Raw genomic sequence first — 52756 nt, 5'->3', positions numbered from 1 at the left:
CTCTAAATATTAGAGCGATAGAATGCTTGTTGGCAAAGAGTCTGTTTACGAAAGCGTTGCGCCGTCCTCTTTGTCTCTGCAACGCGATCATCGGCGCCGCCGATGATCCCGGGATCATCGGATTGGCCGATGACCTGGAGCCATGACTAGGAAGATCCGGCCGATGCGAAACTCCGGTTCTTGCCGGCCAATCGAAGAGCAGAGGCGGCAGGCGGGGAGCCAACAAAGCAGCCCGCCATCGCCGCGGTAACTGTTTCTTCTCTGGTTTTGCCGCAGATTGCCCCGCGGTGGAGCAGGCGAAGCAGACGATGGCGCGTCAGGGCAAGAAAAGTCGCAATGGAACGTTCTGGGCCAAGGCCCTGGAGCGCGCCCATCTTGGCGTCTGGGACTGGGATCTTGTGACCGGCGACTGCTTCTATTCCGCGACCTGGGCGCGGATGCTGGGCTACGATGAGAGCGAACTTGCCGACACCAGCGACCTGTGGCTGCAACTGACCCATCCTGACGACCGCGAGCGGGCGCTGGCCAGCGGCGACCGCCACATTGCCGGCCTGACCGACACCATCGAGACCGAATTGCGGCTGAAGCACAAGCAGGGACACTGGGTGTGGGTGCTCGATCGCGGCGGCGTCGTCGAGCGCGACGCGATGGGAAAGCCGCTCAGGCTGATGGGTGTGCAGACCGACATCTCCAAGCAGAAAGCCGCAGAAGCCGAACTCGAGCAGGTCAATGTGCGCTTCCGCCTGGCGCTCGCCGCCAGCGGTACCGGCATCTGGCACCACGACCTCGCCACCGGCAAAAGCTATTGGGACGAACGCACCAGGGAGATTTTCGGACTTGTCTCCGACACCGCCGAAGTCGAGCGCGACCACTGGTTCGGCTATCTGCATCCGGACGACAAGGAGGCCGCGTCGCGCGCACATCTGGTGCCGCTCGAAACGGACAAGGTCACCGCGGTGCAATACCGCATCGTCCGACGCGACGGAGAGGTCCGGCACATAGAATCCCTGCTGCGTTTCATCGCCGACCCGCAAATCCCGGACCGCCGGCTGGCGGGGCAGATCCTGGGCACGGTGCGCGACATCACCGAAGACAAGCAGCGTGAGCAGGAACTTGCCTATGCGGCCCGCCACGATGCGCTCACCGGTCTCTGGAACCGTGCCGCGTTCGACCGGCTGCTGGCCGATCATATCGCGGCCGCGCAGCGGCTGCCGCTCTCCGTGTTCTATGTCGATCTCGACTACTTCAAGGCGCTCAATGATTTTGCCGGCCATGCGGCCGGCGACCTGGCACTGAAAAGCGTTGCCCAAGGCATTCTGGGCTGCCTTCCCTCGACGGCGCATGCCGCGCGCCTGGGCGGTGACGAGTTCGCGCTGCTGATGCCCAATTGCGATACGGCGCAGGCCGGGCGGCTGGCCGACGCGGTACTTGCAGCCGTTCGCGATGCCGAACTAGGATCGACGGCCAAGTCGCGCAAGCTGGCGGCCTCGATCGGCATCGCTTTCGTCGATGACGCCAACACGACGGTGGCCGACGCGCTGGCCTGCGCCGACGACGCCTGCTACGCGGCCAAGGCCGCCGGGCGAAACCGATTTGCCGTCTTCTCCACCGATACGGCATCGGGTTCGGGTGGCCTAAACGCGGCGCGCGTCGTCGCCGATACGGTCGATGCCATGGAAGACGGGAGGCTGAAGCTGTTTGGCCAGGAAATCCATCGGCTGGGCCGTCCCTGGCTGGAAAGCCGCCATGTCGAAGTGTTGGCCAGGCTCGCCGCCCGCAACGGCCGGCTGGTGCCACCCGGCGAGTTCATTCCGGTGGCCGAGCGGTTCGGCATCGCGTCGCGGCTCGACCGCTGGATCATCCGCACCGCGCTGTCGCGGCATGGTGCCGCCTTGCGTTCGGGGGCGTTGACGCTTGGCTTCAATCTGTCGGCGCAGACGCTGAGCGACCCGCAGCTTTGGGACTTCGTGGACAACGTCATAGAAGAAACCGGGGCGCCGCATTCGGGCATCGGCTTCGAGATCACCGAAACCGCCGCCGTCACCAATTTCGACGCCGCCGAACAGTTTGTGCGCAAGGCGCGCGAGCGGCGCTGCCGGGTCAGCCTCGATGATTTCGGCGCTGGTATGAGCTCGTTCGAATATCTCCGGCGGTTCCCCGTCGACGCGATCAAGATCGACGGTTCCTTCATCGAGCACATCACGCAAAGCCGTTTCGACCGCGAGATCGTGCTGGCCATCACCAGCATCGCCCGCAGCCTCGGCTGTGACGTGGTCGGCGAGAAGATCGAACGGCAGGACACGCTGGCCATGTTGAGCGACATGGGCGTCGCCTTCGGCCAGGGATTTTTGCTGCACCGGCCGGAGCCGCTGGAGCGGATTGTCGTGCGTGCGACCAAGGGAGCGGCGGCCCGCAAGGCATCGTGATCCGGGTGCGGCGAGTTTCAGGCCAGGCCGGACTGACCTGAAACTCGCCACAGTCTATCCGGTTCGCCGCGCCGTTGATTGCGGAAACTCCAGCACTCCAGCCTCGGGTCGCCTGTGCTGCGCCTCCGTCACCGCTTCGATCAACAGATCGAGCGCTTCACAGGCCGTGCGACTCGTCTCGTCGTTGCCTTGCAGATAATGATAGGCGCGTTCGAGGTGGATGCGGGCGGCTGAAAAATCGCTGGTCAATGGTCCCTCCATGATCCCGCCCTAGAAGACCTTGCCGGAGACGAGGGAACGCCGGGTAAATATCCACAAGCGGCTTTTATTCAAATGCCGCAGAAACAGGGCGCGGCAGATGCGCTGTCAGGAGTGACGCCACCCAACTCTTTGCGGTGCCTTGCCGCGCGACTAGACTGTCGGCTCCCTTGTCCGAGGTGAGACCGATGATCGTCCAGGCCTGCATCAACGGCGCGCGTCCGCGCGATTTCCATCCCGCGCTACCGCTGACTGCCGAGGCGATGGCCGGCGATGCCGCCGCCTGCGTCGCCGCGGGTGCCTCCGAACTGCACATCCACCCGCGCGGCCTTGACGGGCGCGAAAGCCTCGCGGCCGTCGATGCCACCGTGCTGGCGTTGCGTCAGGCCTGTCCGGGCACGCTTATAGGCGTGTCGACGGGCGCCTGGATCGAGAACGATGTCGAGCGGACCCGTGCGGCGATCTCCGGCTGGCGGGAACTGCCCGACTATGCATCGGTCAATCTGTCGGAGGTGGATGCGCCTCGCGTGATGGAGCTGTTGCGCCAGCGTGGCGTCGGCATCGAGGCCGGGCTTGCCACCGTCGCCGACGCTGAGCGCTTCGTGGCGCTTCCCGACCACGACCGGGTGCTGCGCATCTTGATCGAGATCGACATCCCGGATCTGTCCGTGGCACTCGACGAGGCACACGGCATCGCCACGGTGCTCGATCGCGCAGGGGTGCGGCGGTCGATCCTGCTGCATGGCGTCGACACAACTGTCTGGCCCCTCGTCGAGCTTGCGTATCGCAAGCGCTGGTCGACACGGGTCGGCCTGGAAGACGGCAAGACGCTCGCCGATGGAACTGTGGCGAAGGATAACGCGGCGATCATCGCTGCCGCCGTGGCGATCTTTCGCGGCTAGTTTTCCAGAATGATCTGGATCGCCTTATCCACCACCGGATGCAAGCCGCTAGCCTGGAAGGACAGTCGGTTGCCGGAGCCGACATTGCTGGTCATGGCGATGGTCAGCTCTGAGATCGGGTCATGCAGCATGACGGCGACGTAGCCGGGGATACTGCCCTGGTGGCCGTAAAAGGCGCGGTTGGCGTAGGCGCTCTGGAACATGCCGGCGCCGGTCTCGCGCATGCGGGTGCCCGGAAAACTCGCTGGCACGCGGTGTTCGAACATCTCGGCGAAGAACGGCGGCGACAGCACTCTGCCGGAAAAGAGACCGCGCATGAAGCTCACCATGTCGGACGGCGTCGACACCATGTCGCCGCAGCCATAAGCGGCGCCGAACGGGAAGGAATCGGAAGAATCCTGCAATTCGTCGGAGTAGCGCAGCACGCCGTCCATGCGCCACATCTCGCCGCCGGAGGCGATGTCGGTGGGCGCATTCGCCGGCGGCGGGGGGCGGTGGTAGTAGCCACGCACCATCGACTTTTCCGGAAAGGCTTCGGTGGCCGGCGACCAGGTATTCTCCAAGCCGAGCGGCTGCAGCACCGCGCTTCTGACATAGCCGCCCAGCGACTGGCCTGTCACCGCCTCGATCACCATGCCGGCCAGCACATAGCCGGTGTTGTTGTAGACGGCGGGTCCGCCCGGCGCCTTCTGCTTGTCGGAAGCGAAGGCTATGTCGACCAGTTGCCGCGGCGTCCATTGCCGGCTCGGATCCATCGGAATGTAATATTCGAACTCCGGCAGGCCGCTGCGGTGGTTGATCAACTGGCGCACCGAAATGTCTTTTGCTTCCGGCAGGTAAGGAAACCAGCCGGAGATCGGCGCTCCGAGATCGAGCTTGCCGTCCTGGGCGAGCTTGGCCAGGGCCGCGGCAACGAAGGTCTTGGTGCAGCTGCCGATCTTGAACAGGCGTTCAGGCGAGACGGCAATGCCATGCTCCCGGTCGGCTAGGCCGGCGGTCAGGGTGGTTGGTGCGGCGCCAGTGGAGTATGCGAGTGATGCGCCTACCGCGCCATCGGTGAGATAGGTCTTGAGGAGGGCGTTCAGGTCTTCACGCATGGATTCTGCTTTCGCCGCTAAATTGCTGGTTTCATAGATGATGTCGGTGCGTCCTCGGGCCGAGCCCGAGGGCAGGGTCGCCAAGCTTCACTCCGCCATATCGACATCGGCAAAGTTCTGCCGGCCGAAGGGGTCGAGCACGTAGTTGAGCACGCTCTTGCGGATCGGGATCGCCACCACCGAATGGGCGATCGGCGCCACCGGCACCTCAACCTTCAGGATCGCTTGCGCCCTGGCATAGATGTCGGCGCGCTGTTTCGGATCGGCGGCGACGCGGCCGTCCTGCAGCAGCTTCTCGAAATCCTTGTCGCACCAGCGCGAGCGGTTGGAGCCGCCCTTCACGCCGTCGCAAGACAGCAGATAGCTCAGCATGTTGTCGGGGTCGCCATTGTCGCTGCTGCCGCCGAGCAGGTAGGCGTCCTGTTCGCCCGCCGCGGTGCGCTTGAGATATTCGCCCCATTCGAAGCTGACGATCTCGGCCTTGACGCCGACTTTCGCCCAGTCGGCCTGGATCATCTCGGCCATGCGCTTGGCGTTGGGATTGTAGGGCCGCGATACCGGCATCGCCCACAGGCTGATTTTCAGGTCGCTCTCGTGGCCGGCTTCCTTCAGCAGCGCCTTCGCGCCATCCGGGTCATAGTCGATGCCGGCATCGGTGACGGCGCCGATCTGCGCCGGCGGCACGACGCTGCCGGCGACCGTGCCGGCGCCGGCATAGACGGCGTCGACGATCGCCTTGCGGTCGACGGCCTTGGCCAGCGCCATGCGCACGCGCACATCGCCGAGCGGCTGATGTTCGACATTGAAGCCGAGAATGCCGATGTTCTGACCCTTGAGGTCGAGCACGGTGATGTCGGGATCGGTGCGCAAATCGGCGACGGCGCTTGGCGGGGGCGGGGCGGCGACCTGGCACTCGTTGGCCTTGAGACGCTCGACGCGCGTGGTCGGTTCGGGCGTGACGGCGAAGACCAGAGTGTCGATCTTCGGCGGGCCGCGCCAATAATCCTTGTTGGCGGCGTAGCGGATCTGGCTGTCGGGGACATAGGCCTGCAGCACGAACGGGCCGGTGCCGACGGGCTCGCTATCGATCAATTCCGGCGTGCCGGCGGCGACCATCTTTTCGGTCTGCTCCAACGACAGGATAGAGAGATAGTCGAGCGCAATGCCGGGCAGGAAGGTGACATTGGCAGCCGTCAGCGTGAAGCGCACGGTGTGGTCGTCGACCTTGTCGATCTTGTCGATCAGCGTGCCCATGCCCAGTGCGTTGAAATACTCGTAAGCGCCGCCGCCGAGCTTGTGGTAGGGATTGCTGGCGTCGCGCTGGCGGTTGAAGGTGTACAGCACGTCGTCGGCATTGAACTCGCGCGACGGTGTAAAGTGGTCGTTCGACTGGAATTTCACGCCGTGGCGTAGGTGGAATGTGTAGATCTTGCCTTCGGCTGAGACCTCCCAGCTTTCGGCCAGCGCCGGCCCGACCTCGGTCGTGCCAGGCTTGAACTCGACCAGCCGGTTGAAGATCGTCTTGGCGGCGGCATCCATGGTGGAGTCCGCCGTGCCGATCGCCGGGTTGAAGGTCTCGGGATTGGCTTCCGAGCAATAGACCAGGGTTTTGGCGTAGGCCTGTCCGCCGAGAAGGACGGATGAGGCCAGCAGGGACGAGGTAAGCACTGCGCGCAGAACGGATTTCATCGCAAACGCTCCTGATGACACTTTACGGGTTGAGGGAAGGGCAGGCCGGTGATGTTCATGGCGTCGCCGCCGGGGTGATGAAACGGTTGGGCGCAAGCGCGGCGGACGTGATTCCGCGTGCCGTGAGATCGTCCGGCAGCGGCTGGCCGCGTAGCAGCACTGAGCCCAGCCGCGCCAGCGTCAGCGACACCTGGAAACCGTAGCCGCCCTGGCCGCCAAGCCAGAAGAAGCCGGGCAGGCGAGGGTCGAAGCCGATGACCGGCGTGCGGTCAGGCGAAAAGGTGCGCAGGCCCGCCCAGGGCGTCGACGGACGGCCGATGCGCAGCGACGTCGCCTGTTCGATGCGGTCGACGGCGATCGCGACGTCGATGTCTTCCGGATAGGCGTCGCAGGGTTCGGAATCGGTCTCGTCGGCCAGCGAGCCGATCAGCCTGCCGGCATCGGGCTTGAAGTAGAATTGTTCATGCAAATCGACCACCAGCGGCCAGGCGCTGATGTCCGTGCCGGCGGGCGGATCGAACAGGAAGGCGGTGCGGCGCTTGGGCCGGAAGCCGAGACCGGAGAGACCGGCCAGCCCGGCGACGACATCGACCCAGGCGCCAGCGGCGTCGACGACGATGTCGGCCTGGTAGGCGCCGGCACTGGTGGTGACGCTGAAGCCGTTTGCGACGCGGGAAATCTCCAGCACTTCCTCGCCGGTGCGGATCACGCCGCCGCCGGCCTTGAGCGCGGAGGCTGAAGCCGCAAGCATCTTTCCCGTGTCGACATCGAGCGCGCCGGGTTCATGCACGCCGCCGCAGGTGGTTGCCGTGGCGATGACCGGCACCAGCGCGGTGACTTCTGTTGCTGACAGGCGCCGCACGCTTGGCACCAGCGCCTGCATCTCGGCCGCCATGCGGTCGACGGCTGCACTGTCTTCGACACCGCCGACGTGCAGCGCGCCGCGCCGGTGGGCGGCGAAGCCGCCATTGATGATCGCCTGTCGGCTGGCCAGCGACAGCGCCCGCACCAGCGCATTGCCATAGGTTTCGGAAAACAGCGCCGCGGAGCGGCCGCTGGCGTGGTAGCCGAGATGCGGCTCGCGCTCGAGCACGGTGATCTCGGCCCAGGATTGCACGGCCGCCGCCAGCGAAAGGCCGGCAATGCCGCCGCCGATGACGACGATTTTTTGGAGAGACTTGGACTGCATGCCCTAGGGGTAGAAATAATTTCGTATCCAGTCAATATTTAGCGTATAAGAAAATTGTTGGTGTTGTTGATGGCGGCAGAGAGTTGGACTACCTAGGGTGGACTGGCGGCTCGATGGGGCCGCGCAACGGAGCTGACGATGTCGGAGCAACCGAACCTCGGTGATTGTCTGCGCGGCTTGAGGAAAACGCATGGCTGGACCTTGCAGGAGGTCAGCACGCTGACCGGCGTCGCGGTGTCGACGCTGTCCAAGGTCGAGAACGACCAGATGTCGCTGAGCTACGACAAGCTGCTGCAGATCTGCGAGGGGCTGGGCATCCATGTCACCGAGCTGCTGAGCGGCGACCGCAAGCAGCCGGCCGCGCGCACCCGTCGTTCGGTGACTTCGCAGTCCAACACGCTGCGCCAGCTGACCCGCAACTACGACTACCGCTATCTGGCCACCGATCTGGTGCGCAAGCGCATGGTGCCGATCCACGCCTATGCACGCGCCCGCACGCCGCAGGAATTCGGCCCGCTGACCAGGCATGCCGGCGAGGAATTTTTGATCGTGCTCAAGGGCGAGATCGAACTGCACACCGACCAGTACGCGCCGGTGCGGCTGAAACAGGGCGACAGCGTCTACATCGATTCCACCATGGGTCATGCCTACCTCTCGGTCGGCGAGGGCGACGCCGAGATGCTGTGCGTCTGCTCCGGCGACGAGCCTGATATGGAAGGCACGCTGCTGAGCGTGCTGGAGACGGTGGAGGGGTAGGGACTAACATTCTCGATGGCTGCGCCGCCCCTCATCTGGCTGCCGCCATCTTCTCCCCGCAAGGGCAGGGCTATCGCATATGGAATTCCTGAGATGTCTGCCCGGCACGGACCCCCACCCCTAACCCCTCCCCACAAGGGGAGGGAGACTTCCGTTGCGCTGACCCAGGCTAGTCGCCTGTCTTTCGGCCCAAGAAGAATTAAAGGCACGCGGCAGCGTTCCCTCCCCCTTGTGGGGAGGGTTAGGGTGGGGGTTCTTCTTCGCAAGAATCCNTGAGATGTCTGCCCGGCACGGACCCCCACCCCTAACCCCTCCCCACAAGGGGGAGGGAGACTTCCGTTGGCGCTGACCCAAGAGAATCGCCTGTCTTTTCGGCGCCAACAAGAATTAAAGGCACGCGGCAGCATTCCCTCCCCCTTGTGGGGAGGGTTAGGGTGGGGGTTCTTCCTCGCAAGAATCCATATGCGATAGCCCTGCTGTAAACGGGGAGAAGGACGATCCTATTGACGGGCGGCGCTGGCTTCGACAATTGAGCCCCCACTACATCGCAACCACACGCCCCATTCCCCGCCGAACCGCCTCGCGATAGGCGAGATCGGCCGCCACCATGTCCTCCATAGCAACGCCCATGGCCTTGTAGACGGTGACCTGATCGGCGCTAACCCGTCCCGGCCGCCGCCCGAGCAGCATGTCGCCGAGCTCGGTTCCGGTTTGCGGATCGAGGTCAGCGAGTTCGCAGGAGCCGACCGGCGTCGGGGCAAAGGCCTCCCTGGTCTCGACGAACAGGCTGGCCCTGCCGATAAGCTCGACCGGCAGTTCGCCGCCGGGCGGGGCGACGCCGACCGATGAGATGTGAGTGCCGGGCCGCACCCAGTCGGCCGAGATCACCGGCGCATAGGAATGCGTTGCCAGGCAGACGACGTCGGACGAACGCACCGCGGCCTCGATATCGGCGACGGCGACGACGCCGGGATGCTGCGCGGCAAGCGCCTGCGCATCGGCGAATTCCTTCGAGACGACGCGGATCTCGGTGAAGTCGCGCACCAGCGGCAGAAGATTGAGATGCTGGCCGGCCTGCACACCGGCGCCGACCACCGTCGCGACCTTGGCGTCGCGGCGGGCGAGTTCACGCACCGAGAGCACGGCGGAGCCGGAGGTGCGCACGGCGGTGATGTAGGTGCCGTCCATGACGCAGACCGGCATGCCGGTCTGCGGATCGAACAGATGGATGGTGGCGAGGTGGCTGGGGATGCCTCTGGCGACGTTGCCCTCGAAGACGTTGACGATCTTCACCGTCAGATGCATGCCTGCCATCCATGCCGACATCGCCAGCGAATAGCCGACCTGCGGAATGTCGAGCTGCGGCCGTGCCGGATTGACCACCTTGCCGCCGGACAAGGCCTTGAAGCCGCCGGCGAGCACGTCGAGAAGCTGGCGCAGGTCGATGCAGGTTTTCACCTCGGCCTCGCTCAGGATGAGTACGGGCGTGTCACCCTTGGCCTGGGCGCTGCGGGAGGTCGATATCGCTGATGTCATGGAATCCGCTTTCGTTATGGGTTGCACGACAACGGTATTGCGATCTATCAGCGTGATGAAATATGCTGTTTTCGTTATTTTGGCGTGACTATCACGCGTGCCCGGCTCACAAAGCGTGAATCCTGAAATGGACGATCTCGACCGTATCGACCGCTCGCTGCTGCGTTTGTTGCAGGAGGACGGCCGCCGCACGACGCTCGATCTGGCGCGGCGGGTCGGCCTGTCGCCGACCGGGGCGACGCAGCGCGTCAAGCGGCTGTTCGCCGAAGGCTTCATCCGCGCCGTGCGCGCGGTGCTCGATCCTGCTCGGATCGGGCAGGCGCAGCTCGTCTTCATCGAGGTGCGGCTCGACCACACGGCGCCGCATGTCTTCGACCGCTTCGCCGAGGCGGTTCTGCGGGCGCCCGAGATCATCGAATGCCACATGGTGGTCGGCGGCTTCGACTATCTGGTCAAGGCGCGCATCGCCGACATGGCGATGTTCCAGGATTTTTTGCAGCGGGTCATCCTGCCGCTGCCCGGGGTGCGGGAAACGCACACCTACGCCTCGATCGCCAATGTGAAGCCCGACGCCCTGCTGCCGATCTAGACCGGCGGCCGTTCCCCCGCATCCAGCAGCCATTGCCGCACCGCTTGCGTCGGCTCCGGGTGCCGCTGCTTTCTCGGCATCACGACATAAAAATCCTGCGTGCCGCGCATTTCGCCGCTGACGGGCTGAACCAGGCGGCCCGTGGCGAGATCAGCGGCGACGAGGAAGCGGCTGGCCAGCGCAATGCCCTGGCCGGCGACGGCGGCGTCGATGGCGAGGCCCGTCTGGTTGAAGCGCATCCGTTTCAATTCGGTCGTCATCTTCAAGCCGACCGCTTTCTCCATGAATTCCGGCCACAGATTGTGGGCATCGTGCAGCAGCACATGGTGCTGGATTTCGGAGGCTGCGATTTCAGCAGCATCTTCCTGCAGCAAGGCCGGGCTGCAGACGGCGATGATCTGCTGGGGAAACAGCAGGTCGACGACCAGACCGGCGCCGAAGGGTGGGCGGCCCTGGCGCACCGCGATGTCGACGCCATCGGCCTGGAAGCTCGACAGGCTCTCGCTGGCCAGAACGCGCAGGTCGACAAGCGGGTTGTGCGCGACGAAGTCGTGCAGCCTCGGGATCAGCCATTTGGTGGCGAAGCTTGGCGTCACGCTGACCGTCAGCCGCGCCGGTTCGGGACGCAACAGCAGCGTCGCCTCGGAGATCAGGTCGAAGGCGCGGCGGATGTTGGGCACATAGGCGCGGCCCTCATCGGTCAGCGCCAGACCGCGCGGCAGCCGCTCGAACAGCTTTGTGCCGAGATCGGCTTCCAACCCGCGAATGTGCTGGGCGACCGCCCCTTGAGTGACGTTCAGCTCCTCGGCCGCGATGCGGAAGTTGAGATGACGCGCCGAGGCTTCGAAGGCGCGCAGCGCATTCAATGGCGGCAGGCTGAGGAAGGCTTCGGGCATGCAGGAGTTTTTCTACAGGTTGATTTCAAGCATTCTGGTTCGAACCGGTGTGGAAAACCAGCTATATCGACGTTCAACTCCCGAAAACACCGTTTGCGGTGCCCGCCAACCCTGAGAGGAAAATCCGATGAGTGTAGAAAAAGTAGCTGTGGTGGTGGCCGGCGGCAGCGGCATGGGTGCGGCGGCGGCCAAGCGGCTGGCGGCGGACGGCTTCAAGGTCGCCATCCTTTCGTCTTCCGGAAAAGGCGAGGCGCTGGCTGGGGAATTGGGCGGGCTCGGCGTCACCGGCTCCAACCAATCCAATGAAGATTTACAGCGCCTCGTCGACCTGACGCTGGAGCGCTTTGGCCGCATCGACGTGCTGGTCAACAGCGGCGGCCACGGGCCGCGCGCGCCGATCCTCGAAATCACCGACGAGCAATGGCACACCGGCATGGATGTCTATCTGCTGAACGTCATCCGTCCGGTGCGCATCGTGGCGCCGCAGATGGTCAAGCAGAAGGGCGGCGCCATCATCAACATCTCGACCGCCTGGGTGGTCGAGCCGAGCCCGATGTTCCCGACGTCCGCCGTGTTCCGCGCCGGGCTTGCCGCCTACACCAAGATCTTCGCCAACACCTATGCCGCTGACAATGTACGCATGAACAATGTGCTGCCCGGCTGGATCGACAGCCTGCCGGCCACCGAGGAGCGCCGCGACAGCGTGCCGATGCAGCGCTACGGCACCTCGGAAGAGATCGCCGCGACCATCGCCTTCCTGGCTTCGGAAGGCGCCGGCTATATCACCGGCCAGAACATCCGGGTCGACGGCGGCATTATCCGCGCTATTTGAGGGCGTCGATCGGGAGGGGGACTCCGGCATCTCACCCCAAGGAGCAAAGAATGCGGCTTTTGATACTCGGCACCGGCTGGATGGCGCAGGAACATGCGCGGCGCTTCATCGCCATCGACGGCGTCGACATTGTCGGCGCGGTCGATGTCGATCCGGCCCGGGTCGGCGAGTTCGCCGACAGCTTTGACATTCCCAACCGCTTTACCGCGCTGGATGAGGCGCTGGCATGGGGCGAGTTCGACGCGGTGGCCAATGTCACGCCCGACCGCATCCATCACCCGACCACCATGACGCTGATCGCCGCCGGCAAGCCGGTGTTGTGCGAGAAGCCGCTGGCCGAAAACTTCGGCAAGGCGACCGAGATGGCCGACGCCGCCGAGGCCGCCGGCATCGTCAACATGGTGAACCTGACCTATCGCAACGTCGCCGCGCTGCAGAAGGCTCGCCAGATGGTGCAGGCGGGCGAGATCGGCATGGTCAGGCATGTCGAGGCGTCCTATCTGCAAAGTTGGCTGGTGTCGAAATTCTGGGGCGACTGGCGCACCGATCCGAAATGGCTGTGGCGCCTGTCGCGCGGCCACGGCTCGAATGGCGTGCTTGGCGATGTCGGCATCCACATCCTCGATTTCGCCAGCTATGGCGCCGCGGTCGACATCGACCATGTCTTCTGCCGGCTGCGCGCCTTCGACAAGGCGCCCGGCAACCGCATCGGCGACTACGGGCTCGACGCCAATGACAGCTTCGCCATGACGCTGGACTTTTCCAACGGCGCCTTCGGCGTGGTGCATGCCAGCCGCTGGGCAACAGGCCATCTCAACGAGCTGCGTCTGCGCATCTATGGCGAGAAGGGGGGCATCGAAGTGGTGCACAATCTCGATGGTTCGACGCTCAAGGCCTGCATCGGCGAAAACGTCGAGAACGCTATATGGGAAGAGCTCGACGCCGGCACGGTGCCGACCAACTACCAGCGTTTCACTGACGCAGTGCGATCCGGCGTGCAAGCCGAACCGTCCTTCCGCCATGCCGCCGAATTGCAGCAGGTGCTGGATCTGGCAGTGGTATCGGACGAGAAGCGCGCGGAGCTGCGGGCGAGTGCGGAAACGCGGTGAGCTGGGGCGAAGCGGCGGAGAGCGCGGGCGCCAGCGGTCGAGATAGCACTGCCGCCAACTTCGGATTGGAGGCTGCGCCAGTCAGGGGCCGGTCACGAGCGAAAAAACCAGTTTCTGCAAATTGCCGCCATCGCCGAATTCGACGCGGTCGAAATCTCGGCTTGCCTGCACACGCGCCTTCGAAATCGCGTCGAGCCGCTTGACCACCTCGGCCCTTGTCTTGCTGCATTTGGGATCGTCGGCGACGGTCAGGCCGTCCGTAGCGGCTTGGATATCGTGGACCATCTGGACCATGCTGGCGCCATGCACCTTCTCATGGGCGGCGACGCCGGCGATGAAGGTTTCCCAGTTCTTCTGGACGGCGGGCGGCAGGGAGCCGGAGGGTTTTGGCAAGGTGTAGGTGACGATCAGCTTCGGCCGCCCGGCCGTCAGCACGCAGTCCTTGCCCCTGGGCCGGTAGTCCCTTAACCCCCAGGTCAGCTTGAAATTGGTGTAGGCGATGGCACGGGCAATGCCGAGCTTTGGCCCTTTCTCGCCGATCGAGCGGTAGAGTTCGGCGCCGGACCGGCCCGAGATCGCGTAGGGCTCGATCTTCTCGACCGGCTTCCACTCGGCATGAGCGGTGAGCGGCGAGGCCAGCAGGGCGGCAAAGGACAGACACAGGCGAACGCAGGCTTTCAATCCAACTCTCCGCGAAACAGGACTGGTTGCCGCAACGGGCATGCCATCGGATCGCTTTTCCTATATGCTGCCGACGGGCGCTGCAAATGCCCTGGAGGCAGTCAATTGGGGGGAGTCATGAGAGCTGGACATCTCGTCGTCGTCGGTGCGGTTGCGGTCCTGCAGGCCGCGCAGCCGGCGTTTGCCGCGTCGTGCGGTGGCTGGAGCGCCAAGATGGAGGAAGACGAGGGCGGCAGCGTGCTGACCGCCTCGGTCTGCGGCGGGCCGAAAGGCGATGCGCATCTGATGCTGACCTGTTTCGACACGCCGGTGCTGAGCTACGATCTCGGTGCCACCGGCCAGCAACTGGAGCCTGGCATCAGCGGTTCGTTCGCGTTCAAGGCCGACGGCAAGACGGTAACGAAGACGCTGCAGCTGGAGGCCATGTACAACTACTTCGTGGTCAATCTGGCGAAAGCCGATCCGCTGCTCGACCTGCTGCGAGGGAAGGGCGATGTGTCGGTCAGTTCAGCCAAATATGGCGAGATCAGCTTTCCGCTGAAGGGCTCCAGTGCGGCCATCGGCAAGGTGCTGGCGCAGTGCGGCAAGGCCGGGCCAGCGGAGGGGGATTGAGGGGCTCTACAGTTCGATGCCGGCGCACCAATGAGGCGGTTCTCGTTGGCTCACCGGGCTTGCTGCCGAACCACCCCACCCAGTCGCACCGTCGCGGCCATCAACTCCTCGTCCGAAAACCCCGAAAAACCCAGCACCAGACCTTGCCGGGGCGCCCCGCCGATGAACATTGAGGACAAGGCCCTGGCGCCGACACCCGCCGCCTTCGCCGCCTCGACGATCGCGGTGTCCGGCCCGGCGTCCTTCAGCGTCGCCATCAAATGCAGCCCCTGTTCGGGCACGGTTACTTCGAGGGCATCGCCGCAATGCGCCTCGAGGCCGGCGACCAGGACGTCGCGCGCGGCCTGGACGCGGCGGCGCACGCGCCGGAGATGCGCGGCGAAATGGCCTTCGTTCAACAGGTCGGTCAGCGCGCCTTCGGCCAGCGTCGAGGGGAAGCGGTCGGAGCGCGCCCTGACCGCCATCACGGCATCGAGCAGCGCTTCGGGCACCACGACATAGCCGATGCGCAGGCCGGGGAAGAGGATTTTCGAGAAGGTGCCGAGATAGGCGACACGGTCTGAACCGTCCATGCCCTGCAGCGAGGTCAGCGGTGGGCCGGCATAGCGGAACTCGCTGTCGTAGTCGTCCTCGATGATCCAGGCATCGTTGCGCCGCGCCCAGTCGAGCAAAGCGAGACGGCGGCGCATCGTCATCGTCACGCCGAGCGGATATTGATGCGAGGGCGTGACATAGGCCGCGCGCGCCTTGGAGCACAGGCTTTCGCCGATCTCGGGATCGAGCCCTTCCGCGTCGACCGGTACCCCAAAAACCCTGGCGCCGCTGCCGGCCAGCACGGCCTGCGCCATCGGGTAACAGGGGTTTTCGATCCAGACGGCATCGCCGGGGCTGAGCGCGGCGCGCACCAGAAGATCCAGCCCCTGCTGCGTGCCCGAAGTCAGCACGATCTGGCCGGCGTCGCAGCGCACGCCGCGTGCGGTCCTGAGATAGGTGGCAATTGCCGTGCGCAGCGGCAGGCCGCCACGGGGATCGCCATAGCGGAAATGCTCCGGCCCGGGGCGAGCGAGGTGGCGCGACAGAAGGATGCGAAACAAATCAAGCGTGCGCGGATCGGACACCGCCACGCCAAGGCCGCAGGGCAGCGAGGTGGCTGCGTCGATCTCCGGCGGACGCGCCTTGACCAGTGTTGTCGGCAGATGCGGCACGTCAGGCGCGACGAAGGTTCCGGCACCGATCCTGGCGACGGCGAAGCCTTCCGAGACCAGGATTTCAAAACAGGCAACCGCCGCCGAACGCGACAGGCCGAAGCGCTGTGCGAGATCCCGGGTGGTCGGCAATTTGGCCCCGGCGGCCAGCGCGCCGGTCTCGATCAGCCGCCTGAGCGCCGCATAAAGCTCGCGGCTGCGCGGGCCGTCGCCCGGCAGGACCGGGATCAGCGCCGACCAATCCGGCAAATTGGTCTGTTTTTTCTTCATCGGATTGGTTCTTTTATCAACCAATGTCATGGCGCATGGTTGGCAGACAACAACCAAGGATGCAAGCCGTGAACGACACGCCAGCCAGCTTTCCGACCACCAGCCGCAACCGCGTCAAGCGCCTGCACGAGCGCGGCAGCTACGACCATGCGGCAGTCTTCGCGGTGCTGGATGCCGGGCTTCTGTGCCATGTCGCCTATACGTTCGACGGCCAGCCCTATTGCACGCCGACCATCCACTGGCGCGAGGACGACATGCTCTACTGGCACGGCTCGTCGGCCAGCCGCATGCTGCGCTATCTGCGCGGCGGCACGCCGGCGTGTCTGACGGTGTCGCATCTCGACGGGCTGGTGCTGGCGCGCTCGGGCTTCAACCATTCCGCCAATTACCGCTCGGCGATGTGTTTCGGCACGGCGCGGATCATCGACGAACCTGATGAGAAACTGAAGGCGCTGGCCGGAGTCGTCGACCGCTTCTATCCCGGCCGGAGCGAGACCTTGCGGCCGATCTCGGTGCAGGAGGCCAAGGCGACGATGGTGATCGGAATGCGCATCGAGGAGGCGTCGGCCAAAGTGCGCGCCAAGGGCGTCGGCGACGACGAGGAGGATTACGGGCATCCGGTGTGGGCCGGCGTCATCCCGGTGCGGATGGTGGTCGGCGCCACCGAGCCGTGTCCGAGGCTGCTGCCCGGTGTGGAGCGGCCGCAGAATCTGGCTAGATATGCCGAGGGTGCGAGACTTGATGACGCGCTGACGCAGGCGCAGCTGGCGTATGAGGGCGAAGTTTAGCCAGCGCCTAGTGGGAGCGTATTCAAATCTTGCCGCTGCCGCCGCCTCGCGATATCTCGACACCATGATCACCTTCCGCCGTGCGCAGGCCTCCGACCTGCCTGATATCGTCGCGATGCTGGCCGACGATCCGCTTGGCGCCGGCCGCGAGGACGCTTCCTTGCCGCTGGCGCAAGGCTATGTCGATGCTTTCAACGCCATCGACGCCGATCCCAGTCAACTGCTGGCGGTGGCTGTCGAGGGCGGCGAGGTGATTGGCACCTTGCAGATTTCTTTCCTTGCCGGGCTCTCGCGCAAGGGCGCGTGGCGCGGGCAGATCGAGGCGGTTCGGGTTGCCGGCCACCGGCGCTCGGGGGGCGTCGGCAGGCTGATGATCGAATGGGCGATCGATGCGTGCCGGGTGCGCGGCTGCGGCCTCGTCCAGTTGACCACCGACAGGTCGCGCGCTGACGCGCACCGCTTCTATGAGAGCCTCGGCTTCACCGGCAGCCATCTCGGCTATAAGAGAACCTTGTAGTTTCCCGCCCCGTCCCGCCCGGACAGCGGCTGGCGCATAGCGGACGGCTTTCAGCCCTATTCAAAGCGCCGGCAAAGACTGATATAGGTCAGCCAAGTTGACCTATATTGCAGCGTCTGGGGAGGCGTGTCGTGACCCTTATGAATCTGTTGGCTTCGCGCTCGTCGCGCATGAAAGCGTCGGAAATCCGCGAACTCTTGAAGCTGCTCGACCAGCCCGACATCATCTCGTTTGCTGGCGGCATTCCCGACCCGGCGCTGTTCCCGGCCGAGGCGATCCGCGACGCCTATGCTTCGGTGCTGGGCGGCGCCGAGGCGGGTGCGGCGCTGCAGTACCAGGTCTCGGAAGGCTATCTGCCGTTGCGGCGCTGGCTCGCCGGGCAGATGGGCAAGCTTGGCGTCGCCTGTGACGAGGCCAATATCTTCATCACCTCCGGCTCGCAGCAGGCGCTGGATTATCTCGGCAAACTGTTCCTGTCGCCGGGCGATACCGCGCTGGTGACGTGGCCGACCTATCTGGGCGCGCTGCAGGCTTTCAACGCCTATGAGCCTCGCTACGACCGCCTGACCCCGGCCGGCGGCAACATGACGCCCGATGCTTATCGCGCGGCGGCGGCTGCAAATGGCGGCAAGGCCAAATTCGCCTATCTGGTGCCGGATTTCGCCAACCCGACCGGCAACACGCTGAACCGTGAGCAGCGCGAGGCGGTGCTCGACCTCGCCGGCGAACTCGACATCGCCGTCATCGAGGATGCCGCCTATCGCGCGCTGCGCTATGACGGCGAAGGCGAGCCGCCGATCCTGGCGCTCGACTGCATCAGGTCCGGCGGTATCGACAAGGCGCGCACGCTCTATTGCGGCTCGTTCTCGAAGATCCTGTCGCCGGGCATGCGGGTCGGTTGGGTGTGCGCGCCGCGCCAAATCGTCGAGAAGCTGGTGCTGATGAAGCAGGCCTCCGACCTGCACAGCCCGTCGATCAACCAGGTGGTGATGCATCGCGTCGCCGAAGCCGTGTTCGACGGCCAGGTAGAAAAACTCATCGGCGCCTATCGCGAGCGCCGCGACGGGCTGCTCTCTGCACTGGAAGCCCACATGCCGGAAGGCGTGACCTGGAGCCATCCGGAAGGCGGCATGTTCGTCTGGGTGACGCTGCCGGAAGGGGCCGACGCCACCGAGCTTCTGGCGCGGGCGGTCAAGGAGGCGCGGGTGGCCTTCGTGCCGGGCAGCGCGTTTTATGCCGACGGCACCGGGCGCAACACGCTGCGGCTGTCCTTCACGCTCGCCGACCGGCGCGCGGTGAGCGAAGGCATTCCCAGGCTAGCCGCCATCCTGAAGGGATAGGCCGGCGCCGGAAGCCGGCTTTGCCTCCGCCATTACAGTCACCAGCCGCTCAAGCTTTGAAAGCCTGGTGCGAGCGAGCTTGCGGACCGGCTTTTCGAAACCTTCTTCGCCGTTTTCGACGACGAAGACCAACGTCATGAAATCGAGCATGAACTCATCTATGGCTGCCGCGACCTCGCGCGACCTGCCCTTGAACCGGCGCAGCAGAGCGGTTGCTTCCTCGATATCGTCGACACCGGCGCTGTCGACAAGCGCTTCGAGCCTCTGAAAACAATCCAATCGCAATTCCTCCCACCGCGCCACCAAACCCGGTTGCGAGCGGAAAGTTCCAAACTGAGAGTGGTCTCGCGAAAGAAATCGCCTCCACCGCTCGAATTCCGCGGTTTCGACCGGCCATCGGCAATTTTTTTGTTCGGGTGGAACCTCCGCGGCCAACAAAGGTTCTTACTAGGTCTGATCCCCCCTCAGACCTCTGAAGGCTAGACATGCTTTCCAAAGGCCCGCTGGATCCCCTCCCAGCGGGCCTTTTGTTTGCTGGACGGAAGGAGTATCCGCATTGACGACGCCCTGTCCGAACCTAAATTCGAACCCACACGAGGAGGCGTTTTCATGGAAACCCAGGAATTGCATCGCGGCCGGCTCATCGACCACATCCAACTGGTGGTCGGGGACCTTGCGGCCAGCCGGCGTTTCTACGAGGCGGTCCTGCAGGCGCTCGATGTCCCGATTGGCGGCAGCGGCGCCGACTTTTTCTGGGCCGACGAGCTGTTTGTCTCCACTGCCGACAGCCCGGCCGCACAGGGAAAACTCACCGGCCGCCATCACCTGGCTTTCCAGGCAAGGGATCACGCCATGGTCGATGTCTTCTACAAGGCCGGGCTTGCGGCTGGCGGCACGGACAATGGCGCACCGGGCGAACGGCCCTATCACCCCGGCTATTACGCCGCCTTCCTGCTCGATCCCGATGGCAACAACATCGAGGCCGTCCATCACGGCCCCCATAGTCGCAGCGCCGCTTCGGTGAAGATCACCTTCTAAGCTGCCGATATTCAGCCGGCCGGGATCGCGGGCGCATGGGGCGATGCTGGAGAGAGAGGCTGCTTTGCGTTGCCAGATTGGTGGCCACGATGCTAACCGTGCAAATGGCGAGCGGGAATCGGTATCGAAGCAACGCGCGCTGCAAAATCCTCAATAAAACTCCCCTTACCCCCGTGGAGATATATTTTTTATGCAAAACCCAACAAGGGCGATCTGTGCCGCCACGCTTTTATTTGCGATCGGGGCCGGTGGCCTCACAAGTATATCACCTTTTGCTTATGTTTCATCGGCGCAGGCGCAGGAGGAATATCTTCCGACCCAGAAGGATTTTGTCGGTAAATGGAAACTGAACGGTGGGGCCATCCGGCCGCCGCGCGATATGAAGGATGCGCCGACACCGGAACAGGAAGCGGCCGCCAATGAATTCCAGCAGACGGTGACCGCGTTTTACGGGGCGTTCGACTATCTGGAGATCACGGCGGACGGCCGCTACAATTTTCATCAGCCGGGTGATCCGACGTCGGGGCCTTGCGTCTGGTGCGGAACCTGGTCCTTCAGCAAGAGTTCGGCGTGGCTCAAGCTGGAGACGGCGCCCAGGCTGGATATCTACGCCAAGGACGGCGACATGCAGATGACCTACACTGTCGAACCCGACGAAAAATCGAAATATGCATGGCTGGTATTCGGTTGGGCGAAGGCCGAGTAGGCGGCGGCGCACGGCTCGCCAAACGGGCCTAAGCGGCTTTTCATCCATCTCGTATCCTCGTATACAAGAGGGAGCCAGCCGCCCGAGGAGACCGCATGAACCCGCTGCCTGAAACCGTGCCGTTTTTCAGCCAGTGGGAGACGCCCGACCTGACGCTGGACGTCCTCGCCGACGGCGCGGATGTTGCGCTCAGGCGCGATCCGCTGTGGCGGAGGTCGGGCGCGGAAACCCTCGATGAGTATGCGGTCTGGGCGGCCAACATCTGCGGCATGGCGTGCCTGAAGATGATCCTGGCCAGCCGCGGCGAGATCGTGCCGACGATCGAGCTTGCCAGGCGCTGCACCTTATATGGCGGCTATGTCGTCAACGGGGGATCGATCAAGGGGCTGATCTACGCGCCCTTCGTCAGCTTCGTGAAGGAAGCCTTCGGCCTGCGCGCCGAGGTGATGACCAATATCGCGACAGCGGAGATTCCGGCGATCATGCGGCGGACGCGCTTCTTCATCGCGTCGGTCAGCAGTTCGATCCGCTGGCCCGAGCGCGAGCCGCCCTCGAAGGGCGGTCATCTGGTGCTGGTCACGGCGGCGTCCAACCAGGGTTTCCGCTTCCACAACCCGTCCGGCCATGACCCCGCCACACAGGCAGACGCAGTGTTGGCGCCGGCCGATTTCGATCGCTTCTTCGCCAATCGCGGCATTGCCGTCGCCATTTGATTTTTTTGACAGTCGAGGGATTTCGATGACCGGTAAGACAAGAGTGGCCATCCTCTATGGCGGGCGTTCGGCCGAGCATGACGTGTCGCGCCTGTCGGCCGCCAATGTGCTGAAGGCGATCGACCGGACGCGCTACGACATCGTGCCGATCGCCATTTCGCGAGACGGCGGGTGGCTGCTGCAACAACTCGATGGCGCCGCCGCGATCGGCGATGGCGGGGCAGGGGCGCCGGTATCCGAGTATGTTGCAGAGGTCGCCCTGCTGCCCGGTGGCAAGGGCCGGCTGGTTGCCGTGTCGCCGGATGGTACGCGGCCTGACCTGCCCCCCATCGACGTCGTGTTCCCGGTGCTGCACGGGCCGTTCGGCGAGGACGGCTCGGTGCAGGGCTATGCCGAGGTCGCCGATGTCGCCTATGTCGGCTGCGGCATCCTCGCCTCGGCCGCCGCCATGGACAAGGATGTCGCCAAGCGGCTGATGCGCGAGGCGGGATTGGCGGTTGCCCGCTCCGTCACCGTGCATCGAAACGGCAAGCATTCCTTCCAGGAGATTGCCGGGATGCTCGGCCTGCCGTTCTTCGCCAAGCCGGCGCGCCAGGGCTCGTCCTTCGGGGTCAGCAAGGTGAATGACAGGGACGGCTTCGAGCAGGCCATCGACACGGCTTTCCGCTACGACGGCAAAGTGTTGATCGAGGAATTCGTCGAGGGCCGCGAGATCGAGTTCTCGGTGCTGGAGCGCGCCGACGGGTCGCTGACGGTGTCGCTGCCCGGCGAGATCATTCCGGCCGGCAAGCACGGCTTCTACACCTATGAGGCCAAATATCTCGATGCCGACGGCGCGCTGGTCAAGGTGCCCGCCGATATCCCGGCCGATGTGGCCGAGAAGGCCAGGGATATGGCGCGGCGGGCATTCCAGGCGCTTGGCTGCGAAGCCATGGCGCGCGTCGATTTCTTCCTGCGCGCCGATGGCAGCCTGCTCGTCAACGAGGTCAACACCATTCCCGGATTCACCGACATCTCGATGTACGCCAAGGCGCTGGCGGCATCAGGCATCGGCTACAGCCAAACCATCGACGTGCTGATCGAGCACGCGCTGGCCAGGCATGCGGCGCGCTGATCCGAACGAGCGAGCCTGACTTCCATTCCGCGCGTTGAGAGCGGCCGACGCGGGCCGGATCATTGCCTGTTGAGTGAGGTGTATTTCACCGTTGGCTAAAGTTGCACGTCGGCTCTATATGCCCGATCATGGCATTTGGCAGGGAGGCATCACGTGGCCAATCGTCGAAACGGCACGGCGTCTCCGGCTGATGGGCCGGGCGACGCCCTTTCAGCGGCCGCGCTTCATCCGCGAACCTCATTGCCCAATGTGGCGGCCATCGTCACGACAGTGGCGGCACTGTATTTCGGGCGCGAGGTTTTCCTGCCGATCGCGATCGCGCTGCTGCTGACCTTCGCCCTGGCGCCGCTTGTCTCAGCTCTTAAAAAGGTCGGTATCCCCCGGATTGCCGCCGTCATTGCCAGCGTGCTCGGCGCTTTCGCGGCCCTTGGCCTGTTCTCCTTCGTCGTCGCCACGCAGGTCAGCGAACTGGCGCAGAACATCCCGGTCTACCAGACCAACATCCTGACCAAGATCCGCTCGCTCAAGGAAACCGGGGTGGGGGGCGGGATCCTTGCCAGACTGAGCAAGGTGGTCGAGCGGGTCGGCCAGGAGATCGACAGGCAGGACCCCTCGCTGCCGGCTGCCACCCCGGAAAAGCCGCCGCGCGAGCCGGTGCCGGTCGAGATCGTCGCGCGCGAAAGGCCGCTCCAGGTTCTGCAGAACATCGTCGGGCCGCTGATCAGCCCGCTTGGCTCGGCCGGGCTGATCATTGTCGTCGTCATCTTCATGCTGCTCGAGCGGGAGGATCTGCGCGACCGCTTCATCCGGCTTGTCGGCTATGGCGACCTCCACCGGACCACCGAGGCGCTTCAGGATGCCGCCAAGCGGGTGGGCCGCTATCTCTTGATGCAATTGGTCGTCAACATCGTCTACGCCGTACCGATCGCGATCGGGCTCTGGGTCCTCGGTATTCCCAATGCGCTGCTGTGGGGGCTGCTGGCGCTGGCGCTGCGTTTCGTGCCCTATATCGGCCCGATCATAGGCATGCTTTTGCCGCTGTTCCTGGCGCTGGCCGTTGCGCCGGGCTGGTCGCTCGTGCTGTGGACGGCCGCCCTGTTCGTGGTGATGGAGCTGATCACCGGCAATGTCATCGAACCCTGGCTCTACGGTTCGCGGACAGGACTGTCGCCGCTGGCGATCATCGTCGCGGCGATTTTCTGGACGTGGCTTTGGGGGCCGCTCGGGCTGATCCTGTCGACACCGCTCACCGTCTGCCTGGTGGTGCTGGGCCGGCACGTGCCGCAGTTTGAATTCCTCGACGTTCTGTTCGGCAACGAGCCCGTGCTCGAACCCCATGCGCGCCTGTACCAGCGGTTGCTGGCCGGTGATCCGGAAGAAGCCACCGACCACGCCGAGGAGATGCTGGAGGAGAAATATCTGGTCGAATTCTACGACAAGGTTGCCATTCCGGCGCTTCTGCTGGGCGAACAAGACCGTGTGCGCGGCGTCATGGGCGATTTGCAAAGGCGGCAGGTGGCGGCCAGTGCCCTGATGCTGGTCGCCAATCTCGACGACAGCGCGCAGGAGGAGGCAGGCGAGGAGGAGGAGCCGCCCGTGGCCGCAGAGGCGAGCGACGATGGCGATCCCAACGGGGAGGACGAGACCGACCTGCCCGATGGCACGGATATGTCCGTGCTTTGCGCCGGTGGGCGTGGCGAGCTCGACGACGCCGCCGCCGCGATGCTGGCGCAGGTGCTGGAGGTTCAGGGCGCGACGGTATCGAAAGCCGGCTTTGCCGATATGGAGCCCGCCAGCATTCGCCGCCTTGAGCTCGAAACCGTCGACACCGTCGTGGTCGGATTCCTGAACCGGGATTCCGTCAAGCACGCCCGTTTCCTGGTTCGCCGGCTGAAGCGCGCGAAGGCCGCACTTCGGGTGGGAATCGTGTTCTGGTCGGAGGCCGCTGCTGAGGACAAGGAGACGGCCGACAAACTGGCCCGTGACATGAACGCGGATTTCGTGGCGCATGGCATGGTCGACGCCGTGCTGGGGGCGCTGTCAAACGAGCCGCCGGTCGCGCTCAAGCTTGTCGTCAAACGGCGCATGCGGCGACAGCGGGCCGCGTCCAAGAAGGTCACGGCAGCAGCGGCGGGTTAGGCCCTGCCTTCGCCTTCTTCGGCAATGTCGGGGACAAGCCAGGCACGAATTGCGGAAAATAGTTCAGACCGATGTCGATTTCCGGGAGGCCCATTCGTCTTGACGATAGGGAGCCGAAGAATTCACCCAATCAGGAACGATGCGATGACAATCACCATCACGGCATTTGAACGATCGCCCGATCGCGGCAAGGGACTGGCGCGCGATACGCGCGTTCGCTGGGCGCTCGAAGAAGCAGGGCAGCCTTATGCGGTTCGGTTTGTTTCCTTCGCGGAGATGAAGGCGCCTGGCCATCTGGCCCTCCAGCCCTTTGGTCAGATCCCCACCTATGAGGAGGGTTCTCTCTCACTGTTCGAGACCGGCTCGATCATCCTTCATCTTGCCGAGCAGCACGCGGGCCTGCTGCCCGGCGATCGCGATGCCCGCGCGCGTGCGATCACCTGGATGTTTGCCGCACTTAACACAGTCGAGCCGCCGATCCTCGAATTAACGACGGCAAAGATATTCGAAGCTGACAAGCCCTGGAGCGAGGAGCGTTTGCCATTGGTGAAGGATCGTGTTCGCGCCTGTCTCGACAGGCTCTCGGCTCGCCTGAGCGCCGCCGAGTGGCTCGACGATGCATTCAGCGCGGGCGATCTGTTGATGGTATCGGTGCTGCTGCGACTAAGAATGTCGGGCATTTTGGACGAATATCAAAACCTTGCTGCCTATGTGGCGCGCGGTGAAGCTCGGCCCGCTTACATCAGGGCTTTCGCTGCGCAATTTGCGGTCAACGCCCCGAGCACGCTGGACAGGCATGGGGCGCGAACGCTCTGAGATGTTCGCAAAGCCAGGGATGATGCAGCGGATTGTAATTCTTGGAAATGCCGGAAGCGGCAAATGACCCTGGCGCGGCAGATCCCAGACTTTTGCAGGCGGTGAGGAATGCTTGAAATTCGCCCAGCCCAAAAAGCCGACCGGCCAGCGATCGTGCAACTGTGGCACCAGGGCTGGCATGATGCCCATGCGCATCTGGTTCCGGCCGAAATCCTGGCGTACCGAACGCCCGCGCATTTTTCGCTGTGGCTGGAGCAATCCACCGATGCATTCCATGTGGCGGCAGCCGATGAACTGCTTGGCTTCGTCTCCATCAACGGGACGGAGCTGGTGAAACTCTATGTAAGCCCGCAAGCACGGGGAAGCGGAACCGGTCGCGATCTGCTGTCGCATGCCGAGCATCTCTTGTCCGAACAAGGCGTGGCGGAGGCCGAGCTTTTCTGCACGGCGGGGAATCTCCGCGCGCAGAGATTTTATGCCCGCGAAGGGTGGCGCTTGAGCCGCGCCTTCGAAGACGCACTTTGGCTGCCGGACGGTGTCGCCGGCAGGTTCACCGTGGAAACCCACTGCTATCGGAAGCATCTGGGCTTTCGGTAGCTTTGTCTATTCGGAACGACCTTGGCGAGACCGTCGCGGACGCTGGAGCAGGGCGTCCCTACCGGTCGACCATCGCCATGCCCCGCTCAGTGTAGCGCGGGCCGGAGATTTTTCCCGGCGCGAGCGCGTCGTCGAGCGCGGCCATCTCGGCGGCATCGAGTTTGATGGCGGCGGCGGCGACGTTCTCTTCCAGGTATTTTCTGCGCTTGGTGCCGGGGATCGGCGCGATGTCGATGCCAAAACCGTCGCCCTTCGCCAGCAGCCAGGCCAGCGCGACCTGGCCGGGCTTGACGCCGCGCGCAGCGGCGATGTCGCTCACCTTGGCGGCCGCCTCGACATTGGCGTCGTAGTTTTCGCCCTGGTAGCGCGGGTCGTTGCGGCGATAATCGCCGTCGGGATAGTCTTCCGCGCGCTTGACCTGGCCGGTGAGAAAACCTCGGCCGAGCGGCGAGAACGGCACCAGGCCGATGCCGAGTTCGCCAAGCAGCGGGATGATCTCCGGCTCCAGATTGCGCTCCCACAGCGAATACTCGCTCTGCACGGCCGACACCGGATGCACGGCATGCGCCCGGCGGATGTTGGCCGCACCCGCCTCCGACAGGCCGAAGAAGCGCACCTTGCCTTGCGCGATCATCTCGCCGACGGCGCCCGCGACATCCTCCATCGGCACCGCCGGGTCGACGCGGTGCTGGTAGAGGAGGTCGATATGGTCGGTTCCGAGGCGGCCGAGCGAGGCTTCCACGACCTCTCGAATGTGCTCGGGCCGGCTGTCGGTTCCGACCTGCTTGCCGTTTTCGATGCGAAAGCCGAATTTGGTGGCGATCGTCACCTGGTCGCGCTTGCCCGTCAGCGCCCGGCCAAGCAGGGCTTCGTTGTCGTAAGGGCCATAGACCTCGGCGGTGTCGAGGAAGGTGCAGCCGAGTTCGATGGCACGGTGCAGCGTGGCGATGGATTCGGCCTCGTCGGCCGGGCCGTAGGACTGGCTCATGCCCATGCAGCCGAGGCCGATGGCCGAGACCTGCAGCCCTTGGCTGCCGAGCTTGCGTGTGTTCAGGGTCATGGTGGGGTCTCCAAGGAGGGGATGCCGCGACTATAGCAGCCGCATCGACATTGGCCGATCAATCGACACTCTATTCGATCAGGATGTGGGCTTCACGCGCGGCCTCGACGAGCGCCGCCCTGGCGACGTCGGGGGCGACATCGCCGCTCGTTGCCCGCCGGCAGGCGCGCAGCGCGGACTGATGCTTCGGGCTGCCTGCGTCACGCCAATGTGTGGTGAGCAAATCAATGGCCTGCTGTGTGTTGGACAGATGGTGGATGGAACCGGTGACGCCGACCGAAACCGCCACAGGCTTCGAGAACCATGCCGTTTGCATTGGAACCACCTCGATAGGGCTGAAGCGATAAACGCCTATGGCCGCTCAAAGGTTTCGTCGATGCCAATCAATCCGGTGTGAGAGTTGCCGATACCTCCCAATGGCATTGGGCGACCCATCTTGTCCGCGCGGCTCACATGTTCGAGGAGACGTCGCGGGTGGACGGTGTTTTGGGTTTGTGGGCGGCACGTTGCCGCGGCGCCTGATGGGCGGGGCGGGGTTTGACTGTGTTCACGACAGTGGGCGCCTGCGCCTTGCGGCGCTTGAGCCAGCTGGCTGACAGTTCGGCAAGGAGACTGCGCAAGCCTTTCACGACGTCCTCCTCTTGTAAGGGTGACAGGTAATTTTCGTCGCCCCAACTTGTTCCGCCGGAAATCTTTCCGCGGAAAATAAAGGTTCTTGCCGGCGAAAGCGGCCGGGCATCACCTGCCGATATAGGCGGCCAGTTCGTCCGGCGTCCCATTCGGGAAGGCCTGTTTCAGAAAATCCAGGAACGCCGACACGCGCGCGCTGAGCAGCCGCCGGGAGGGGTAGAGCGTCCAAAGAGCGATCTCCGGGCCATCGATGTCCCCCCAATTCACCAGGGTGCCGTCAGCCAAATCGTGGCTCACCAGGGAAATTGGGAGACGTCCAACACCGACGCCGGCCCGCACCGCATCCCGCACCATGATCAGCGTCGACAGAGCAAGGACAGGCTCGACCGCAATCGTCGAGCGGCCACCATGGTCCTTTACGTGCCATGTCTGGCGTTCGCCTGTGCCGCGTGCAACGCCAGGAGCGGCCTGCCCACCGGTCGTACGAGGAAGGTCCGGGCTCGCCACAACGACCAGGCGGTCGCGGAGAAACGCCCGTCCGACCAGGCTTTCGTCGGGTTTCGGGTTGACCCGGATCACCAGGTCGTAACCTTCCTCGATCATGTCGACAGCCCTGTCCTCCGTCGTGACCTCAAGCCTCACCTCGGGATGCTTGAGGGTAAATCCCGCGGCGATCCTTCCCATCGCGGTCTGAGAAAAATGCAGAGGTGCGCTGATCCGCAGCCTGCCCTTGGGTCTTTGGCCGCCCGAGGCGATCTCGGCGGCCGTCTCGTCCAGCTCGGCGAGCAAGGTCCCCGTCCGCTCGAAGAGTGCTCGCCCTTCCTCGGTGAGCTTCAGGTTGCGCGCACCCCGTTCAAACAGGCGCAGGTCAAGGCTGCTCTCCAAGTCTCCAACCCGCCGGGACAGCGTTGCCTTGGGCCGGCCGGTGGCCCTTGCCGCTTTGCCGAAACCCCCATGGCGGGCAACGAGGTTGAAATCGGTCAGGGCCAGAAGATCCATGAGTGTTCCACCAGTGAGACGGTACGTCTAAAATTTCGGCCTGTTTGACTGTTTGTGAGCCACACATATTGGGCCTGTCAAGCAACCCAACAGGAGAAATTCCATGACCATCCTCGTTACCGGCGCCACAGGCAATGTTGGCCGCCAAGTCGTCGAGCACCTCGTCAAGCGCGGCGCCGATGTCCGTGCTCTCGTCCGCGATCCGTCGAAAGCCAGCTTCCCGGCGGGCGTATCGGTCGCGCACGGCGACTTTCTCGATGTCGATTCGCTGCGCAAAGCCATGTCCGGCGTTTCCACCCTGTTCCTCTTGAACGCCGTGGTGCCGGACGAATTCACCCAGGCTTTGGTCGCGCTGAACGTCGCCCGATCGGCGGGCATCGAGCGGATCGTCTATCTCTCGGTGATCCATGCGGACGTCTATGTGAACGTGCCGCATTTCGCCGGCAAATTCGGCGTCGAGCGAATGATCGAGCAGATGGGCTTCCAGGCTACGATCCTGCGCCCGGCCTACTTCATCCAGAACGACCTGATGATCGAAGACGTCATCACCGGCTACGGCACCTACACAATGCCGATCGGCACCAAGGGGCTCGCCATGATCGACGTGCGTGATATCGCCGAAATCGCCGCTCTCGAGCTGCTGCGTCGGGAACGATCCGCAGAGCCGCTTGCGCTGGAGCGGATCAATCTCGTCGGTCCGCAGACACTGACCGGGACGGATATCGCGGCCATCTGGTCCGACGTGCTCGCACGCCCGATCAGCTACGGCGGCGACGATACCGAAGGTTTCGAGCAGAATCTCAAGCAGTTCCTGCCTGCCTGGATGGCGTACGACATGCGCTTGATGGGCGAGCGGTTCCTGACCGACGGCATGCTGGCCGACGCCGGCGACGTCGAGCGCCTGACCGCGCTTCTGGGCCGCCCGCTGCGTCCCTATCGGGACTTCGCCTCACAAATCGCCGGCTCCGCCTGACGGAACAGCTCTCATCATCACCAGGGTACAGAAACAGCAGGGCGGCCTTTTGAGGAGGCCCCCTGACTGGCACGGGACAAATGCGCGTTCAGCCGGAACTGCCCTACTGCAGGGTTGCCGGACCAGGCCTGTCGAGTTGGGCGATCACGTGCTCGCCACCGTCGCCACCGAGCCCATCCACGAACAGACCAGCTACGCCGTCGAAATTGGTGAGCCCGTCGAATTCAATTGCGGCGCCAATCAACTGGGCTGCCTGGAAGACAAGGTATTCGACGTCCTCGAGGGCGACGTTTTCGGCCAGATTCCTGACCCTTACATGCTCCGCCACCGCCGTGATGCTGACGATGCCGGTCTTCCTGAAGGCGATCTGGACCGCTGAACGGACGTCATCGCGCAGTCGCGCCGAGTAATTATACCGCATCGAAACCTCCCGAAGGGAACGGTTTTCTGTTCAGATCGCACAATGCGGCAAAGACTTCGCCTTGGCAAGTCACGAATTAAATAATACCCAAATAAATCAACCAGTTAGCATAGTTATGCAAGTGTGCGCCTTACGCCGAATACCCGTCAGGCTCATCATGAGCACGAGAAGCGGTTCACACATCGCGAGGTCTTGACGCGCTAGGAGCGGTTTCCTAATTATGAGGTAAATGAGTTGAATGCTCATTCGACGTAAACGTGGTCCAGAGCGAGGGAAGCGCGATGACTGAACTGGAACGCCCGGAACGGTTGCAGATCATGCTGACGTCAGACGAACTGGCGGCGCTGGAAAACTGGCGCTTCGACAAGCGCATGCCGAGCCGTTCGGCCGCCGTCAGGGAATTGCTGCGGCGCGGTCTTGCCGCGGATGGCTTCCTGACGGCGGAGCAAGGGGCGAAGTCGCAAGACTTCGGCATCCTGCCAACCGCCGACGGCAATGGCATTTCCGACGGCGGCAAGGAGTAGAGCGGTTCACCGCGCGTGGGCCGCCCTGGTCCCCGCAACGGTCGGCGGTCGCCGCGCGGTGCCGGCCGGCGTAGCGGACGATAACTCTCGATTCAGAGGATGTTTGTCGTCACTTCGACGACGATCGCGGCACCTTCCAGGCTGCCATTGGTGACGTGCACGACGCGCGATACCCGCAGATCCTGCGTGGTTCCGTCGATCGACAGCGCAACGCTTTCGCCAATCCGGGGAACCGCCTGGAAAACGGCGTCCGTGGCCTCCGGCCGGTTGTCGATCGATATGCGGCAGTTGACGGTCATGAGATGTCTCCTGTGTCGGCCCGGTGGTCAACGCGGGGTCCGCGAAATGGTTTCAGGAGGCCGGATGCAACTTAATGGCGCCCGGATCCGTAACGCAGTAATTGCTCCATTGTTCATCGTAACGGAGCAACAGGGCTCGCCGGGGAGGGCGTTGGGGCTGCCTCGGCGAGCTTGATCGCTTTGCCCGGGGGCGCTGCCTCACCGAGGTATGGAGACGAGTTTCGGCGCCCGCAATTCCCCGGCCATCCTTGCCGCCTGGAAAATTGTCATCAAAACCAGGATGGGCTCACCCTCGGTCGGGTTGATGGTCAGGACGACGCGGCCAAGCTCGTCGCTCATGCCGCAAGACCAGTCCTTGACGGCTATCACCTTTCTGGCGGCCATATGCCTTCTCCTGCACAGGAGGTTCTCTGCGGGCTACGCCGTCTGGAGTTGGTCGGCAGAACCTTCGCGCGATATTGCAACCAGCCGAAATGCGGCAAATGCGGCCAATATCATGAAAACCGCCGTGATGTTCAGGGACATCGCCGATGCAAGGACGCCCCCGTCAAAGCAACTCAGTTCCATGTCGCTGCACCCCTTCGATCCACTGTCGGCCAGGATGATGATCCTGCTTCGAGTGAAATACAAGCGCGCGCTAATACGCTGAAGCCGGCTGGCCAGTCTGCGCGCAGCTTCGAACCAGCCGAACGCTTGGTTGCTTGCTGGTTCCCGCTCATGGGCTCGAACCACGATTCACGCCTTCAAAGGGCGCTGTCCTACCATTAGACGAAGCGGGAAAATGCAAGTTGCCCCCACCCCTAGCCGGTTCCCGCGCCGGGATCAACGCAATGCGGCGGCAAAGCGACTTGAGGCGCGGTCTCAGTCCGGAAAGTTGGTGACAGGTTCCTCGCAGCGGTAGACGGGGCAGTTGCCGTCACGGGTCGGGACATAGGCCGACATCGGCACCTCCGGCCAGTCGCATTCGTTGCCGAACTGCCTGACATAGCGGTCATAGGTGTTGGGGCCGGTGGTCAGCACCACGGCATGATGGCTTTGGAGCAGTTGCCGGAGTTGGTCGCAACTCATCGTGCGGGTATCGGGCCTGGCTTCGGCGAGGCCGGTCGCGGCCAGCAGGATCGCTGCCGTCATCAAGGCAATTCGGCGCATCGGCATGGCTGTTCCCTCGAATGGATGTATTGGCCGAAACTCGCATCCCGGCGGGTGGTTCCGCAACCGCCGGCCGGCCGTCGGTGGCGGCGCAACCAAATGGTCCGTCGTGCATTGCTGGGGATGAATGGCAGGAAGCCCTACGAAACCCCGCAATGGCGTCCCGGAAACGGGGATCGCGAGGCCATGTGCTGTTCTTTTTGCGGCGGCCGCGACCACAGCTACGAGGACTGTCCGCAAAGGGATGCCGACGCCGATCCAGCACCGAATGCCCCTGACCCTCCCAAGCCGGACTGATCGGCACCGGTGTGCCGCACCGGCGATATTCGCTGCGCCCCACCGGCATTCGCACATCTGCCTGAGGTCCTCGACGCCGTCCGGCTACATCCTGACCTTGCCGGTGTTACCGATTTCCGGGCGGCTGTCGCTGACCGTTGCCGCCAGCATCTTCACATAGCTGACCACGGTGCCGGGACTGTCCCAATACTGGGCATCTTTCGGCGTCACTTTAAGCACGCGGATCGAAGGGTCATCGGCACTGTCCCACCAGGCCTTGGCCGGGGTCGACCACAACTCCCTGATCTTGGCGCGGTCGTTCGAAACCGCCGCCAGACCGCTGACGGAAACATATTTCTGGCCGCCTGAATCGGCGAAGGCGAGACCGACATTGGGCTCGGCTTCGATCTCGTCGTCCTTATGGCTGTCGACATCGGTGAGGAAGTAGATTGCGTTTTCGTCGCGCACCACATGCGCCGCCATGGGTCGCGAGCGGATGTCATCGCCTTCGCGGGTGGCCAGCATACAGAAACCGATCCTGTCCATCAGCTTCCAGACCCGGTCGAGATCGCCGTCGCTCATCGTGTGCCTCCTTATTGAGCCATCCATGGGGGTGTCGGGTGCAACTCGCGCAAGCGCGCAAGGTTCCAGTGCAAGGTCCAGTCATGAACTGCCCGGACTGTTCCTGGGAGGAATGTTGGGAGGCGATTGCAACCAAAACCCACCGCGGCGCATTGGTGGCCATGCGCGCAATCCGCGCATGAGGGAGAAGGGGTCGACAGTGACAGATTTGGCGGGCTTTGATGCCTTGATCGCCATTACCGCCGATGCGCGGCTGGCGGCGATTGTCGATTCGTCCTTCGACGCCATCGTCAGCAAGGATTTGAACAGCATCATCACCAGTTGGAACGCGGCGGCGCAACGCATGTTCGGCTACACCGTCGAAGAGGCCGTCGGCCGGTCCGTGCTCATGCTCATCCCCGATCATCTCAAGGATGAAGAGACCGACATCATCAGCCGGGTCCGCAAAGGCGAACTGCTGGCAAGCTATGAGACGATCCGCCGACGCAAGGACGGCGGCCTCATCGCCGTGTCGCTGACCATTTCGCCGATCAGGAACGCGTCCGGCGAGATCATCGGCGCCTCGAAGATCGCCCGCGACATCACCGCCAGCAAGGAGAGCGAGCGCCGGATCAGGCTTTTGCTCCGCGAGGTGAACCATCGCGTCAAGAACCAGTTCGCGGTGATCCTCTCGATGATCCGGGAGACCAGCAAACGCTCGACCGATCCGCGCGAGTTCGAGGAGTTGATCCGCTCCCGCATCATGGCGCTGTCGCGGTCGCACGATCTGCTGGTGAACTCGGAATGGGCCGGCGCCAGCCTCTTCGACCTCGCCCAGGAGCAGCTCAAGCCGTTCGGCCACGAGGCGCGGGTATCGCTGTCCGGACCGCTTTTGACCTTGCAGCCGAATGCCGTGCAAAATCTCGGCATGGCATTTCATGAGCTCGGCACCAACTCTTCAAAATATGGCGCGCTGGCGAGCGAGGCCGGGCGGCTCGAGATCACCTGGCGGATCGTTGAAGGCGTTTCGGACAAGCGGGAAATCCATCTGGTTTGGGACGAGACGATGCCGGTGCGTGAAGGAGAGCGGCCCGGGGGGCGGCAAGACGAAAGCACGCGCAAGGGTTTCGGCACCGTCGTCCTGCAACGGGTCGCGCCGCAATCGCTGAACGGCTTGGCGGTGCTGGATCGCAGCCCGGGCCATCTCAAATGGTCCCTGACGGCGCCCCTGGACTCGATCATCGTTCCGGAGCTCGGCGCCGACCTGCCCGAAACCGAGACTTCCTGAGCCTTGAGGTCTGGTTCCATCAACCTCCCTTTGGCAGATGCGTTTTCAAAAGCGGCCGCATCCTTGCCGCACCTGGCGGTGGATTCAGGAACCGTGACCCGGCGGCCGCGTTGTGGCGTCACGCTTTCGGAGGGGACATCATGGAACAGCTCGTCGAGGAATTCGGCCATTCCACCTACACCTCGTTTCCGGTCATCGCGGCGCGGCTGTTGCTGGCGACGCTCTATGGCGCGGTCATCGGTTTCGAACGCGAATGGCGCAATCGCCCGGCCGGACTTCGCACGCATATTCTCGTCTGCGTCGCCGCCGCCACCTTCGGCATCCTGACGGTCGAGATCGTGCACGCGCCGATGTTCGCGGGGGAATCGGTCAAGGTCGATCCGATCCGGGTGGTCGAGGCGGTGACCGCCGGCGTCGCTTTCCTCGCCGCCGGCTCGATCATGTTTTCGCGCGGCGAGGTGCATGGGCTGACGACCGGCGCCGGCATGTGGCTGGCGGGCGCGATCGGCGTCGCCTGCGGACTGGGTCTTTGGCAAGTGGCCGGGTTCGGCACGCTGATCGTGCTGGTCGTTGCCGGCTTTCTGCGCCGGTTCGAACGCGGACCCGGCCTTGCCGCCGGTGATGAAGGCAGTCAAGCAAAGGCGGAGAAGGAGGGGGCTTCGGCCCGATCAAAGGAAGAGCGAAGGTAATTCCGATCGCCGGGAAATGCCGTGACTGGTTTCACCGAAGAAGCCGGCCAGCAGATCGGCCGTGCGCGCCGGATTCTCTTCGGGAAAGAAGTGCCCGCCCGGCATCGCCTGGCCACGCACATCGTCGGCCCAGCCGCGCCACAGCGCCAGCGGCCCGCCTTCGCCGGCATACCAATCCGCTAAGGCGCCCTGACCGCTCCATAGCGCCAGCAGCGGGCAGCGGATGCGCCGGCCGGCTGCCTTGTCGGCATGGTCGTGCTCGCGGTCGAGCGTGGCTGCCGCCCGATATTCCTCGCAGATGGCGTGGGCGTGGGCAGGCGCGCGCAAGGCCTCGATATAGGCCTGACGCACTTCGGCTGGAAACGCCGATGGCGGCGAGCCCCAGCCGTTGAGCGCATTGTCGACGATCGCCTCGGCGGCGCCGGACAGGATCTTTTCCGGCAACGGCTCAGGCTGCGCCAGCAGCGACCATGGCCAATAGCCCAGCGCCAGCCTGGCGTCGGCCCGGTCCCAGGCATCGGCGGTCGGCACGATGTCGAGAACGGCGAGCCTGTCGATGCTGTCCCGATGATCGAGCGCCATGCGGTAGGCGACACGCCCGCCGCGATCATGACCGGCGACCATGAAGCTGCTGAAACCCAGCTTCTCCATCAGCCTCCTCATATCGGCGGCCATGGCACGCTTGGCATAGGGTGCGTGGTCCGGAGTGGACGTCGGACAGGAACTGCGGCCATAGCCGCGCAGGTCGGCGCAGACGACGCTGAACCGGCTGGCCAGAGCGGGGGCGATGTCGCGCCACATCAGATGCGTTTGCGGAAAGCCGTGCAGCAACAGCAGCGGTGGGCCGCCGCCGGCACGCAGGCAGTATATGCCGGCATCGCCAATGTCGATTTCCGTGCTTTGAAAACCTTCGAACATGACCGCCTCCGGCACGCGCAACGGCCGGCAAACGGGTTTGGTTGCAATGCCGCCGGCGAGGCGGCCAACCTTTTTCTTCGACAGGCGTTGTCCCTGTGAAGGGAAGGTCGCCGCGGGCGGCCGTGAAAGAAAAGAAGGAGGCAGTGATGAGAACTCTCGCTATCATGCCACTAGGCCTCATGCTGGCGCTGGCAGTGCCGGCCGCGGCCCAGCAGCAGAACGACAGCCAGGCGCTGCAGGCCGACAAATGCAGGGCTCAGACCGAGCAAGGGGCAAAACAGCAGCCTGAACAGCAGGCCGATGACGGCAATTTGACCGCGAAGCTCAACGACTGCGGCGGCGTGCTGAAACCACCCCCGACGGGCGACCAGGGCATGGCGGCGCCCGCTCCCGACGAAGGCAAGACGCCGGTGATCAAGCCTGGTGAAGTGCCGCCCCAGCCGCCGAAACAATAAACGCCGGCTCGTTGGTATTATCGCGCAAGCTAATGGAACCTCGTTATCTTGGGAGCGTTTTTCTCACGACTTGAAATTTGGAGAGATTATCGTGAGAGATATTGCAGCCACTGCCACGTTGCTTGCCTCGATAGCGATCGTGATTGCCTTGATTCTGCTGGCGCCAAAGAGTTTTGGCTTCGAAACCTCTCACCCGATCGTACAGGGCGAGCTTCCGGCGGAATAATCGGATCGATTATTCGGATACGGAGTGATCAGGACCGATTTGCACGAAGCAGGCGAGGCACGATGCCCCGCCTGCCTTCTATTGAAACCGCTATCGCACCAAAACGCCGGAGTGGCTGCAGAGCGCTGCGAACGCTTCCTGTGCCTCGGCAGCACCTATCTTGGTTTCCAGGGCGGCTTCGACCTTCTCGCGCGCCGCCTGGTAGAACGGCCCGCGCTTGGCCTGCGGCCAGTCGATCAGGATTTCGCTGGCATCCTTGAGCGTGGCGACGTCGCGGATCGTATCCGACCCATGCGGCTTGATCCGCATCGGTGTGGGCAAAATGAGATCAGGCATGGCCCCTGTTCCAACTACTGGAGGAGTTTTGCTTCGCGCGCGGCGTCGATCATCGCCCGCATCGCTTTTTCCGCCGGCGTCCAGCCATCCAGCGCATCGCGGCAACTGCGCAACGCCGCCCGGTAGCGCCGTCCCTGGCCAGCCGGCCAGTCGCCGAGGCATTCCAGGCCTTCCCAGGCGCTGCGGATGATGCGCTCGCGCTCAGGCGCGAATTTCAGCCTGATCGGGCGGGGAAACATCTTGTCGTTCAACGGTTGTCTCCATGATTGCCGCAAGTCGCCGGGGCGACATGCGTGAGAGGCATCCGGTAACGTCGGCGGCAGGGCAGGGTTCCATTCCCCGGAGATCAAATCTCAGCGTCGATGTCCGACAGCGATCTCGGCGTCGGCGCTTCGGCGTTGTGCTGCGCTGGGCGGTCGTGCTCGAACTGTTCGGTGCCGGACAGAGCGTGCAGCCAGGTCTCGCGCCTGGAGGTCCACAGTTCATATTCGGGCACGAGATCGGTCGGCGCGATGTCGAGGCTGCCGATCGCCACCTCGGCCTCGTTGTCGTCGACCCAGGCGACGCGGCCGCCGCAGGTCGGGCAAAAGCTGCGCGTGCCATAGGAGCTGACGAGGCCGGTCGTCTCGAAGGCCTCGCGCGGCCAGATGGCAAAGGCCGAGTAGACCGAACCGCCGGCCTTGCGGCAATCCTTGCAGTGGCACAGGCCAACGCGCAACGGCGGGCCGTGAACCTCGAACTGCACGCCGCCGCACAGGCAGCTGCCGGTCCTGCGTATGGTGTCGGACATGACGACCTCCCTCAATGCGTGGCGCTGCGGGCCGGGTGGGACAGATGCTCGTCTGCCGTTTCGTTGGCCAGGATGAGAAACCGGGAAAAAGACATCCTGTTCACCGTACCACCAGGCCCGGTTGACACGGCCCGCAGCATCTTCAACGCCGTCCAGGCGAAATGGTTTCGGGCCTAAAGCGCGCCGCGCCCGAACGAGTTCAGACGACCCGCTTCATGCATGTCGTTCTCCCAAAACCGAGATCCACTTGTGGGCGACATGCGCTAGCCGCGGGCCGCCATATGGGCGTCGAGCTTCTTGCGCGAGGGTCCGTAGCGCTTGATGATGGTCTGTGCCTCGCTTGGCGGAATGCCGTATTTGCGGGCAAAGGCGGCAACCTCGTAGGGCTCTTCACTCGAGACCTGCTTGCGGTCCTGCTTCGTCTTCGACTTGTCGTCAGCCATCTCAGGCCTCGCTTTCTGTTGTCGGGACGCGCAGCCTTCGGCGCCCGCGATCAACACGACATAACACAGATTGGCGCCGCCGGTTCCACCAGACGACATGGCCAGGCTGCAACCGGCCTGTATCAGGCCGATGGCCGCATGAGGTCGGCGCCGGAAGCGTGGTCGCCGTCACATTCGGAGCATGCAGCGCTGAGGCCGGGGCAGCCGCGCCGGTGCGTGCCGGCGGGGCAGCAATGGCCGTTGGAACTCGTCCAGCGCGGGCATTCGAAGACCTGGCCAGCGCCACCGCAGCCGCTGCACTCCAGCGGCGCCGACCGCACGCCATGAGATATTGCCCCAAACCTGACGCTTGTACGCAAATTTCAGCCCACCCAAAATCGCTGCGCCGGCACGCCGGTGCATTAGCCCCGACTAACGATAGCACTTCCGTGATTACCAACAAGTTTCAATCGCGCGATGCGCCGGAAAGCCGTTCGGGCCGGCGTGTCGTCAGGCCGGCTTCAGCCGCATCGCGGCGAGATACATGAGCGCCGAGGCGGCCTGCCCGCGGTCCCAGCCGGCGGCCTGGACCTTGCGGAGCAGGGCGGCAAACCGAAAATCGCTCTTTGCTGGCGCGGTGCGAGGCTTCGAAGCCTCCTTCGACCGCGGCAAGCGCCCTGTCGAGAAAAATTGGCCTGGCGTGTCGGACCTGGCGCCCGTCGCGCGTCCTAGGAGCGAGCAATCTGCAAAGCTGGAGAACGAGCATGTCGTCGCAAATCACTCAATCGCCGTGGCAGACCACGGCCCTTCTCATCGCCCGGCTGATCTTCGCCGGCGTCTTCCTGATGGCCGTGACCTTCAAGTTCATGGGCATGGACGCCACCGCCGGCTATATCGCCGCCGCCGGCTTTCCGTTTCCGCTGTTCCTGGCCTGGTGCGCGGCGATCCTGGAAGTCGCGCTGGTGCTGTGCTTCCTGACCGGCGCCTTCTTCTCGCAGGCGGCCCTTGTCGCCGCCGCCTATGTGCTGTTCCTCGCCCTGGCCTTCCACGGACCCAGCCACTGGGCCGGCAACCAGGCCGAGTTCGGCTTCTTCGTCGACCATTTTTCGTTCCTGGCCGGACTGCTGTTTGCGGCCGTGCATGGACCGGGCAAGGTGCTTTCGCTCAATTTGGGATGGCCGGGCAGGGCTTGAGGCGAGACCGACCGGCACCGCGCGAAGGACGCGCGCCGGGCCTGCCTTGGCACCCCCTCACAGCTGGTCGTTGTAGGGTTCCTTTATCTTGCCGACCATGCGGGCCAGCTTCGAAAAAGACGGCATCTCCGCCTCCGGCTGGCACTGGTTGGCGAGTTCCAGCAGCCGGATCGGAAAGTTGACGGCGTCGCGGCTGGACGCGGACATGCCTTCGGACCGCTCCTGGTTGGTTTCGCCTGCCTCGGTCTTGCGCAAGGCCAGGTCGATTTCCTCCGCCGTCAGCACCCCCTTTTGAACCAAGAGGCGGTTGATCGAGGCGACGGCCATCAACAGGCCTTCGAGTTGCAGGTTGGCGACATTCATGGCGATTGCTCCCGTGACTGGGGTTGAAACGCGCGAGCGGCATTTCCGCTCCAGAAAGGCTGCGGGCGAACGCCTATTCCTGCGTCAGCCGTTCGCCATATTCGCGCCACAGCGCCTTGACCTCCAGGCTGCCGAGGCTGCCGATCGAAACATCCCCACAGCTGATGGCGACGGCGCCGATGTCGTATTGGGGGTAGGCGTTGGCGACGAAACGGATGGCTTCGCCCAGCGAACGCACGCGGATGACCGGATCCGCCTGACCCTGGCCGGTGCTGCGCACGCCGGAAACCATGGCTGGTGCATGCCGCATCCTGAACACGGATGCCATGGCTGGTCTGTCCATCGTCCTCTCCCACAAGGCCGTGCGACGGGAATCATTCCATGAGCTTCGACGAATGATTTCACACCTGCCGGCTTGTGACCAGCCGCCGGAAAAAGGAGGGTTTTACGCGCTTTGCCAGCGTCGGTCAGGCCGGAATTGCGATCGATCTAGGAATTTTTTCTCAGAAAACGGTTGACGGGGTGAGTGCAGCTATGCTACATTTTTGTCCATGGTGCTGAGTTGCGCCNTTTTTTCTCAGAAAACGGTTGACGGGGTGAGTGCAGCTATGCTACATTTTTGTCCATGGTGCTGAGTTGCGCCGACGACCCGCCGCCGAGGCGGGTTTTTTGTTTCTGGGCTAGACATGTCGGCAGGACAGAGGGGGGCCCCAAGGAATGCCATCCTTCGCCCGATGACTCATTTCGCAATCCGAGAGACACTCATGACCCGCTACGCCACCATCATCACCGATGCTGACGGCCAGGAAATCGTCAGCGCCATCGGCGAATTCGAAGGTGCTGCGCCGCAGCCAGGCCTGGGGCGTGTCGAGCAGGTCGCGCCCAGCGTAAAGATCGGCATGGTGCGGGATGCGGCCGGCGGGTTTGACCGAATTAGGAATTTTTTCTCAGAAAACGGTTGACGGGGTGAGTGCAGCTATGCTACATTTTTGTCCATGGTGCTGAGTNTTAGGAATTTTTTCTCAGAAAACGGTTGACGGGGTGAGTGCAGCTATGCTACATTTTTGTCCATGGTGCTGAGTTGCGCCAACGACCCGCCCCTGAGGCGGGTTTTTTGTTGCTGGGCTAGACATGTCGGCAGGACAGAGGGGCGCCAAGGAATGCCATCCTTCGCCCAATGACTCATTTCGCAATCCGAGAGACACCCATGACCCGCTACGCCACCATCATCACCGATGCTGACGGCCAGGAAATCGTCAGCGCGATCGGCGAATTCGAAGGCATTGCGCCGCAGCCACGCCTGGGGCGTCTCGAGGAGGTCGCGCCCGGCATAAAGATCGGCATGGTGCGGGACGACGCTGGCGAGTTCGGGTTCTCGCAGGCCGGCATCGCCGGGCACCTTGTCGGTCTGGTCATGGCGCGTCTCAGGGCGCGGGCCGGTCTGGCAAGGCCTGCCCCGGCGGCGAAGCCTGCCGACGCGGCAAAGCCAAAGCGCGTCCAGGGAGCCAAGAAGCGCACCAGGAAGAAATCCGCTCGTTCAAAGAAACCGGCCAGCCGGGCCGGATCGATGCCGAAGGCCGGCATTCCCGCTGCCAACGCCGTGGGTGGTGACGTCCGTGACTGACAAGACCGCCGCCGGGCCAACGCGCCGCAAGCCGGCAAAGCGCAAACCCGCCGCCAAACCGGCCGCGCAAAAGCCGCGCCGCAAGCGCGCCAAGAAGACACTGGGCGACGATTTCCTGGCTGCCGTGCGGGCTGATTTCCGCGCCTATGGCGCCGGCGTGATCGCCCAGGTGCGAGCCGACAAGCCGGACCAGTATCTGAAGATCGTGCTGTCGGTGCTGCCCAAGGATTTCGATGCCAAGATCAACCAAATGGACAGCCTGAGCGATGACGAAATCCGCAGCCGCATCCGCGCCCTCGAGACGATCGTCAAACCGTTCCTCGAAGAACCCGGTGATGTCCGTGAAGATGGAATATCTGGCGCTGCTGGCCGAACTGGACAGACGGCGCCGGACCAATCAATTGGCGGCCTATAGACCGTATGAACGCCAGGCCGAGTTTCACGCTGCAGGCGCGCAGAACCGCGAGCGCCTGTTCATGGCCGGCAACCAGCTCGGCAAGACCAGGGCAGGGGGCGCCGAATGGGCCATGCACCTGACCGGCCGTTATCCCCAGTGGTGGCAAGGCAAGGTTTTCGACACGGCCGTTCGGCTGTGGGCGGCCGGCGTCACCGGCGAAGGCACGCGTGACAATCCGCAGCGTGTGCTGGTCGGTCCGCCGCAGCAGCAGGCGGCCTGGGGCACGGGCATGATCCCGGCCGACGCCATTGTGCAGACCTTCATGGGCCGCGGCGCACCGGGCGCGCTGGACAGCGTCGTGGTGCGCTGGGGTGGCGGCGGCGACGTGCAGGCCGATGAATCGGTGCTGTCGTTCAAGAGTTTCGAGAAGGGCCGCGAGAAATGGCAGGGCGAGACTTTGCACGGCGTCTGGTTCGACGAGGAACCGCCGCTCGACATCTATTCCGAAGGCCTGACCCGCACCAATGCGACGGGCGGCATCACCATCGTGACGTTCACGCCGCTGCTTGGGATGTCGGATGTGGTGCTGTTGTTTCTGTCGGCGTCGCAAGTGGAGGGGATGGCCAAAGGCAGCGGATGAAGACGTTCAAGGGTATTTGCTGCCCGCAAGCTGTCTGGCGCGGGCCTTGGGATCGGTTGCTTTCCGGGTTAGCGGTTGGCACCATATCCTTTCATCACCCGTAATCTGGTTGTACCAGACATTGCATACTTTATTTGGTGTGTCCGGGATACAAACTTCGCGTTGGAACCCTGAAGAATTGGCGTACATCTTGCAGGTTTTCTTACTCGTATCATACGGAACGTTCGATTGGCATGCCGACGCGGTCGCGGCAATGGCCACAACGATTGCTATGCGGATCATGTATCTCCCCCAATTGGCCAGCAGCTTTGCATTGATAAACAGTATTATCAATGGCGGTTACTCGTCCCGGCAAATAATTTAGGCAGACTGATATGTCTCGACACGTCACCTTCATGACCATCGACGATGCCGCGCACTACACGCCGCAGGAGCGCGCGGCGATCGTCGCGGCCTATCCGGCGCATGAGCGCGAGGCGCGGGCTCGGGGCATTCCGGTGCTGGGTTCGGGCCGCATCTTTCCGGTGGCCGAGGCGCTGATCGCCTGCGCGCCGTTCCGGCTGCCGCGCTACTGGCCAAGGCTCGGCGCGCTCGATTTCGGCTGGGACCATCCTTCGGCCGCGGTCGAGTTGGCCTGGGATACGGAGGCCGATGTCGTCTATGTCACCAAGTCTGCGCGGGCCTCGCAGCAGACGCCGGCGATGCAGACGCTGACGCTCAAACCATGGGGCGAATGGCTGCCCTTCGCCTGGCCGCGCGACGGCCGCCGCGAAACGCTGGAAGGGGCGGGCGTGGCGCTCGCCCGGCAGTATTCGGCACACGGGCTGAACATGCTGACCCGCCACGCGCAATTCCCCGACGGTTCGGTCTCGGTCGAGGCCGGGCTGATGGAGATGCTCGACCGCATGCAGAGCGGCCGCTTCAAGGTGTTTGCCACGCTCGCCGACTGGTTTGAGGAATTTAGGTTGTTTCATCGCAGGGATGGCCAGGTTGTGAAGCTGCGGGATGATTTGATGGCGGCGACACGCTATGGCGTGATGATGCTGCGCGAGGCGGTGGTGGACCCGGCGGAGTTCAGGTCGGCGAGAAGGCCGGCGGGGCAGAGCGACCCGCTGGGGGCGTTTCGGTAGGGGCAAGGCTCCCCACACTTCGTCATTCTCGGGCTTGACCCGAGAATCCATGCCGTGATGGTCGCCGGGGAACGCGGCACGTCAGAATCCTGCGCCGTAGCAGCGCTCCAAGGTCACGGCATGGATCCTATGGTCTGCGCCGCGTCGCTCCGCTCCTTGCTCCGCCATAGGATGACGAAGAGACAGGGCGCGCCGGCCCTGCGCCTGTAGTCCGCAACACCGAATTACGGTGAATTACGGTGACAGTGCACTTTTATCGGTTGCACCATGTGACCGCAGCGAACCTCCGGACTGAAGCACCGGCACCGTAATTCTAGCTTATCGGCTAAACTTGGCAGCCAAAGCCACCAGAAAAAAGAGAGTCGAGACGGCGAGTGCCGCTCCCACGACAGCAAAAAGGCAAAGTATAAGTAAAGCACTGCGAAGGTGGTAACGCCAACCAGGCGTCGGAAAGTCAGAACGTCTGAGCTTCGGAGAACGAGCCCTGTTTTTGATCGAATGGAGCCTGTTCTCCACGCGGACAAAAGTTCACGAACGCAGTAGAGTGTGGCCGAGGCGAGGACAATGAAGACGATACCGCTAGCCACTGTGTCGCTTAGTATCTTTGTGTCTGAAATCACTGGCGTTATCTGAACTGCTTGGTGCTGGAGTTTCATGGAAGATAAGCGCTGTATGCGGGGATGTCAGCAACGAGTCGAGAGCGGGATTGCAAATAGACCCTATCCTGTCTGAACGGCACAAAATCATTCGGCTGCGTGGACGAGAACCTGTCTGTAAGCGAATACGATGACAGTGCACTCTTACCCGTCACACCACCGCAATTCGTATTGACGCCGCAAGCTACTCCACGATCTTCCAATAAGAATCCTTGCGGATCACCTTGCCGTCGCGAAACGTGTAGAAGTCGCAGCCTCGAACTTCCTTTTTCACACCCTCGCGGGTGGTGCCGGTGAGGGTCCATTTCGACATGCCGGTGTCGGCAGCTTCGTCCACAAAGTGCTGACCATTGCCGTAGTGGACATCGGGCAGGCCTTCGAAGCGTGTCGCCAGCGCGTCCCGTACGTTGCGCTTGCCCTCGCAACGCGTTCCCCAGGGCTCGGCGCCCCGCGGCATCTCCAGGACGCAGTCGTCGGCAAAGAACGCCATGATGCGATCGAGATCGTGCGCGTTGAAGGCTTCGCATAGCTCCGTCAGTGTCGCTCGAATGTCCATGCGCCCGTCTCCTGGATAACCGTCGATGTCCGAAGTAGGTCACTGGCGACGGGGCCGGTCAAGGGCGCAAGCCGCCGAGACGCCGTCCGAAAGCGGGAACTGCACCTCTATCGCGCTGGTTGCTCATGACCCTCCGCATCATTCCCGCCACGCTCCGCGATCTCTCCTACATCGCCGCCAATCTCCGCCCCGAAGACCGCGCCGAGATCGACTGCCAGCTTGACCATTGGTCGCCGGCGCTGCTGGCGCTGACGGCGCTGCAGGGGTTTGCCTATGTCGCCGAACTCGACGGCAATCCGGAGGCCGGGTTTGGCGCTGCCGAACAGCGCGGCGGGCTGTGGATCGCCTGGAGCTGGGGCACGCGCCGCATGAAGCGCTGCGTGCCTGGGATCACAGACTTCTTTCACGCCGTGCTGGGGCCTCAAGTCGCGACGCGCGGCGCCTGGCGGGTCGAGGCCCGGGCGCTGGCCGTCAATGAACTAGCGCTGCGCTGGCTCGGCCGGCTGGGCGCCACGCAACGCTGCCTGTTGCCGGGCTACGGCCGCAACGGCGAAGACTTTTTCCTCTACGACTGGACAAGAGAAGGCTGGAACCATGTGTCTGTTGCAAAAACCACCGGAACTGAAGCCGCTGCCGCCGGTACCGACGGCGCAGGACAAGGACGTGCAGGCGCGCGAGGCGGCACTGCGGGCCGAGCTTGAACAGCGGAACGGTACCGCCGGCACCATCAAGACCGACCTCGCGCCGGCGAGCCTCACCGGCCAGCGCCGCGTGCTGCTGGGGCTTTAGACCATGACCGCGATGAAGCGCAGTTTCAGGAAGCGTGTGTGGGACTGGTGGGTATGGCGAAGGCATGCGCGGGTGATGAGAAGGCGGTGATTAGCCAATCTCCCCCCTCGTGGGGGAGATCGGCAGCTTCAGCCCCGGCCCTTCGCTGTCGCTTCGGGCCTTCGTCGCTCGCAAAGCCAAGCAATTGGCTTTGCGTCCGCTACGCGGACCGCCCCTCACGCCTTCTTCGCGAAAGCCCAGACCATCAGCGGGTATTCCTCGTCGTTGCTGAGATCCCGCCATAGGCCATAGGCGCGCACGGGGCCGCCGATATGGGCCCTGGCGCAGGCCTTGTTGCCCCAGCCATGGACCTTGACGTTGGCTTCCGCGAAGCCGCCCTCGACCATCAGCTGCTTGAGGCCGGCGGGGGTCCATCTGTTGTAATCGTGCGGCCTGGCGTGGACGCGAAACAGGAAGGGTGTCGCCACCATCGCCCAGCCGCCGGGCCGGGTCATGGCGTGGATGTTTTGCACCGCCGCCTGCGGCCGCTGCACATGTTCAAGCACCTGGTCGGCGATGACGATGGAATATTGCTCGTCGGTGCGGTCCCTGCAGATGTCGAAGGCGGGGAAATCGACCGAGCGGTAGTTGGGGCACATCGTCCGCCAGTAGCGGTTCCAGCCGGGCGAGATCTCGATCACGTCGGAAGCTTTGCGGTTTCCCGCTTCGAGAAAGAGGCTGAACGCCTCGATCTGGCGGATGCGCAGCCAGTTGCGGGAATCGTAACCGATGAGCCGTTTCACGGCGCGTTTGCTTTGGCTTTTCAGGGCGGCAAGGCTTGTCGTCACATCGACCTCCAACAAAACCCGCCGCAGATGTGCGTAGCACCGCCAAGTGGGCAAAAGATGACAGGGGTTTTTAAAGAGAGGTAGGCGCGAGGCACCCCCCTCTGTCCTGCCGGACATCTCCCCCGCAAGGGGGGAGATTGGATGTCGCCACCGCTTTCGCTAATCGCCGACGTTGCAGGAAAAGCGCCGTCGTTAAAACTACCGATCTCCCCCCGTGCGGGGGAGATGGCCGGCAGGCCAGAGGTGGGTGCTGTCCCTCCACATTTCCAATTAATCGGCAGCTCCGGCGCGCCAAACAAGTGAGGCCTCTCATGACCGATTCCCGCGCCCGCGATATCCTGTCCCGCCAGTCCGAGCTCGAGAGCGAGCGCAGCCAGTATGAGGCTGTGTGGGAGCAGGTGGCGGAATTCTGCGACCCCGATGCGCCCGATATCTGGAGCGGCCGCCGAACCGGCGGCCCGGATTCCCAGGCCGAGCGGCAGGAGCGGCGTGGCGCCCGCGTCTATGCCAACACCATCAACTCGGCCGCCAACCGGCTCGCCGCCGGCCTGGAAAGCCTGATCATCCCGCAGTCGGAAAAATGGCATGGCCTGTCGACGGCGGCCATGAACGACGAGGAGACCGACGAGGAGAAGGAATGGGCGGAGGCCTTGCGCGATTTCCTGTTTGCGCTGCGCTACTCCGCCAATTCGAATTTCGTGCCGGCGACGCAGGCCTGCCTGCGCAATGTCGTGCGCTATGGCCCAGCCTATCTCTATGCCGAGGAAGGGTTCGGCGCGACGCTGATCCGCTATGCCTCGATCCCGGTGGTCGAGGGTTATCTCAGCCGCAACCGCTGGGGCCAGGTCGACATTTTCCACCGCCGCTACGAACGCACGGCGCGGCAGGCCGCGCAGCTGCTCGGCTATGACAAACTGCCGGTGCGCATCAAGGTTCTGGTCGACGATCCGGCCAAGTGCGAGACGAAGATCTCGCTGATCCAGTGCATCCAGCCGCGCGACGAGCGCAAGATGTATCGGCTCGGCGGCCAATACCAATATCTCGACACGGCCTTCGCCTCCTTCCACGTCATCGAGGACGAGGAGGAAATCGTCCGGGAAAGCGGTTTTCGCACGTTTCCGGTGTCGACCTTCAACTGGCGGCGTTACGAGGGCGACCCCTACGGCATCTCGCCGACCATAGAGGCGCTGACCACCGTGCGCGAGGAGAATGCCGTGCGCCGCTCGGGGCTTCGCGCGCTGCAGCAGATCACCGATCCGGCGACCGCCTCGAAGGCCCGGCTCGACTATGTGCCGGTGCTCAACCCAGGCGAGAATTATCCGGGCCTGATCGACGACAATGGCAGGCCGCTGATCGCGCCGATCTCGACCGGGCAGAACCCGACCTACGCCTTCAACTACGCGCAGAGCCGCGCCGACGAGATCCGCGACATGATGTTCGTCAACCTGTTCCAGACGCTGGTGCAGAACCCGCAGATGACGGCGACCGAAGCGTTGATCAGGCAAGAGGAAAAGGGCGCGCTGCTCGGCCCGTCCGGCTCGATCATCCAGGCCGGTTTCGCCAGCAATCTCGACCGCGAGCTCGGCATTCTCGAGGACAAGGGGCTCTATGACGAAGATAGCCGCTTTGTGCCGCCGGAGAGCCTCGCCGGCAAGGCGGTGCGGCCGACCTTCACCGGCCCGCTCGACGTGCTGCGCCGCTCGGCCGAAGCGCGCGACACCATCCAGGTGGTGACGACGGCCATGCAGATGGCGCAGTTCGACCCTGGCGTGATGGACAACATCGACAGTGACGAGGCGATCAAGATCGTGCAGAGCGCCGGCCGCAGCCCGCAGCGCATCTTTCGCCGCAAGGAAGAGGTGGACGAGTTGCGCGGCGCGAGAGCCAAGACCCAACAGGCGCAGGCCGGCATGGCGGCGATCGCCACGGCTGGGAAGGCCGCCAAGGACGCGGTGCCGGCTGCGGTGCAGGCCCGCGACAGCGGCCTGCTCGACGGCTTGCAAGGCATGCTGCAGGGTGGCCAAGGCGGGGAGCCCGTCGGCCCGGCAGGTAACGGCGCATGAGCCGGAAACGCTTCGCCCATTCCGGCCAGGCCGGCAGTCCTGCCAGGGCGCGCGACGCGCTGGCCAAGGCGTATCTCAGGGTGTTTTCAGGCGAGGATGNGAGGATGGCGAGATGGTGCTCGCCGATCTCGCGGCGACGACCGGCTATTACCGGCGTCCGTCCTATGGCGAGTGGATGGCGCGCACCAGGACGCCCAATGGGTTCGAATTGCACAGCGCGCTCAGCAATGCGCGCGCCGAGGTGGTGCAGCATATTATGGGGTTCCTGACGCTGGACAATGCGCAGCTCGCGGCGCTGGAGAAGGCGGCGCGGGCGGAGGGGTAGGTGGGACGTAAAAGCTGCCAATCTCTCCCCTTGTGGGGGAGATGCCCGGTAGGGCAGAGGGGGGGCACTGTTCCGCCGACCTTGCCGCGTTCATCGCACGACAATCAAATCACAAGCGGCCGCTCAAGCTTGGCCGTAGGCGGCCAAGGTATGGGTATGTTCAAAGTTTGGCGACGACAGAGGTAGGCGCTCTACGGCGCCCCCTCTGTCCTGCCGGACATCTCCCCCACGAGGGGGGAGATTGGCTGCTTCGGCGCCGGCGCCTCAACAATTGCCGTTGCGATGGTGGTTGTCGCAAGGCGCCATATAGATGCGGCCATAGCGGTCGCGCGGCTCTGCGACGTGGTCGCGCTGCCGACAAGGTCCACTGACCCACCCGGGCAGCACCACTGCTCCAGGATTTTCCAGAAAAGTCGAGCCGACAGAACCCCACGAACGCGACAGCCAGCGTGCGATCGGCCGCGCCGTGATCGCCGGCGCCGCTTTTGTTCAAAGCCAGTTGGGCAGGAAACAGCCAATGGTCAGCGTCATCCCCCTCTCCATTGCCCAGCGCCGTCTCGATACCGGCAACGCGGTGCAATATCCGCAGGGGTCGCCGATCGGCGGCGCCATGCAGGGTCTCGGCGACCAGTTTTCCGCTGTCGCCGAGCGCTACCAGCAGATGAAGGACCAGCAGGAGGCGTTCGACGCCGAGCTGGAACGGCGCCGGTTCAACGGCCGCATCGCGCAGGCCGAAGACGAGGTGGCGGCGACCGCGCCGGCCGACGGCGCCGGGCTGCATGAGACGATGTATGGCCTGGTCGATCCGCGCAACGGCCGGGTGGTCAAAACAGGCCTGTTCGACACGCTGTTCGATGATGCTTTGCCTGGTATCCCCGAAAGCCAGCGCGCTGGTTTCGCGAGGCAGAAGGAGACGATGCGCGCGGTTGGCGCGCGGCGCATGGCGCAGCGGCAGCTCCAGCAGCGGCAGGACTACGAGCAGGCGCAGGTCGACACGGCGTTGAAGACCAGCGCCATCGCCATCGGCAACGCCAACCCCGACGATCACGTCACCTTCGAGGCGGCCAGGCAGGAAGGGCTCGACTTGATCGACAAGATGGGGCTCGACCCGGGGATCAAGCAGCAGAGGGTGAAGGACTGGTTCGGCACCGCCGCCAAGACGCGTTTCGAGGCGTTGATCGCCAAGGATCCGAAACGCGCGCTTGAGATGTTTGGCGAAGGGGCGCCGGTCTCCGGCCGCGATGCCCCCGGCGACCGCCTCGGCAAGAAAACACCTGATGAAACCGTGGCGCAGGCGTTTGCTGGCCGTGCTCCGGCGCCCGATCCGATCGCGACCAAGCCGGCAGGCGATCCTCTCGCCGACCTGTCTTCAGATGACGTTCAGCGACTGATCGACCGGGCGCACGCTTCGACGACGGCCCAACTGATCGAGGCGCGCACCAACATCGCCCTCGCTTCGCAGAATGCGCCGGACGCAATCGCCAATACGGGCAGCTATTCCGGCAAGATGCCCAGCCCCGCTGACTTCGCGGCCGTCTATGGCGCGGAGGACGGCGGCAATCGGTACCAGGACTTCAGCTTGAAGATGGATGTCGGCCGCCATGCCTTTGGCATGCGGACGATGCCCAACCAGGCGATCCACGCAGCGCTGCGCGATGCGGAGCCTGGGCCAGTCAGCTCCAACGACGAGGAGACACGGTATCGAGTTACGGCTGCCGCTGCGCTCAAGATTCTGGGCGTGAGGCGGGCGGATCCTGCTGGCTACGTCCGCGATGTCTTCGCCAATGTCGACGCCGCGTGGAGGGCGGCAACGAACCCGGACGGCAAATCGGAGACCAGCAATCCGGCGGCGTACAGATGGGCCATCGCCGTCTCTGTCGCAGCACAGAGGCAACTGGGCGTCGAGACCCCTCAACCCCTACCAAGGGCCATTGTCCAAAGCCTTGCCGACATCTTTAGCAATGAAGACGTGCCGCAGGCTGAGAAGGACATCATCCTGCATGATCTTCTGGCAGCAGCGCCCGATCCGGGTGTCCGCCAGGCCTTATCTCGGCAGTTGGATCAAGCTCGCCCTCCTCAGCCGGCCCACGTCGATTCGATCATCACCAGTGCGACAGGGCAGGGACGGGTTCCATCCGCACAACCTGGCCAGCCCCGGTCTGCATTCCAACAAGCCGCTGACGACTTCGGGGACTATCTCAGTGAGGGTTTCGAGGCCCTAGGCCGAATCCCGCATGACATCGGGATAGCTCTCCAGGATCTGCACGACGATCCGTTGGATGCCCTTAGTCAACTGCCGGTTACTTCCGCCTCCGGAGCAACGGTCGGCGGGGTCGCAGGCCTTCGGTGGTTAGGCGCCAATTTCCTCAAAGACGGGAAAATCGCCAGTGAAGTAATTGAGCCAGCTTTAAGAGTTTTCTCCAGAAAATATCAGAAGACGTTCTTTAAAGAATATCCTAAGTTAGCTGAGTTGGTATTTGTTCATCATCGAATAGAGCAAAAAGCGCTCAAGATATACATCGGAATTATGAACAAAGATATCATGCATTCACTTGAGAATCTCCGAGGAATACCGAAGGAATTGAATTCTACGCTGCATCTGAGTACCATTCGACGCGAATGGGACGCGTTCTACAGGCAAAATCCTACAACCACATTGCAGAAGTTGCTGGAAAAGGCCGCCGAAATAGATCAGAAATATGGTCACCTCTTCAATCCACCAATAGGTGAGAAATGAGATACTATTATCTTGAGCCAGAGGTATCTGGTGGTTTTGGCGATAACATCATTTTGGACGCGAGTGTCCATCCCCCTCTCATAACCCGTTTACATTATGAGTTTGATGGATGGCTGGGCGATAGTATGGTGGCGTCATTCCCGTGCTATCTTGTCACCGACGATGTTGCAGAGAAAATTCTCAAGAGTGAATTTTCAGGCGTAACCTTCGACAAGGTCGAGGTGACCACTTCTGAATTGTTCGAGGAGATGCAACCGGACCAGAAGCTTCCGCCCTTCGTATGGCTGAAAGTGAAAGGGGATGCCGGTCGCGATGATTTCGGAATGGCGAAAGATCTCCGCCTTGTCGTTTCCGAGCGGGTTCTCGATGCTCTCAAGCCTTCGGGAATCTCCAATGCCTTGATTGAACCTTTCGAGGCGTCTTGATGCCCTTAGTCTTGGCGGCTCTTTGGGGGGCGATGTTGAAGCGATGGATTGCTGGCCTGAGGGCGAAACTCGCCGACGCGACACGCGAGGCGGCACGGGGGCATCCGACCAACGGGTCGACCGGATACTTTAAAATAAGGCCGAACGTCGCTGGCGGGATCGGCGAAAACACCGTTCTCGACTCGAGCGTCCATCCGCCAATCGTGACCAAGCTTCACTATGAGGTAGAAGGCTGGTTCGGCGATGTGATCGTTGCGACATTCCCCTGTCTCCTCGTCACTGAAGAAACCCGGCGGGCACTGCAGAAGATGGGCTTTTCAGGTGCGACGTTCGCCGACGCCGAGGTGACTACCTCGGAAGAGTGTCAAGAGGATCAACCCGGGCTGGAGCTACCACCTTTCGTCTGGCTGAAGGTAAATGGAAGGCTGGCCACGACGATTTCGGGATCGCAATACCCTTCCGCCTCGTCATCTCGAAACGCATTCTTGATTTGCTGGAATCATTGGGAATACCGTTTGCTGTGGTCGAACCTTGCGAACAGTAATGGATTACGCTTTTTGATTGCGATGACAGTCCATTTGTCGGCTGCACCGATATGACTGCAGCGAACGTTTGGGCTGAGAACTGGAAAATAGTGCACTGTCACCGCAATTCGACGACGGAAAGACCCCGTTCGAGGCGCTAGATGGGTATATCGGTGCCCTTGAAGTCTGGGTTGAAGCTGCACGCAGCGGAAAGTCTGTAGCGGAATTGATACCGGTCGATGTCGACGCAAATCCCGCCAATGCCGAAATGCTGGCCAGCCGGCTCAAATTCCTTGATGAGAAGATTTTGCCAGAGCTTAAAAGGTAATTCGGACGATCGCTGCAAGCTGGAATTGGCGCCGTATTGCTCCTGTTTCCTAGCGGCTGCACCGCGAAACGCCGGTAGGCGGCTGAGGGGCGGCCCCTCAACCCCCTGCCGGGACCTTCTCCCCGTGAACGGGGAGAAGGGGCTAATGATCAATAATCGCCGTTGTAGTACCGGTCGTCGCAGGGCGCCGTGTAGATGCGGCCGCGACGGTCCTGGTAGCGGCACATCTGTTCGCCGCGGCGCTGCGGCGTGGTGGAGCTGCCGACAACCGCGCCCAGAAGGGCGCCGGCGCCGGCGCCGATGAGCGTGCTTTCGGTGTTGCCGCCGATGGCCTGGCCGACGAGGGCG

At 63.6% G+C, this 52756-nt stretch carries 65 protein-coding genes and 1 tRNA gene; 37 read left to right on the top strand and 29 right to left on the bottom strand.

Features of this window, described 5'->3' with window-relative positions:
* The first annotated feature begins 308 nt into the window (after window positions 1-308).
* The gene (locus X735_RS138465; protein ID WP_023813861.1) at window positions 309-2426 is read left to right on the top strand and encodes an EAL domain-containing protein; all 2118 of its coding nucleotides are present in this window, start codon (window positions 309-311) and stop codon (window positions 2424-2426) included.
* Between the two features lie 54 nt (window positions 2427-2480).
* On the opposite strand, the gene X735_RS138470 is transcribed toward X735_RS138465, so the two are convergent.
* Window positions 2481-2675, bottom strand: a complete 195-nt coding sequence (locus X735_RS138470; RefSeq protein ID WP_023813860.1) for a hypothetical protein — start codon at window positions 2673-2675, stop codon at window positions 2481-2483.
* Window positions 2676-2872: 197 nt separating this feature from the next.
* On the opposite strand from X735_RS138470, the gene X735_RS138475 reads away from it, so the two are divergent.
* Window positions 2873-3586, top strand: coding sequence for a 3-keto-5-aminohexanoate cleavage protein (locus tag X735_RS138475; protein WP_023813859.1), 714 nt, complete (start codon window positions 2873-2875; stop codon window positions 3584-3586).
* Here the strand turns inward: X735_RS138475 and X735_RS138480 are convergent.
* From X735_RS138480 to X735_RS138490, 3 genes are read right to left on the bottom strand one after another with little or no spacing between them, the layout of a single operon-like run.
* Entirely contained in the window at window positions 3583-4767 is a 1185-nt protein-coding gene (locus tag X735_RS138480) for a serine hydrolase domain-containing protein (RefSeq protein ID WP_245273302.1), read from the bottom strand. The two genes, X735_RS138475 and X735_RS138480, sit on opposite strands and share 4 nt — an antisense overlap.
* 3 nt (window positions 4768-4770) lie before the next feature.
* Window positions 4771-6372 (bottom strand): ABC transporter substrate-binding protein, encoded by a 1602-nt coding sequence (locus X735_RS138485; protein ID WP_023813857.1) that lies wholly within the window; start codon window positions 6370-6372, stop codon window positions 4771-4773.
* Window positions 6373-6427: 55 nt separating this feature from the next.
* Window positions 6428-7561 (bottom strand): FAD-binding oxidoreductase, encoded by a 1134-nt coding sequence (locus X735_RS138490; protein WP_023813856.1) that lies wholly within the window; start codon window positions 7559-7561, stop codon window positions 6428-6430.
* A 138-nt stretch (window positions 7562-7699) separates the two neighbouring features.
* Here X735_RS138490 and X735_RS138495 point away from each other — a divergent pair, with 138 nt between their 5' ends.
* Complete coding sequence (locus X735_RS138495) at window positions 7700-8317, top strand: XRE family transcriptional regulator (protein ID WP_023813855.1); 618 nt, start codon at window positions 7700-7702, stop codon at window positions 8315-8317.
* Window positions 8318-8857: 540 nt separating this feature from the next.
* Here X735_RS138495 and X735_RS138500 read toward each other — a convergent pair.
* Complete coding sequence (locus tag X735_RS138500; protein ID WP_023813854.1) at window positions 8858-9853, bottom strand: ornithine cyclodeaminase family protein; 996 nt, start codon at window positions 9851-9853, stop codon at window positions 8858-8860.
* A gap of 127 nt (window positions 9854-9980) precedes the next feature.
* On the opposite strand from X735_RS138500, the gene X735_RS138505 reads away from it, so the two are divergent.
* Entirely contained in the window at window positions 9981-10442 is a 462-nt protein-coding gene (locus X735_RS138505; RefSeq protein WP_023813853.1) for an Lrp/AsnC ligand binding domain-containing protein, read from the top strand.
* On the opposite strand, the gene gcvA is transcribed toward X735_RS138505, so the two are convergent.
* The gene (gene gcvA, locus X735_RS138510; RefSeq protein ID WP_023813852.1) at window positions 10439-11338 is read right to left on the bottom strand and encodes a transcriptional regulator GcvA; all 900 of its coding nucleotides are present in this window, start codon (window positions 11336-11338) and stop codon (window positions 10439-10441) included. The two genes, X735_RS138505 and gcvA, sit on opposite strands and share 4 nt — an antisense overlap.
* A 127-nt stretch (window positions 11339-11465) precedes the next feature.
* Between gcvA and X735_RS138515 the strand changes: the two genes are divergently transcribed.
* Window positions 11466-12170, top strand: a complete 705-nt coding sequence (locus X735_RS138515; RefSeq protein ID WP_023813851.1) for an SDR family oxidoreductase — start codon at window positions 11466-11468, stop codon at window positions 12168-12170.
* A gap of 50 nt (window positions 12171-12220) precedes the next feature.
* Window positions 12221-13279: a Gfo/Idh/MocA family oxidoreductase gene (locus X735_RS138520; RefSeq protein ID WP_023813850.1), complete on the top strand. Its 1059-nt coding sequence runs from the start codon at window positions 12221-12223 to the stop codon at window positions 13277-13279.
* An 81-nt stretch (window positions 13280-13360) separates the two neighbouring features.
* On the opposite strand, the gene X735_RS138525 is transcribed toward X735_RS138520, so the two are convergent.
* Window positions 13361-13960 (bottom strand): DUF922 domain-containing Zn-dependent protease, encoded by a 600-nt coding sequence (locus X735_RS138525; protein WP_023813849.1) that lies wholly within the window; start codon window positions 13958-13960, stop codon window positions 13361-13363.
* Window positions 13961-14077: 117 nt separating this feature from the next.
* Between X735_RS138525 and X735_RS138530 the strand changes: the two genes are divergently transcribed.
* A complete protein-coding gene (locus X735_RS138530) occupies window positions 14078-14572 on the top strand; it encodes a hypothetical protein (protein ID WP_031213769.1) in 495 nt (164 codons plus the stop codon).
* Window positions 14573-14622: 50 nt separating this feature from the next.
* On the opposite strand, the gene X735_RS138535 is transcribed toward X735_RS138530, so the two are convergent.
* Window positions 14623-16047 (bottom strand): PLP-dependent aminotransferase family protein, encoded by a 1425-nt coding sequence (locus X735_RS138535; RefSeq protein WP_023813847.1) that lies wholly within the window; start codon window positions 16045-16047, stop codon window positions 14623-14625.
* Window positions 16048-16082: 35 nt separating this feature from the next.
* Here X735_RS138535 and X735_RS138540 point away from each other — a divergent pair, with 35 nt between their 5' ends.
* From X735_RS138540 to X735_RS138550, 3 genes are all read left to right on the top strand, one after another.
* Window positions 16083-16835 carry a pyridoxamine 5'-phosphate oxidase family protein gene (locus X735_RS138540; RefSeq protein ID WP_031213766.1) on the top strand — a complete coding sequence of 251 codons (753 nt, stop codon included), beginning with the start codon at window positions 16083-16085 and terminating at the stop codon, window positions 16833-16835.
* Window positions 16836-16899: 64 nt separating this feature from the next.
* A complete protein-coding gene (locus X735_RS138545; RefSeq protein WP_023813845.1) occupies window positions 16900-17352 on the top strand; it encodes a GNAT family N-acetyltransferase in 453 nt (150 codons plus the stop codon).
* Between the two features lie 140 nt (window positions 17353-17492).
* The gene (locus X735_RS138550) at window positions 17493-18692 is read left to right on the top strand and encodes a PLP-dependent aminotransferase family protein (protein ID WP_031213765.1); all 1200 of its coding nucleotides are present in this window, start codon (window positions 17493-17495) and stop codon (window positions 18690-18692) included.
* On the opposite strand, the gene X735_RS02795 is transcribed toward X735_RS138550, so the two are convergent.
* Complete coding sequence (locus X735_RS02795; protein ID WP_245273301.1) at window positions 18669-18971, bottom strand: hypothetical protein; 303 nt, start codon at window positions 18969-18971, stop codon at window positions 18669-18671. The two genes, X735_RS138550 and X735_RS02795, sit on opposite strands and share 24 nt — an antisense overlap.
* A gap of 330 nt (window positions 18972-19301) precedes the next feature.
* Here X735_RS02795 and X735_RS138555 point away from each other — a divergent pair, with 330 nt between their 5' ends.
* From X735_RS138555 to X735_RS138585, 7 genes are all read left to right on the top strand, one after another.
* Window positions 19302-19730, top strand: coding sequence for a VOC family protein (locus X735_RS138555; RefSeq protein WP_023813842.1), 429 nt, complete (start codon window positions 19302-19304; stop codon window positions 19728-19730).
* Window positions 19731-19920: 190 nt separating this feature from the next.
* Window positions 19921-20436 (top strand): hypothetical protein, encoded by a 516-nt coding sequence (locus X735_RS138560; RefSeq protein ID WP_023813841.1) that lies wholly within the window; start codon window positions 19921-19923, stop codon window positions 20434-20436.
* Window positions 20437-20531: 95 nt separating this feature from the next.
* Window positions 20532-21149: a C39 family peptidase gene (locus X735_RS138565; RefSeq protein WP_031213761.1), complete on the top strand. Its 618-nt coding sequence runs from the start codon at window positions 20532-20534 to the stop codon at window positions 21147-21149.
* Window positions 21150-21174: 25 nt separating this feature from the next.
* On the top strand, window positions 21175-22263 hold the full coding sequence (locus X735_RS138570) for a D-alanine--D-alanine ligase family protein (RefSeq protein WP_023813839.1): 1089 nt from the start codon (window positions 21175-21177) through the stop codon (window positions 22261-22263).
* 153 nt (window positions 22264-22416) lie between these two features.
* Window positions 22417-24402 carry an AI-2E family transporter gene (locus tag X735_RS138575; RefSeq protein ID WP_023813838.1) on the top strand — a complete coding sequence of 662 codons (1986 nt, stop codon included), beginning with the start codon at window positions 22417-22419 and terminating at the stop codon, window positions 24400-24402.
* Window positions 24403-24546: 144 nt separating this feature from the next.
* Window positions 24547-25218, top strand: a complete 672-nt coding sequence (locus tag X735_RS138580) for a glutathione S-transferase family protein (protein WP_023813836.1) — start codon at window positions 24547-24549, stop codon at window positions 25216-25218.
* Window positions 25219-25326: 108 nt separating this feature from the next.
* A complete protein-coding gene (locus tag X735_RS138585; protein ID WP_023813835.1) occupies window positions 25327-25815 on the top strand; it encodes a GNAT family N-acetyltransferase in 489 nt (162 codons plus the stop codon).
* Window positions 25816-25873: 58 nt separating this feature from the next.
* On the opposite strand, the gene X735_RS138590 is transcribed toward X735_RS138585, so the two are convergent.
* The 4 genes from X735_RS138590 to X735_RS138600 form a co-directional block, all read right to left on the bottom strand.
* Complete coding sequence (locus X735_RS138590) at window positions 25874-26875, bottom strand: aldo/keto reductase (RefSeq protein ID WP_023813834.1); 1002 nt, start codon at window positions 26873-26875, stop codon at window positions 25874-25876.
* Window positions 26876-26945: 70 nt separating this feature from the next.
* Complete coding sequence (locus X735_RS138595; RefSeq protein WP_023813833.1) at window positions 26946-27191, bottom strand: DUF982 domain-containing protein; 246 nt, start codon at window positions 27189-27191, stop codon at window positions 26946-26948.
* A 133-nt stretch (window positions 27192-27324) separates the two neighbouring features.
* The gene (locus X735_RS1000000169430) at window positions 27325-27504 is read right to left on the bottom strand and encodes a hypothetical protein (protein ID WP_196815358.1); all 180 of its coding nucleotides are present in this window, start codon (window positions 27502-27504) and stop codon (window positions 27325-27327) included.
* Between the two features lie 109 nt (window positions 27505-27613).
* Complete coding sequence (locus X735_RS138600; protein ID WP_023813832.1) at window positions 27614-28504, bottom strand: LysR family transcriptional regulator; 891 nt, start codon at window positions 28502-28504, stop codon at window positions 27614-27616.
* A 103-nt stretch (window positions 28505-28607) separates the two neighbouring features.
* Here X735_RS138600 and X735_RS138605 point away from each other — a divergent pair, with 103 nt between their 5' ends.
* Window positions 28608-29477 (top strand): NmrA/HSCARG family protein, encoded by an 870-nt coding sequence (locus tag X735_RS138605; protein ID WP_023813831.1) that lies wholly within the window; start codon window positions 28608-28610, stop codon window positions 29475-29477.
* A 103-nt stretch (window positions 29478-29580) separates the two neighbouring features.
* On the opposite strand, the gene X735_RS138610 is transcribed toward X735_RS138605, so the two are convergent.
* Window positions 29581-29898 carry a hypothetical protein gene (locus X735_RS138610; protein ID WP_023813830.1) on the bottom strand — a complete coding sequence of 106 codons (318 nt, stop codon included), beginning with the start codon at window positions 29896-29898 and terminating at the stop codon, window positions 29581-29583.
* 281 nt (window positions 29899-30179) lie between these two features.
* On the opposite strand from X735_RS138610, the gene X735_RS138615 reads away from it, so the two are divergent.
* Window positions 30180-30422 (top strand): hypothetical protein, encoded by a 243-nt coding sequence (locus X735_RS138615; RefSeq protein WP_023813828.1) that lies wholly within the window; start codon window positions 30180-30182, stop codon window positions 30420-30422.
* A 92-nt stretch (window positions 30423-30514) separates the two neighbouring features.
* On the opposite strand, the gene X735_RS138620 is transcribed toward X735_RS138615, so the two are convergent.
* Together X735_RS138620 and X735_RS1000000168215 are read right to left on the bottom strand one after the other, a co-directional pair.
* Window positions 30515-30721 (bottom strand): hypothetical protein, encoded by a 207-nt coding sequence (locus X735_RS138620; protein ID WP_013530768.1) that lies wholly within the window; start codon window positions 30719-30721, stop codon window positions 30515-30517.
* Between the two features lie 198 nt (window positions 30722-30919).
* Entirely contained in the window at window positions 30920-31105 is a 186-nt protein-coding gene (locus X735_RS1000000168215; protein ID WP_013530769.1) for a hypothetical protein, read from the bottom strand.
* Between the two features lie 112 nt (window positions 31106-31217).
* Here X735_RS1000000168215 and X735_RS1000000169045 point away from each other — a divergent pair, with 112 nt between their 5' ends.
* Complete coding sequence (locus X735_RS1000000169045; protein WP_155930617.1) at window positions 31218-31370, top strand: hypothetical protein; 153 nt, start codon at window positions 31218-31220, stop codon at window positions 31368-31370.
* Window positions 31371-31426: 56 nt separating this feature from the next.
* Here X735_RS1000000169045 and X735_RS138625 read toward each other — a convergent pair.
* The 3 genes from X735_RS138625 to X735_RS138635 form a co-directional block, all read right to left on the bottom strand.
* Window positions 31427-31500 (bottom strand) — tRNA-Gln (locus X735_RS138625).
* 82 nt (window positions 31501-31582) lie between these two features.
* The gene (locus tag X735_RS138630; RefSeq protein ID WP_023813826.1) at window positions 31583-31876 is read right to left on the bottom strand and encodes a hypothetical protein; all 294 of its coding nucleotides are present in this window, start codon (window positions 31874-31876) and stop codon (window positions 31583-31585) included.
* Between the two features lie 375 nt (window positions 31877-32251).
* Complete coding sequence (locus X735_RS138635) at window positions 32252-32728, bottom strand: pyridoxamine 5'-phosphate oxidase family protein (RefSeq protein WP_023813825.1); 477 nt, start codon at window positions 32726-32728, stop codon at window positions 32252-32254.
* A gap of 199 nt (window positions 32729-32927) precedes the next feature.
* Between X735_RS138635 and X735_RS138640 the strand changes: the two genes are divergently transcribed.
* Together X735_RS138640 and X735_RS138645 are read left to right on the top strand one after the other, a co-directional pair.
* Window positions 32928-33995: a PAS domain S-box protein gene (locus X735_RS138640; protein ID WP_023813824.1), complete on the top strand. Its 1068-nt coding sequence runs from the start codon at window positions 32928-32930 to the stop codon at window positions 33993-33995.
* 140 nt (window positions 33996-34135) lie between these two features.
* Complete coding sequence (locus X735_RS138645) at window positions 34136-34684, top strand: MgtC/SapB family protein (protein ID WP_023813823.1); 549 nt, start codon at window positions 34136-34138, stop codon at window positions 34682-34684.
* Here the strand turns inward: X735_RS138645 and X735_RS138650 are convergent.
* Window positions 34664-35602, bottom strand: coding sequence for an alpha/beta hydrolase (locus tag X735_RS138650; RefSeq protein ID WP_023813822.1), 939 nt, complete (start codon window positions 35600-35602; stop codon window positions 34664-34666). The genes X735_RS138645 and X735_RS138650 overlap by 21 nt on opposite strands.
* Before the next feature lie 146 nt (window positions 35603-35748).
* Here X735_RS138650 and X735_RS138655 point away from each other — a divergent pair, with 146 nt between their 5' ends.
* Window positions 35749-36057 carry a hypothetical protein gene (locus X735_RS138655; protein ID WP_023813821.1) on the top strand — a complete coding sequence of 103 codons (309 nt, stop codon included), beginning with the start codon at window positions 35749-35751 and terminating at the stop codon, window positions 36055-36057.
* Between the two features lie 91 nt (window positions 36058-36148).
* The gene (locus tag X735_RS1000000170340; RefSeq protein WP_023813820.1) at window positions 36149-36283 is read left to right on the top strand and encodes a hypothetical protein; all 135 of its coding nucleotides are present in this window, start codon (window positions 36149-36151) and stop codon (window positions 36281-36283) included.
* A gap of 90 nt (window positions 36284-36373) precedes the next feature.
* Here X735_RS1000000170340 and X735_RS138660 read toward each other — a convergent pair whose 3' ends face one another.
* From X735_RS138660 to X735_RS138675, 4 genes are all read right to left on the bottom strand, one after another.
* Window positions 36374-36619 carry a DUF982 domain-containing protein gene (locus X735_RS138660; protein ID WP_023813819.1) on the bottom strand — a complete coding sequence of 82 codons (246 nt, stop codon included), beginning with the start codon at window positions 36617-36619 and terminating at the stop codon, window positions 36374-36376.
* Between the two features lie 14 nt (window positions 36620-36633).
* The gene (locus tag X735_RS138665) at window positions 36634-36870 is read right to left on the bottom strand and encodes a DUF982 domain-containing protein (RefSeq protein WP_023813818.1); all 237 of its coding nucleotides are present in this window, start codon (window positions 36868-36870) and stop codon (window positions 36634-36636) included.
* 95 nt (window positions 36871-36965) lie between these two features.
* Window positions 36966-37409 (bottom strand): GFA family protein, encoded by a 444-nt coding sequence (locus X735_RS138670; protein WP_023813817.1) that lies wholly within the window; start codon window positions 37407-37409, stop codon window positions 36966-36968.
* A 263-nt stretch (window positions 37410-37672) separates the two neighbouring features.
* Window positions 37673-37852: a DUF3606 domain-containing protein gene (locus X735_RS138675; RefSeq protein ID WP_023813816.1), complete on the bottom strand. Its 180-nt coding sequence runs from the start codon at window positions 37850-37852 to the stop codon at window positions 37673-37675.
* A 743-nt stretch (window positions 37853-38595) separates the two neighbouring features.
* Here X735_RS138675 and X735_RS138680 point away from each other — a divergent pair.
* Window positions 38596-39024 (top strand): DoxX family protein, encoded by a 429-nt coding sequence (locus X735_RS138680; protein WP_023813814.1) that lies wholly within the window; start codon window positions 38596-38598, stop codon window positions 39022-39024.
* A gap of 57 nt (window positions 39025-39081) precedes the next feature.
* Here X735_RS138680 and X735_RS138685 read toward each other — a convergent pair whose 3' ends face one another.
* Both X735_RS138685 and X735_RS138690 read right to left on the bottom strand, forming a co-directional pair.
* A complete protein-coding gene (locus X735_RS138685) occupies window positions 39082-39387 on the bottom strand; it encodes a hypothetical protein (RefSeq protein WP_023813813.1) in 306 nt (101 codons plus the stop codon).
* Window positions 39388-39460: 73 nt separating this feature from the next.
* A complete protein-coding gene (locus tag X735_RS138690; RefSeq protein ID WP_023813812.1) occupies window positions 39461-39730 on the bottom strand; it encodes a hypothetical protein in 270 nt (89 codons plus the stop codon).
* 421 nt (window positions 39731-40151) lie between these two features.
* On the opposite strand from X735_RS138690, the gene X735_RS02940 reads away from it, so the two are divergent.
* From X735_RS02940 to X735_RS138710, 5 genes are all read left to right on the top strand, one after another.
* Window positions 40152-40349 (top strand): hypothetical protein, encoded by a 198-nt coding sequence (locus X735_RS02940; RefSeq protein WP_023813811.1) that lies wholly within the window; start codon window positions 40152-40154, stop codon window positions 40347-40349.
* 245 nt (window positions 40350-40594) lie between these two features.
* Complete coding sequence (locus X735_RS138695) at window positions 40595-41011, top strand: hypothetical protein (protein WP_023813810.1); 417 nt, start codon at window positions 40595-40597, stop codon at window positions 41009-41011.
* Complete coding sequence (locus X735_RS1000000168205; RefSeq protein ID WP_023813809.1) at window positions 41004-41426, top strand: hypothetical protein; 423 nt, start codon at window positions 41004-41006, stop codon at window positions 41424-41426. The genes X735_RS138695 and X735_RS1000000168205 overlap by 8 nt, the downstream gene beginning before the upstream one ends.
* Window positions 41347-42048, top strand: coding sequence for a terminase family protein (locus X735_RS138700; protein ID WP_245273300.1), 702 nt, complete (start codon window positions 41347-41349; stop codon window positions 42046-42048). The genes X735_RS1000000168205 and X735_RS138700 overlap by 80 nt, the downstream gene beginning before the upstream one ends.
* Before the next feature lie 374 nt (window positions 42049-42422).
* Window positions 42423-43178, top strand: coding sequence for a terminase family protein (locus tag X735_RS138710; RefSeq protein ID WP_023813806.1), 756 nt, complete (start codon window positions 42423-42425; stop codon window positions 43176-43178).
* 840 nt (window positions 43179-44018) lie between these two features.
* On the opposite strand, the gene X735_RS138715 is transcribed toward X735_RS138710, so the two are convergent.
* The gene (locus X735_RS138715) at window positions 44019-44390 is read right to left on the bottom strand and encodes a nuclear transport factor 2 family protein (protein WP_023813805.1); all 372 of its coding nucleotides are present in this window, start codon (window positions 44388-44390) and stop codon (window positions 44019-44021) included.
* 125 nt (window positions 44391-44515) lie between these two features.
* Here X735_RS138715 and X735_RS138720 point away from each other — a divergent pair, with 125 nt between their 5' ends.
* Window positions 44516-45091 carry a hypothetical protein gene (locus X735_RS138720; RefSeq protein WP_023813804.1) on the top strand — a complete coding sequence of 192 codons (576 nt, stop codon included), beginning with the start codon at window positions 44516-44518 and terminating at the stop codon, window positions 45089-45091.
* On the top strand, window positions 45054-45179 hold the full coding sequence (locus X735_RS1000000170335; RefSeq protein WP_023813803.1) for a hypothetical protein: 126 nt from the start codon (window positions 45054-45056) through the stop codon (window positions 45177-45179). Before X735_RS138720 ends, X735_RS1000000170335 begins: the two co-directional genes overlap by 38 nt.
* Window positions 45180-45394: 215 nt before the next feature.
* Here the strand turns inward: X735_RS1000000170335 and X735_RS138725 are convergent, their stop codons facing one another.
* On the bottom strand, window positions 45395-46006 hold the full coding sequence (locus X735_RS138725) for a methyltransferase domain-containing protein (protein ID WP_023813802.1): 612 nt from the start codon (window positions 46004-46006) through the stop codon (window positions 45395-45397).
* Window positions 46007-46317: 311 nt separating this feature from the next.
* Between X735_RS138725 and X735_RS138730 the strand changes: the two genes are divergently transcribed.
* The 5 genes from X735_RS138730 to X735_RS01000000166400 all read left to right on the top strand — a co-directional run bounded on the left by X735_RS138730 (window position 46318) and on the right by X735_RS01000000166400 (window position 52155).
* Entirely contained in the window at window positions 46318-48069 is a 1752-nt protein-coding gene (locus X735_RS138730) for a portal protein (RefSeq protein WP_023813801.1), read from the top strand.
* 112 nt (window positions 48070-48181) lie between these two features.
* Window positions 48182-48394: a hypothetical protein gene (locus tag X735_RS1000000170045; protein WP_023813800.1), complete on the top strand. Its 213-nt coding sequence runs from the start codon at window positions 48182-48184 to the stop codon at window positions 48392-48394.
* Between the two features lie 517 nt (window positions 48395-48911).
* A complete protein-coding gene (locus tag X735_RS1000000170040) occupies window positions 48912-51131 on the top strand; it encodes a hypothetical protein (protein WP_023813798.1) in 2220 nt (739 codons plus the stop codon).
* A complete protein-coding gene (locus X735_RS138735; protein ID WP_023813797.1) occupies window positions 51128-51556 on the top strand; it encodes a hypothetical protein in 429 nt (142 codons plus the stop codon). Before X735_RS1000000170040 ends, X735_RS138735 begins: the two co-directional genes overlap by 4 nt.
* On the top strand, window positions 51556-52155 hold the full coding sequence (locus X735_RS01000000166400; RefSeq protein ID WP_050592753.1) for a hypothetical protein: 600 nt from the start codon (window positions 51556-51558) through the stop codon (window positions 52153-52155). Before X735_RS138735 ends, X735_RS01000000166400 begins: the two co-directional genes overlap by 1 nt.
* A 402-nt stretch (window positions 52156-52557) precedes the next feature.
* On the opposite strand, the gene X735_RS138745 is transcribed toward X735_RS01000000166400, so the two are convergent.
* On the bottom strand, window positions 52558-52756 hold a 199-nt coding region (locus X735_RS138745), incomplete at its 5' end, for a glycine zipper 2TM domain-containing protein (RefSeq protein WP_023813795.1).

This window comes from Mesorhizobium sp. L2C084A000 (assembly GCF_000502875.1).
Taxonomy (GTDB): Bacteria; Pseudomonadota; Alphaproteobacteria; order Rhizobiales; family Rhizobiaceae; genus Mesorhizobium.
Note: the sequence above shows the minus strand (reverse complement) of the source record. Positions and strands in the feature narration are given on the sequence as shown.

Excerpts from the sequence above, each read along its gene's own strand:
- X735_RS138465 (WP_023813861.1), top strand. The coding sequence starts at position 309 with ATGGCGCGTCAGGGCAAGAAAAGTCGCAATGGAACGTTCTGGGCCAAG.
- X735_RS138475 (WP_023813859.1), top strand. The coding sequence starts at position 2,873 with ATGATCGTCCAGGCCTGCATCAACGGCGCGCGTCCGCGCGATTTCCAT.
- X735_RS138485 (WP_023813857.1), bottom strand. The coding sequence starts at position 6,372 with ATGAAATCCGTTCTGCGCGCAGTGCTTACCTCGTCCCTGCTGGCCTCA.
- X735_RS138490 (WP_023813856.1), bottom strand. The coding sequence starts at position 7,561 with ATGCAGTCCAAGTCTCTCCAAAAAATCGTCGTCATCGGCGGCGGCATT.
- X735_RS138495 (WP_023813855.1), top strand. The coding sequence starts at position 7,700 with ATGTCGGAGCAACCGAACCTCGGTGATTGTCTGCGCGGCTTGAGGAAA.
- X735_RS138500 (WP_023813854.1), bottom strand. The coding sequence starts at position 9,853 with ATGACATCAGCGATATCGACCTCCCGCAGCGCCCAGGCCAAGGGTGAC.
- X735_RS138505 (WP_023813853.1), top strand. The coding sequence starts at position 9,981 with ATGGACGATCTCGACCGTATCGACCGCTCGCTGCTGCGTTTGTTGCAG.
- gcvA (WP_023813852.1), bottom strand. The coding sequence starts at position 11,338 with ATGCCCGAAGCCTTCCTCAGCCTGCCGCCATTGAATGCGCTGCGCGCC.
- X735_RS138515 (WP_023813851.1), top strand. The coding sequence starts at position 11,466 with ATGAGTGTAGAAAAAGTAGCTGTGGTGGTGGCCGGCGGCAGCGGCATG.
- X735_RS138520 (WP_023813850.1), top strand. The coding sequence starts at position 12,221 with ATGCGGCTTTTGATACTCGGCACCGGCTGGATGGCGCAGGAACATGCG.
- X735_RS138530 (WP_031213769.1), top strand. The coding sequence starts at position 14,078 with ATGAGAGCTGGACATCTCGTCGTCGTCGGTGCGGTTGCGGTCCTGCAG.
- X735_RS138535 (WP_023813847.1), bottom strand. The coding sequence starts at position 16,047 with ATGAAGAAAAAACAGACCAATTTGCCGGATTGGTCGGCGCTGATCCCG.
- X735_RS138540 (WP_031213766.1), top strand. The coding sequence starts at position 16,083 with ATGGTTGGCAGACAACAACCAAGGATGCAAGCCGTGAACGACACGCCA.
- X735_RS138545 (WP_023813845.1), top strand. The coding sequence starts at position 16,900 with ATGATCACCTTCCGCCGTGCGCAGGCCTCCGACCTGCCTGATATCGTC.
- X735_RS138550 (WP_031213765.1), top strand. The coding sequence starts at position 17,493 with ATGAATCTGTTGGCTTCGCGCTCGTCGCGCATGAAAGCGTCGGAAATC.
- X735_RS138555 (WP_023813842.1), top strand. The coding sequence starts at position 19,302 with ATGGAAACCCAGGAATTGCATCGCGGCCGGCTCATCGACCACATCCAA.
- X735_RS138560 (WP_023813841.1), top strand. The coding sequence starts at position 19,921 with ATGCAAAACCCAACAAGGGCGATCTGTGCCGCCACGCTTTTATTTGCG.
- X735_RS138565 (WP_031213761.1), top strand. The coding sequence starts at position 20,532 with ATGAACCCGCTGCCTGAAACCGTGCCGTTTTTCAGCCAGTGGGAGACG.
- X735_RS138570 (WP_023813839.1), top strand. The coding sequence starts at position 21,175 with ATGACCGGTAAGACAAGAGTGGCCATCCTCTATGGCGGGCGTTCGGCC.
- X735_RS138580 (WP_023813836.1), top strand. The coding sequence starts at position 24,547 with ATGACAATCACCATCACGGCATTTGAACGATCGCCCGATCGCGGCAAG.
- X735_RS138585 (WP_023813835.1), top strand. The coding sequence starts at position 25,327 with ATGCTTGAAATTCGCCCAGCCCAAAAAGCCGACCGGCCAGCGATCGTG.
- X735_RS138590 (WP_023813834.1), bottom strand. The coding sequence starts at position 26,875 with ATGACCCTGAACACACGCAAGCTCGGCAGCCAAGGGCTGCAGGTCTCG.
- X735_RS138595 (WP_023813833.1), bottom strand. The coding sequence starts at position 27,191 with ATGCAAACGGCATGGTTCTCGAAGCCTGTGGCGGTTTCGGTCGGCGTC.
- X735_RS138600 (WP_023813832.1), bottom strand. The coding sequence starts at position 28,504 with ATGGATCTTCTGGCCCTGACCGATTTCAACCTCGTTGCCCGCCATGGG.
- X735_RS138605 (WP_023813831.1), top strand. The coding sequence starts at position 28,608 with ATGACCATCCTCGTTACCGGCGCCACAGGCAATGTTGGCCGCCAAGTC.
- X735_RS138610 (WP_023813830.1), bottom strand. The coding sequence starts at position 29,898 with ATGCGGTATAATTACTCGGCGCGACTGCGCGATGACGTCCGTTCAGCG.
- X735_RS138615 (WP_023813828.1), top strand. The coding sequence starts at position 30,180 with ATGACTGAACTGGAACGCCCGGAACGGTTGCAGATCATGCTGACGTCA.
- X735_RS138620 (WP_013530768.1), bottom strand. The coding sequence starts at position 30,721 with ATGACCGTCAACTGCCGCATATCGATCGACAACCGGCCGGAGGCCACG.
- X735_RS1000000168215 (WP_013530769.1), bottom strand. The coding sequence starts at position 31,105 with ATGGCCGCCAGAAAGGTGATAGCCGTCAAGGACTGGTCTTGCGGCATG.
- X735_RS1000000169045 (WP_155930617.1), top strand. The coding sequence starts at position 31,218 with ATGAAAACCGCCGTGATGTTCAGGGACATCGCCGATGCAAGGACGCCC.
- X735_RS138630 (WP_023813826.1), bottom strand. The coding sequence starts at position 31,876 with ATGCCGATGCGCCGAATTGCCTTGATGACGGCAGCGATCCTGCTGGCC.
- X735_RS138635 (WP_023813825.1), bottom strand. The coding sequence starts at position 32,728 with ATGAGCGACGGCGATCTCGACCGGGTCTGGAAGCTGATGGACAGGATC.
- X735_RS138645 (WP_023813823.1), top strand. The coding sequence starts at position 34,136 with ATGGAACAGCTCGTCGAGGAATTCGGCCATTCCACCTACACCTCGTTT.
- X735_RS138650 (WP_023813822.1), bottom strand. The coding sequence starts at position 35,602 with ATGTTCGAAGGTTTTCAAAGCACGGAAATCGACATTGGCGATGCCGGC.
- X735_RS138655 (WP_023813821.1), top strand. The coding sequence starts at position 35,749 with ATGAGAACTCTCGCTATCATGCCACTAGGCCTCATGCTGGCGCTGGCA.
- X735_RS138660 (WP_023813819.1), bottom strand. The coding sequence starts at position 36,619 with ATGCCTGATCTCATTTTGCCCACACCGATGCGGATCAAGCCGCATGGG.
- X735_RS138670 (WP_023813817.1), bottom strand. The coding sequence starts at position 37,409 with ATGTCCGACACCATACGCAGGACCGGCAGCTGCCTGTGCGGCGGCGTG.
- X735_RS138675 (WP_023813816.1), bottom strand. The coding sequence starts at position 37,852 with ATGGCTGACGACAAGTCGAAGACGAAGCAGGACCGCAAGCAGGTCTCG.
- X735_RS138680 (WP_023813814.1), top strand. The coding sequence starts at position 38,596 with ATGTCGTCGCAAATCACTCAATCGCCGTGGCAGACCACGGCCCTTCTC.
- X735_RS138685 (WP_023813813.1), bottom strand. The coding sequence starts at position 39,387 with ATGAATGTCGCCAACCTGCAACTCGAAGGCCTGTTGATGGCCGTCGCC.
- X735_RS138690 (WP_023813812.1), bottom strand. The coding sequence starts at position 39,730 with ATGGACAGACCAGCCATGGCATCCGTGTTCAGGATGCGGCATGCACCA.
- X735_RS02940 (WP_023813811.1), top strand. The coding sequence starts at position 40,152 with ATGACCCGCTACGCCACCATCATCACCGATGCTGACGGCCAGGAAATC.
- X735_RS138695 (WP_023813810.1), top strand. The coding sequence starts at position 40,595 with ATGACCCGCTACGCCACCATCATCACCGATGCTGACGGCCAGGAAATC.
- X735_RS138700 (WP_245273300.1), top strand. The coding sequence starts at position 41,347 with ATGTCCGTGAAGATGGAATATCTGGCGCTGCTGGCCGAACTGGACAGA.
- X735_RS138710 (WP_023813806.1), top strand. The coding sequence starts at position 42,423 with ATGTCTCGACACGTCACCTTCATGACCATCGACGATGCCGCGCACTAC.
- X735_RS138715 (WP_023813805.1), bottom strand. The coding sequence starts at position 44,390 with ATGGACATTCGAGCGACACTGACGGAGCTATGCGAAGCCTTCAACGCG.
- X735_RS138720 (WP_023813804.1), top strand. The coding sequence starts at position 44,516 with ATGACCCTCCGCATCATTCCCGCCACGCTCCGCGATCTCTCCTACATC.
- X735_RS138730 (WP_023813801.1), top strand. The coding sequence starts at position 46,318 with ATGACCGATTCCCGCGCCCGCGATATCCTGTCCCGCCAGTCCGAGCTC.
- X735_RS1000000170045 (WP_023813800.1), top strand. The coding sequence starts at position 48,182 with ATGGTGCTCGCCGATCTCGCGGCGACGACCGGCTATTACCGGCGTCCG.
- X735_RS1000000170040 (WP_023813798.1), top strand. The coding sequence starts at position 48,912 with ATGGTCAGCGTCATCCCCCTCTCCATTGCCCAGCGCCGTCTCGATACC.
- X735_RS138735 (WP_023813797.1), top strand. The coding sequence starts at position 51,128 with ATGAGATACTATTATCTTGAGCCAGAGGTATCTGGTGGTTTTGGCGAT.
- X735_RS01000000166400 (WP_050592753.1), top strand. The coding sequence starts at position 51,556 with ATGCCCTTAGTCTTGGCGGCTCTTTGGGGGGCGATGTTGAAGCGATGG.